Annotated in this window: 54 protein-coding genes (2 of these 54 only partly in view); 29 read left to right on the top strand and 25 right to left on the bottom strand. The window is 42.0% G+C overall.

Features of this window, described 5'->3' with window-relative positions:
* The 5 genes from AAYR28_RS01935 to AAYR28_RS01955 form a co-directional block, all read right to left on the bottom strand.
* Nucleotides 1-499: the 5' portion of a stage II sporulation protein M gene (locus AAYR28_RS01935; protein WP_061110382.1), read on the bottom strand. 35 nt of this gene lie to the left of the window's left edge; only the first 499 of its 534 coding nucleotides appear in the window; it begins with the start codon at nucleotides 497-499; its stop codon lies beyond the left edge, outside the window.
* The gene (locus AAYR28_RS01940) at nucleotides 456-1,145 is read right to left on the bottom strand and encodes an ABC transporter ATP-binding protein (RefSeq protein WP_065215327.1); all 690 of its coding nucleotides are present in this window, start codon (nucleotides 1,143-1,145) and stop codon (nucleotides 456-458) included. The genes AAYR28_RS01935 and AAYR28_RS01940 overlap by 44 nt, the downstream gene beginning before the upstream one ends.
* An 8-nt stretch (nucleotides 1,146-1,153) precedes the next feature.
* A complete protein-coding gene (locus tag AAYR28_RS01945) occupies nucleotides 1,154-2,578 on the bottom strand; it encodes a hypothetical protein (protein ID WP_254001565.1) in 1,425 nt (474 codons plus the stop codon).
* A gap of 64 nt (nucleotides 2,579-2,642) precedes the next feature.
* Entirely contained in the window at nucleotides 2,643-2,942 is a 300-nt protein-coding gene (locus tag AAYR28_RS01950) for a hypothetical protein (protein ID WP_024427284.1), read from the bottom strand.
* Between the two features lie 345 nt (nucleotides 2,943-3,287).
* Nucleotides 3,288-4,202: a DMT family transporter gene (locus tag AAYR28_RS01955; protein ID WP_326134947.1), complete on the bottom strand. Its 915-nt coding sequence runs from the start codon at nucleotides 4,200-4,202 to the stop codon at nucleotides 3,288-3,290.
* Between the two features lie 130 nt (nucleotides 4,203-4,332).
* Between AAYR28_RS01955 and AAYR28_RS01960 the strand changes: the two genes are divergently transcribed.
* On the top strand, nucleotides 4,333-5,670 hold the full coding sequence (locus tag AAYR28_RS01960; RefSeq protein ID WP_326134948.1) for a PLP-dependent aminotransferase family protein: 1,338 nt from the start codon (nucleotides 4,333-4,335) through the stop codon (nucleotides 5,668-5,670).
* On the opposite strand, the gene AAYR28_RS01965 is transcribed toward AAYR28_RS01960, so the two are convergent.
* The 3 genes from AAYR28_RS01965 to AAYR28_RS01975 all read right to left on the bottom strand — a co-directional run bounded on the left by AAYR28_RS01965 (nucleotide 5,667) and on the right by AAYR28_RS01975 (nucleotide 7,735).
* Entirely contained in the window at nucleotides 5,667-6,359 is a 693-nt protein-coding gene (locus AAYR28_RS01965) for a 4'-phosphopantetheinyl transferase family protein (RefSeq protein WP_061110378.1), read from the bottom strand. The two genes, AAYR28_RS01960 and AAYR28_RS01965, sit on opposite strands and share 4 nt — an antisense overlap.
* Nucleotides 6,360-6,420: 61 nt before the next feature.
* The gene (locus AAYR28_RS01970) at nucleotides 6,421-7,008 is read right to left on the bottom strand and encodes a hypothetical protein (RefSeq protein ID WP_326134949.1); all 588 of its coding nucleotides are present in this window, start codon (nucleotides 7,006-7,008) and stop codon (nucleotides 6,421-6,423) included.
* Nucleotides 7,009-7,090: 82 nt separating this feature from the next.
* Entirely contained in the window at nucleotides 7,091-7,735 is a 645-nt protein-coding gene (locus tag AAYR28_RS01975; RefSeq protein WP_046314013.1) for a YczE/YyaS/YitT family protein, read from the bottom strand.
* Between the two features lie 537 nt (nucleotides 7,736-8,272).
* Here AAYR28_RS01975 and AAYR28_RS01980 point away from each other — a divergent pair.
* The 3 genes from AAYR28_RS01980 (at nucleotide 8,273) to AAYR28_RS01990 (ending at nucleotide 13,709) form a co-directional block, all read left to right on the top strand.
* Complete coding sequence (locus tag AAYR28_RS01980; RefSeq protein ID WP_326134950.1) at nucleotides 8,273-12,751, top strand: isopeptide-forming domain-containing fimbrial protein; 4,479 nt, start codon at nucleotides 8,273-8,275, stop codon at nucleotides 12,749-12,751.
* Nucleotides 12,752-12,757: 6 nt separating this feature from the next.
* Nucleotides 12,758-13,318 carry a class D sortase gene (locus AAYR28_RS01985; protein ID WP_120208397.1) on the top strand — a complete coding sequence of 187 codons (561 nt, stop codon included), beginning with the start codon at nucleotides 12,758-12,760 and terminating at the stop codon, nucleotides 13,316-13,318.
* Nucleotides 13,319-13,424: 106 nt separating this feature from the next.
* Nucleotides 13,425-13,709 (top strand): AbrB/MazE/SpoVT family DNA-binding domain-containing protein, encoded by a 285-nt coding sequence (locus AAYR28_RS01990; protein WP_034283768.1) that lies wholly within the window; start codon nucleotides 13,425-13,427, stop codon nucleotides 13,707-13,709.
* A gap of 40 nt (nucleotides 13,710-13,749) precedes the next feature.
* Here the strand turns inward: AAYR28_RS01990 and AAYR28_RS01995 are convergent, their stop codons facing one another.
* The 3 genes from AAYR28_RS01995 to tcyA are packed head-to-tail and all read right to left on the bottom strand — an operon-like array spanning nucleotide 13,750 to nucleotide 16,000.
* Nucleotides 13,750-14,493, bottom strand: a complete 744-nt coding sequence (locus tag AAYR28_RS01995) for an amino acid ABC transporter ATP-binding protein (protein ID WP_024424287.1) — start codon at nucleotides 14,491-14,493, stop codon at nucleotides 13,750-13,752.
* A gap of 12 nt (nucleotides 14,494-14,505) precedes the next feature.
* A complete protein-coding gene (locus tag AAYR28_RS02000) occupies nucleotides 14,506-15,198 on the bottom strand; it encodes an amino acid ABC transporter permease (RefSeq protein ID WP_024427294.1) in 693 nt (230 codons plus the stop codon).
* Complete coding sequence (tcyA, locus tag AAYR28_RS02005; protein WP_046313883.1) at nucleotides 15,185-16,000, bottom strand: cystine ABC transporter substrate-binding lipoprotein TcyA; 816 nt, start codon at nucleotides 15,998-16,000, stop codon at nucleotides 15,185-15,187. The genes AAYR28_RS02000 and tcyA overlap by 14 nt, the downstream gene beginning before the upstream one ends.
* A gap of 303 nt (nucleotides 16,001-16,303) precedes the next feature.
* On the opposite strand from tcyA, the gene AAYR28_RS02010 reads away from it, so the two are divergent.
* Nucleotides 16,304-16,918 (top strand): dienelactone hydrolase family protein, encoded by a 615-nt coding sequence (locus AAYR28_RS02010; protein ID WP_120208394.1) that lies wholly within the window; start codon nucleotides 16,304-16,306, stop codon nucleotides 16,916-16,918.
* 301 nt (nucleotides 16,919-17,219) lie between these two features.
* Nucleotides 17,220-18,653, top strand: a complete 1,434-nt coding sequence (locus AAYR28_RS02015) for an amino acid permease (protein WP_034283769.1) — start codon at nucleotides 17,220-17,222, stop codon at nucleotides 18,651-18,653.
* A 46-nt stretch (nucleotides 18,654-18,699) separates the two neighbouring features.
* Here the strand turns inward: AAYR28_RS02015 and AAYR28_RS02020 are convergent, their stop codons facing one another.
* Nucleotides 18,700-20,193, bottom strand: coding sequence for a peptide MFS transporter (locus AAYR28_RS02020; protein ID WP_034283771.1), 1,494 nt, complete (start codon nucleotides 20,191-20,193; stop codon nucleotides 18,700-18,702).
* A 264-nt stretch (nucleotides 20,194-20,457) separates the two neighbouring features.
* On the opposite strand from AAYR28_RS02020, the gene AAYR28_RS02025 reads away from it, so the two are divergent.
* The 8 genes from AAYR28_RS02025 to AAYR28_RS02060 all read left to right on the top strand — a co-directional run bounded on the left by AAYR28_RS02025 (nucleotide 20,458) and on the right by AAYR28_RS02060 (nucleotide 29,076).
* A complete protein-coding gene (locus tag AAYR28_RS02025) occupies nucleotides 20,458-22,245 on the top strand; it encodes a right-handed parallel beta-helix repeat-containing protein (RefSeq protein ID WP_120208392.1) in 1,788 nt (595 codons plus the stop codon).
* Between the two features lie 196 nt (nucleotides 22,246-22,441).
* Nucleotides 22,442-23,767, top strand: a complete 1,326-nt coding sequence (locus AAYR28_RS02030) for an LLM class flavin-dependent oxidoreductase (protein ID WP_034283773.1) — start codon at nucleotides 22,442-22,444, stop codon at nucleotides 23,765-23,767.
* 17 nt (nucleotides 23,768-23,784) lie between these two features.
* On the top strand, nucleotides 23,785-24,288 hold the full coding sequence (locus AAYR28_RS02035; RefSeq protein WP_024427303.1) for a GNAT family N-acetyltransferase: 504 nt from the start codon (nucleotides 23,785-23,787) through the stop codon (nucleotides 24,286-24,288).
* Nucleotides 24,289-24,309: 21 nt separating this feature from the next.
* The gene (locus tag AAYR28_RS02040; RefSeq protein ID WP_034283775.1) at nucleotides 24,310-25,101 is read left to right on the top strand and encodes an amino acid ABC transporter substrate-binding protein; all 792 of its coding nucleotides are present in this window, start codon (nucleotides 24,310-24,312) and stop codon (nucleotides 25,099-25,101) included.
* A gap of 24 nt (nucleotides 25,102-25,125) precedes the next feature.
* Nucleotides 25,126-25,800 carry an amino acid ABC transporter permease gene (locus tag AAYR28_RS02045; RefSeq protein WP_024427305.1) on the top strand — a complete coding sequence of 225 codons (675 nt, stop codon included), beginning with the start codon at nucleotides 25,126-25,128 and terminating at the stop codon, nucleotides 25,798-25,800.
* Between the two features lie 12 nt (nucleotides 25,801-25,812).
* On the top strand, nucleotides 25,813-26,559 hold the full coding sequence (locus AAYR28_RS02050) for an amino acid ABC transporter ATP-binding protein (protein ID WP_025093644.1): 747 nt from the start codon (nucleotides 25,813-25,815) through the stop codon (nucleotides 26,557-26,559).
* Nucleotides 26,560-26,593: 34 nt separating this feature from the next.
* Nucleotides 26,594-27,751, top strand: a complete 1,158-nt coding sequence (locus AAYR28_RS02055; RefSeq protein WP_098677297.1) for an amidohydrolase — start codon at nucleotides 26,594-26,596, stop codon at nucleotides 27,749-27,751.
* Nucleotides 27,742-29,076 (top strand): MmgE/PrpD family protein, encoded by a 1,335-nt coding sequence (locus AAYR28_RS02060; RefSeq protein WP_120208389.1) that lies wholly within the window; start codon nucleotides 27,742-27,744, stop codon nucleotides 29,074-29,076. Before AAYR28_RS02055 ends, AAYR28_RS02060 begins: the two co-directional genes overlap by 10 nt.
* A gap of 257 nt (nucleotides 29,077-29,333) precedes the next feature.
* On the opposite strand, the gene AAYR28_RS02065 is transcribed toward AAYR28_RS02060, so the two are convergent.
* From AAYR28_RS02065 to AAYR28_RS02085, 5 genes are all read right to left on the bottom strand, one after another.
* Complete coding sequence (locus AAYR28_RS02065) at nucleotides 29,334-30,179, bottom strand: GAF domain-containing protein (RefSeq protein WP_034283782.1); 846 nt, start codon at nucleotides 30,177-30,179, stop codon at nucleotides 29,334-29,336.
* A gap of 163 nt (nucleotides 30,180-30,342) precedes the next feature.
* Complete coding sequence (locus AAYR28_RS02070) at nucleotides 30,343-31,719, bottom strand: aspartate kinase (RefSeq protein WP_065215315.1); 1,377 nt, start codon at nucleotides 31,717-31,719, stop codon at nucleotides 30,343-30,345.
* Between the two features lie 174 nt (nucleotides 31,720-31,893).
* Nucleotides 31,894-33,330 carry an MDR family MFS transporter gene (locus AAYR28_RS02075; protein WP_046313897.1) on the bottom strand — a complete coding sequence of 479 codons (1,437 nt, stop codon included), beginning with the start codon at nucleotides 33,328-33,330 and terminating at the stop codon, nucleotides 31,894-31,896.
* Nucleotides 33,331-33,346: 16 nt separating this feature from the next.
* On the bottom strand, nucleotides 33,347-34,213 hold the full coding sequence (locus AAYR28_RS02080) for a TetR/AcrR family transcriptional regulator (protein ID WP_231293950.1): 867 nt from the start codon (nucleotides 34,211-34,213) through the stop codon (nucleotides 33,347-33,349).
* Nucleotides 34,214-34,352: 139 nt separating this feature from the next.
* Nucleotides 34,353-34,727, bottom strand: a complete 375-nt coding sequence (locus tag AAYR28_RS02085) for a hypothetical protein (protein ID WP_120208387.1) — start codon at nucleotides 34,725-34,727, stop codon at nucleotides 34,353-34,355.
* Between the two features lie 126 nt (nucleotides 34,728-34,853).
* Between AAYR28_RS02085 and AAYR28_RS02090 the strand changes: the two genes are divergently transcribed.
* Nucleotides 34,854-35,165: an ArsR/SmtB family transcription factor gene (locus AAYR28_RS02090; RefSeq protein WP_034283858.1), complete on the top strand. Its 312-nt coding sequence runs from the start codon at nucleotides 34,854-34,856 to the stop codon at nucleotides 35,163-35,165.
* Nucleotides 35,166-35,196: 31 nt separating this feature from the next.
* Here AAYR28_RS02090 and AAYR28_RS02095 read toward each other — a convergent pair whose 3' ends face one another.
* Complete coding sequence (locus AAYR28_RS02095; RefSeq protein WP_081123986.1) at nucleotides 35,197-36,621, bottom strand: PLP-dependent aminotransferase family protein; 1,425 nt, start codon at nucleotides 36,619-36,621, stop codon at nucleotides 35,197-35,199.
* A 109-nt stretch (nucleotides 36,622-36,730) separates the two neighbouring features.
* On the opposite strand from AAYR28_RS02095, the gene gabT reads away from it, so the two are divergent.
* Genes gabT through AAYR28_RS02110 form a run of 3 tightly spaced genes read left to right on the top strand, consistent with a single transcriptional unit; the run spans nucleotide 36,731 to nucleotide 40,826 of the window.
* Entirely contained in the window at nucleotides 36,731-38,047 is a 1,317-nt protein-coding gene (gabT, locus tag AAYR28_RS02100) for a 4-aminobutyrate--2-oxoglutarate transaminase (RefSeq protein WP_041116674.1), read from the top strand.
* A gap of 21 nt (nucleotides 38,048-38,068) precedes the next feature.
* Complete coding sequence (locus AAYR28_RS02105) at nucleotides 38,069-39,457, top strand: APC family permease (protein ID WP_098677290.1); 1,389 nt, start codon at nucleotides 38,069-38,071, stop codon at nucleotides 39,455-39,457.
* Nucleotides 39,432-40,826 carry an NAD-dependent succinate-semialdehyde dehydrogenase gene (locus AAYR28_RS02110; protein ID WP_041116676.1) on the top strand — a complete coding sequence of 465 codons (1,395 nt, stop codon included), beginning with the start codon at nucleotides 39,432-39,434 and terminating at the stop codon, nucleotides 40,824-40,826. The genes AAYR28_RS02105 and AAYR28_RS02110 overlap by 26 nt, the downstream gene beginning before the upstream one ends.
* Before the next feature lie 44 nt (nucleotides 40,827-40,870).
* On the opposite strand, the gene AAYR28_RS02115 is transcribed toward AAYR28_RS02110, so the two are convergent.
* The 3 genes from AAYR28_RS02115 to AAYR28_RS02125 form a co-directional block, all read right to left on the bottom strand.
* Nucleotides 40,871-41,467: an NAD(P)H-dependent oxidoreductase gene (locus AAYR28_RS02115; protein ID WP_326134952.1), complete on the bottom strand. Its 597-nt coding sequence runs from the start codon at nucleotides 41,465-41,467 to the stop codon at nucleotides 40,871-40,873.
* Between the two features lie 189 nt (nucleotides 41,468-41,656).
* Nucleotides 41,657-42,271 carry a YcnI family protein gene (locus AAYR28_RS02120; RefSeq protein ID WP_041106532.1) on the bottom strand — a complete coding sequence of 205 codons (615 nt, stop codon included), beginning with the start codon at nucleotides 42,269-42,271 and terminating at the stop codon, nucleotides 41,657-41,659.
* Nucleotides 42,272-42,286: 15 nt separating this feature from the next.
* On the bottom strand, nucleotides 42,287-43,921 hold the full coding sequence (locus tag AAYR28_RS02125) for a copper resistance CopC/CopD family protein (RefSeq protein WP_101677055.1): 1,635 nt from the start codon (nucleotides 43,919-43,921) through the stop codon (nucleotides 42,287-42,289).
* Nucleotides 43,922-44,428: 507 nt separating this feature from the next.
* On the opposite strand from AAYR28_RS02125, the gene AAYR28_RS02130 reads away from it, so the two are divergent.
* The 4 genes from AAYR28_RS02130 to AAYR28_RS02145 all read left to right on the top strand — a co-directional run bounded on the left by AAYR28_RS02130 (nucleotide 44,429) and on the right by AAYR28_RS02145 (nucleotide 49,372).
* Nucleotides 44,429-45,871, top strand: coding sequence for a PTS mannitol transporter subunit IICB (locus AAYR28_RS02130; protein WP_034283798.1), 1,443 nt, complete (start codon nucleotides 44,429-44,431; stop codon nucleotides 45,869-45,871).
* 95 nt (nucleotides 45,872-45,966) lie between these two features.
* On the top strand, nucleotides 45,967-46,401 hold the full coding sequence (locus AAYR28_RS02135) for a PTS sugar transporter subunit IIA (protein ID WP_012008933.1): 435 nt from the start codon (nucleotides 45,967-45,969) through the stop codon (nucleotides 46,399-46,401).
* 1 nt (nucleotide 46,402) lies between these two features.
* Entirely contained in the window at nucleotides 46,403-47,524 is a 1,122-nt protein-coding gene (locus tag AAYR28_RS02140; RefSeq protein WP_254001575.1) for a mannitol-1-phosphate 5-dehydrogenase, read from the top strand.
* Nucleotides 47,525-47,623: 99 nt separating this feature from the next.
* Entirely contained in the window at nucleotides 47,624-49,372 is a 1,749-nt protein-coding gene (locus tag AAYR28_RS02145; RefSeq protein WP_101677056.1) for a methyl-accepting chemotaxis protein, read from the top strand.
* A 35-nt stretch (nucleotides 49,373-49,407) separates the two neighbouring features.
* On the opposite strand, the gene AAYR28_RS02150 is transcribed toward AAYR28_RS02145, so the two are convergent.
* The 4 genes from AAYR28_RS02150 to AAYR28_RS02165 all read right to left on the bottom strand — a co-directional run bounded on the left by AAYR28_RS02150 (nucleotide 49,408) and on the right by AAYR28_RS02165 (nucleotide 52,399).
* Entirely contained in the window at nucleotides 49,408-49,653 is a 246-nt protein-coding gene (locus tag AAYR28_RS02150) for a DUF2651 family protein (RefSeq protein ID WP_080701244.1), read from the bottom strand.
* A gap of 16 nt (nucleotides 49,654-49,669) precedes the next feature.
* Nucleotides 49,670-50,797, bottom strand: a complete 1,128-nt coding sequence (locus AAYR28_RS02155) for a hypothetical protein (protein WP_034283802.1) — start codon at nucleotides 50,795-50,797, stop codon at nucleotides 49,670-49,672.
* Nucleotides 50,798-50,863: 66 nt separating this feature from the next.
* Nucleotides 50,864-51,655, bottom strand: a complete 792-nt coding sequence (locus tag AAYR28_RS02160; protein WP_034283804.1) for a septation ring formation regulator EzrA — start codon at nucleotides 51,653-51,655, stop codon at nucleotides 50,864-50,866.
* A 366-nt stretch (nucleotides 51,656-52,021) separates the two neighbouring features.
* Nucleotides 52,022-52,399 carry a VOC family protein gene (locus AAYR28_RS02165; RefSeq protein ID WP_061110657.1) on the bottom strand — a complete coding sequence of 126 codons (378 nt, stop codon included), beginning with the start codon at nucleotides 52,397-52,399 and terminating at the stop codon, nucleotides 52,022-52,024.
* Between the two features lie 184 nt (nucleotides 52,400-52,583).
* On the opposite strand from AAYR28_RS02165, the gene AAYR28_RS02170 reads away from it, so the two are divergent.
* The 7 genes from AAYR28_RS02170 to AAYR28_RS02200 form a co-directional block, all read left to right on the top strand.
* Nucleotides 52,584-52,850, top strand: coding sequence for an excalibur calcium-binding domain-containing protein (locus AAYR28_RS02170; RefSeq protein WP_080943500.1), 267 nt, complete (start codon nucleotides 52,584-52,586; stop codon nucleotides 52,848-52,850).
* Nucleotides 52,851-52,977: 127 nt separating this feature from the next.
* Nucleotides 52,978-53,733 carry a Cof-type HAD-IIB family hydrolase gene (locus tag AAYR28_RS02175; protein ID WP_024425552.1) on the top strand — a complete coding sequence of 252 codons (756 nt, stop codon included), beginning with the start codon at nucleotides 52,978-52,980 and terminating at the stop codon, nucleotides 53,731-53,733.
* 183 nt (nucleotides 53,734-53,916) lie between these two features.
* Nucleotides 53,917-54,675: a 5-oxoprolinase subunit PxpA gene (locus AAYR28_RS02180; protein ID WP_326134953.1), complete on the top strand. Its 759-nt coding sequence runs from the start codon at nucleotides 53,917-53,919 to the stop codon at nucleotides 54,673-54,675.
* A 26-nt stretch (nucleotides 54,676-54,701) separates the two neighbouring features.
* Entirely contained in the window at nucleotides 54,702-55,919 is a 1,218-nt protein-coding gene (locus AAYR28_RS02185; RefSeq protein WP_034283809.1) for an NRAMP family divalent metal transporter, read from the top strand.
* A 5-nt stretch (nucleotides 55,920-55,924) separates the two neighbouring features.
* On the top strand, nucleotides 55,925-56,716 hold the full coding sequence (locus AAYR28_RS02190) for a putative hydro-lyase (RefSeq protein ID WP_326134955.1): 792 nt from the start codon (nucleotides 55,925-55,927) through the stop codon (nucleotides 56,714-56,716).
* An 18-nt stretch (nucleotides 56,717-56,734) separates the two neighbouring features.
* Nucleotides 56,735-57,481, top strand: coding sequence for a 5-oxoprolinase subunit PxpB (gene pxpB / locus AAYR28_RS02195; protein ID WP_046313919.1), 747 nt, complete (start codon nucleotides 56,735-56,737; stop codon nucleotides 57,479-57,481).
* Nucleotides 57,478-57,671: the 5' end (the start) of a biotin-dependent carboxyltransferase family protein gene (locus tag AAYR28_RS02200; protein WP_326134956.1), read on the top strand. It continues 853 nt past the right edge of the window; 194 of the gene's 1,047 nt are visible here — the first part of the coding sequence; its start codon is at nucleotides 57,478-57,480; the stop codon falls past the right edge of the window. The genes pxpB and AAYR28_RS02200 overlap by 4 nt, the downstream gene beginning before the upstream one ends.

Consider the following 57,671-nt stretch of genomic DNA (forward strand, 5'->3'; position numbering starts at 1 on the left):
CAATAAATAATAAGAAAACGCCGGTTATAAGCTGACTAGCATAGATTTTCCCTTTTGTTTTAAATGAAATTTTGTTTTTAGATATGATATATCCTATAATCTGTCTTGATATATCAAAAGAGACAAAATAAAAAAGGAACAAACCGACAATCTCCATCGGAGCGTGGAAAATAATATAGTATAATGCTATATCAATTCCATATATATAGGTATACGATATAAAAAATGCACCTAGGAAAAAACCATTTAGAAAAATAATCATGCTAGATAACAAACCTAAACTAACTATTCCAGATATTAATATTAGGAGTGACACAAAAAGGTTATTTAAAAAAATTTCTAGATAGCTATGAATCTCAATGTTGTTTTTAAAATCTATACTATCTATAAATGTTGAAGCAAAAATACTTAAACTAAAACCTCCTAAAAATAGTATGATAAAAACTGAAAAATTTTTAAGATAATTTTTCAAAAAATTTCTTTTCGAGTTGATCTTCATGAAAAGTCACTCCTGAAGATTTTTTTTCTGAGTGAATAATACTACCATTATCAATAAAAAGGATTTCATCACATAAGTCTGCAGCAAATTGAATGATATGTGTGGAGAGCAAAATGATTTTGTTGGCATCTCTGAAATTTCTTAAATGTTTTTTCATGTCAGCCATGTTTGTAGGATCAAGACCTGTAAATGGCTCATCTAATAAAATAATGTTTGGATGATGTAATATTGTTAAAATAAAAGACATTCTTTGTCTCATGCCTCTTGAAAGAGCAGAGGAACGGCGGTGAATTTGCTCTTCTAATCCATATTTGCTCAATAAATCCTTGATTTGTCCATTTTCTAAAGGTTCTTCTACAAGCATAGATTGATATTTTACAAGTTCAAAACAGGTTAAGTTTTCAAATAGAGTTGGATCGTCTTCCATATATCCGACAGAAGAAAAATTTTGCTTTTTATGATTTATTAATATTTGACCTTCATCAGGATTTATTAATCCAGCTACCATTTCTAAAATAGTCGTTTTTCCAGCACCATTTTTACCTAATAGTCCGATTATTCTACCCTCTTGGAAATGCATCTCAGGGATCATAACTTTAAAGTTAGACTCTTTGTATTCTTTAATTAGACCATGAATTGATAACATACAATCCCTCACTCAAATAATGTTTTAAATGATTTGTAGTTTTTATTGATTGTTCTATCCCAAAATTTAATCATTAAAAATAAAATGATGAATGAACAAGCAGCCATAACAGAATTTGTTAAAATGAGATATACTGTGCTGTATGAGGAAATCACTGATAAAGCTAGAATGAAACCATAACAAATATTTAAAGTCAATTTACTAAGAGAACTTGGAACTTGATAAACAAATTCCCAATTAAAATAAGGAAATACAACAGTAGAACCGACAGTACAAATACTGACGAGAATGCAAGTGTTTATTAAAGTAATCATCACGTAAAAAGGCTGATCTAGTTTTAATACAAAACTTGAAAAAATGATATATAAAATACAAAAAAACAAGTGTAATATAATAGATAAAATAATCTTATTTGTAATTTTATTTTTCACTAAGTTAGGTAGATTCTGTTTCAAAGGAAGAATGGGGCCATCAATATCAAAAGAGACATATGGTTGTATGGCATTCGATATAATAATCATTGGAAAAATTACACTAAAAATAAATAAAAAATCATTTTCTATATTCAATGTTTCAAGTTGATTTGTATTAACACCATAAAGAATGAGACCAAATAACCCCCCAGATAATGTTAATATAAATAATAATACTGACCATTGAATAGGAGGATTTCTCAAGAGAAGTGTAATTTCATAAAACAAGATATGATTAAACTCTCTAGATGTTCTTTTTCGTTTTTCTTGTAATTCTTTTTGGGAATTAAAAATTGGTACATTACGAACATTTTTCTTCCAATTCATCAATAACAATAAACTAATGAATGTGAAGATTAAAATAAAATATATTGAATAACTAGATAAAGAATTTGTTAATAAATTGAATCTAAATACAGTGAATACCCATAGAGCAATGAGGCCTGTAGTTATATAACCAATGCTCGATGAAATTGAGAAAAACTTTGGATTAGAAAGTAGCAACAAGACGTGTAATCTAAGTAAGTAACCAAAAATAAAAGAAGTGGCGGCCAAAGCTGCTATTGTAAAAGATCCCTCGTACCCATTTATAATTAAATTTGCTAAGTAAGACCCTAAAATGAAGAATAATACACCCACAATAGTGCTGAAAAACTTACTCATATCTTTGCCGAAAATATATTGATCTAGATGAACTTTTAAAATAGCCATCTGTTTTTTATCAGAGGAGAAAAGTATTCTCATCAAACTCTTATCAATATTAACTGTAAACATAAATATAAACAGCGATAAATAAATTATTGATAAATCCTTAAAGAAAAAAGGAGTTAATATACCTAGTAATAGTGGTGTTATTATGTATAAAAAAGCAAAAAATACAAAAATGAGAGCATCTTTCCGATGATGTCTTCTTAAATCATTGATTAACAAGATTTTTGTATATGTTAAATATTTATGCATTTACAACACTTCCATTTTAAAGGTGTATAGAGAAGGCTGTTACACCTTCTCTATTAAATCTTTTTTAGAAAGAAATAGCGTATTTCACTCCGTATTTTCTAGCATAACTAATGACCAATGAAGCAATAGCACCAAGTCCAAAAGTACCTAAGACAGCAGCAACAGCACCCACTGTACCTGCAGCATTTAGAATTGCACTAACAGAAGTTATAGCCCAGCCAGGTATTTGAGGATAGTTTGCTACTAGATTTGCAAAAGGTGTAACTGGTTCAAGAGTCAATAAAATCATAGTTGTTAGAGTTAGAGTGAAAATAAGACTCAAGCCTACAATTGCAAAAAATCTATTTTTTAAACTCAATTCCATAATGAACACCCCCTCCCTTGCTTATATGCCCATATTATACAAAAAAAGGATATTTAATAAATGGGTTTTTTATACTGTATTTTATTTCTCTGTAACGAAAGGTTTAGTAGTATTTTGATGGGATGAGAAAGGGTAGTAAAATTACTCGAGAATTAATAGCTCCTAAATCGTATTTTTTATATTGATAATGACATTACTTGAGTAACTAGCTATGAAATACAAGGTGAAATCACTTATTATATTAAATATGATATTTAATTTGGACGAAAAAAGATGCTTATACAAGACAATCAACAATTAATAAGACATAAGAAAAGCGGCCCTCTTTAATGAGGCCGCTTTTACTTATGAATGCTGTTTCTTCACCACATTCCCGCCAATCACCCCGCCAATGACCAGCACCCCTCCGATGAGATGATACCAATCAATCGTTTCGTGTAAAATGAGAACCCCGGCGGCGACCGTGATAAACGCGGATAAATTGTTAAAGATGCTGACCTTTGCCGCTTCTAGCTGTGAGAGTGCATAGTTTGATAAATATGCGGTAAGAAGAGATGAAAGAATACCTAAAAAGAGCATCGACCATACAAAGGATGCTTCTGTAAATGGACTGAAAAACTCCGGCAATGACCCATTGATCGAATGCCGGGTAAGCGCGGCGGCATTGAAAAAGACAAAGCCAAAGAAGGTCATCACAAAGGTGAGTTCGATCACATGGAATCGTTTTGTAATCACTCTGGCAAACACACTATATGCACTGGATGACAGGGCTGAAAGTAAAATCAGCACATAGCCGATGAAGTGAGAATGCTTGACATCAATTCCCTTCATGACAAAGAGAAGCATCACCCCGCACACAGAAAGAAAGGTAAACAGCACTTGTATCCATGTCGCACGTTCCTTTAAAAACCAGGCTGCCAGCAGCATTGTCAGAATGGGAATCGTCGCTTGAATGATGCCAGCCTCTGAAGAAGATGTATACATCAATCCCCACACTTGAAAAGCAAAGAACAAAACAGGATAAAGCAAGGAAAACGGTACGATATAAATGAGATCACGCCATTGAATGGATATGCGATACTTTTTTAGTAGAAACGGATACAGCAATAGAGCGGCAGCAAAAGAAACGGTAAAGCGGTGTGCCAATAAATCGATTGGGTTTGCTGATTCTAATGCTATTTTGACAAACAAAAAGGAAAAGCCAATGATAGAGGCGTATGCGATCGCGGCAGCATACGCTTTTTGTTTTGACATATTCATAACGTGACTCCTTACATGAGCATGCATGCTTCAAATGAATTGACCGGTTCTGTTCTTCTATCGTAATCGGATCATCTAACGTGTACAATAAGAGAACGTGATATCTGTACCGGTACAAGGAGGAAAAGGTGTGAGGAAATATGATCAGCTTGTCTTGAGCTTAAAAGAAAAAATGGATTCTGGTGAGTACAGTGCTGGGATGAAAATTCCATCCATTCGCCACTTAGCGGCTCAATATGCAGTGAGTAAAAGCACTGTCATCAAGGCGCTGGATACATTGGAGCGTGAACATCTGCTGTATTCTGTAGAAAGAAGCGGTTATTATGTCGTGAAAACGAAGCAGCGAGCAGACAAGCAGGACGGCACATGGATTGATTTTGCTTCATCTGCACCTGATCCCGTTGTGTTTCCATATGTCGATTTCCAGCACTGCATCAACCAAGCGATCGATTTATATCAAAATGACTTATTTATTTACGGCACAGCCAACGGCTTACCATCGCTGCTGCCAGTCATTTCAAAGCGATTAATGGATTATCAAGTGTTTGCTCATCCAGAACAGATCGTCATGACCTCTGGTATTCAGCTCGCTTTATCCATTTTAAGCACCATTCCTTTTCCGAATGGAAAACAAACCATACTAGTCGAACAGCCGGGTTATCACTTATATCTCCAATATTTAGAGAAAAATCAATTGCCTGTGCGCGGAATTCAGCGGACGGAAAAAGGGATCGATCTTATCGAATTAGAGCATATCTTTCGAGAAGAGGAGATTCGTTTTTTCTATACGATGCCAAGATTTCAAAACCCGCTTGGAACGAGTTTATCAAAACGAGAAAAAAGAGCGATTGCAGCCCTTGCTGAGAAATATGATGTCTACATTGTTGAGGATGATTATATAGCAGATTTAGAATTCGACACAAAAAGAGACCCGATCTACTCGTACGATCAGGCTGGAAAGGTCATTTATTTGAAAAGCTTTTCTAAAATCATTTTTCCGGGGCTGCGAACAGGAGCGGTCGTCTTACCTGAAGAACTGATTCGGCCTTTTAGCGAACACAAACGGCTGATTGATATCGACAGCTCCATGCTGTCCCAGGCAGCCTTAGAAATATATTTAAAAAGCGGGATGTTTGAGCGGCATAGAGACAGGATGCGGGCGACCTATCGAAACCGCTCCAAGCAGCTCGTGGCAAGTTTAAAAAATGATCAGAGCGCTTATCAGCTGGGAGAACAGGAGCCGGCTACCCATACACATTTACGTGTCGACCGGTCGATTCCCATGAACCAGGTTATTCAGCAGCTGAAAAAGGCATCTGTTTCCATTCAGCCAATTGACCGTTATTACCTGTCGGCCTATCAAAAGGACCCCATTCTTCAGCTGAACATTTGGCAGGTGAAAGAAGAGCAGATCACACGCGGAGTCGATCTATTAAAGACGGTATTTCAGCAAAGCACGCGTTATTAAAGGCGGGACAGTACATCGCTGCAAGTGAGTCTCTCAACGCTTTCAGCCGCAGCAGGTTTTCGTGTGCATACCGCCATTTGGTAGGCAGGGTCAAGTGAGTATGTTTGAACAAAGCAAGGCGCTTCATGATCAGGTAATGTTAACGCAGCCTGTCCATCCTCTGACAGACGGGCTGTAAAGGACGAAAGCCCATAGGATAATCCTTTTCCAGTCAGCTTGATAAAGGCCTCCTTCATTGACCAAAGATGAAAGAAATAGGCTTCCTGCCGTTCTGCCGGCTGTGAGAGTAAATCCTGATACTCATCCGCTGAAAAAAATCGTTTGGCAATCGCCAGATCAATAGGCTTGATTTCCTCAATATCAATGCCCACAGGTGCATCATCTACTGCGCAAACGACCCAATCGCCAGAGTGAGAAAGATTAAAATGAAAAGAAGGAAGTTGCCGGACGACAGGTTTGCCATTGCCCTCTGTTTCAAAAACGATCTCGTCCATAGGCAGCTCGTACATATCATGGATCGTTTGACGAACCAGCACTTCACCTAACAAGGTCCTTCTTGCGTCGATCAAAAAACGAAAGCGTTCAGCGGCAGCACGCTTTTCAGCTGAAACAAAGGGTTTCAGACGATCTATTTGTTGTCGTTCATTGATTTCATCTAAGTGTTGTAATTGGATAGCAAATATCTTCATAACAAACCTCTAATTTTTTACATTGATTGTACCATTGGAGAGCGGCGTGCAAAAGGGTCCATTAACGATTTACGATGTGAACACCATTCGGATCAGTTGTATCAACTCCATCAACATCCGTCATGATCACGTCAAGCAGGGAAAGCCGTTCTCCTTTTTGCCAGTGAATGGGCTGATGCAAAGGTGATAGCAGCTGATCGACTTTAGGTGTCTGTGACAAATCAGGAACAGCAATTGTCATAGCATGCAGCGCATCGGTTCCAGTTTCAATGACATCTGTACGGCGCTGTAATTCAAGCCTTAAACGAAGAGGTGTCGAAAGAAACGTTCTCCGTTCCCCAGCTTGGATTGGCCAGTTTAGTTCTTTAGCTTGTGCAAGCAGTTGATCATATTTTTCGTCTGAGACAAGAAAGCCGATGTGATCAAAAAGGACTTTTTTGCTATAGCCAAATGTGATATTGATCTGTCCTTTTCTCATTTCGATGATTCGAAAAGTCGGCTGCTCTTCTCTAAAATCATCCCATGTCAGCGGGGGATGATAGGAGCCATCCTTTGTGAAACGGCCTTTAACCTCAAAGCCTAGCGAACGATATGTTTGTTCTGCCTCTTCAACAAATGGTGTCCAGTAATGATAGTGGAAAAGCTGCATAGGTCTCATCTCCAGTATGTGAATATTCTGTTTATTTATTTTAGCACAAGAAAAGCCATTCTAATTATAGAATGGCTTGCTTTCATCTTGTAAGGGTTTGAACAGGTTTTTCTGCTGTTTTTGTAATGAGCAGCTGCAGGAGCCGTGTTGATTGCGGCAAGGAGAAACGAAGGACAAGACCTGTGAAGATCGCAGTCAAAATCGTTCCAATGCCAATCGGTCCACCGAGCATCCATGCAAACAAAAGCACTGTTAACTCAATGCCATTTCGAACCCACTGTACGTTCAGCCCCGTTTTCGCTGAGATGAGCAGCATTAATGAGTCCCGTGGCCCAGCGCCAAGATTGGCTGAAACATAAATGCCAACGCCATATCCAGAAACAACAACACCTGTAATAAATATATATAAGGCCGGAAAATAACCGTGTGGCGCAGGTAATATCGCATTAAAGAAATCAATAAACACGCCAATCAGCACCATGTTCAGTAATGCGCCGACCTTTGGAAATGATTTCGTAAAAACAGAAGTCAGTGTCACAATGAGTGCACCAATAATGATGGACCACTGTCCAATCGTGAGTCCAAAATGCTGAAACAGTCCGTAGTGGAAAGCGTCCCAAGGACCAATCCCAAGGATCTTCCCTTTCACTGTCAGCGATAGTCCAAAAGCTAGTACGATCAATCCAACAAAATAAAAAAACCAACGTAAAAGATGTTCCCGCTTCAAAAGCTTTCCCTTCTTTCTTAAACACTCGAATTCAATCGTAACATACTCCCACGCCCCTTTAAATGGCTTTGCTCAATTGTAATCGCTTACTCCTCAAAATAATTTTTTCACATCGTAAAACATCAAAACAAGCAGTAAGACTTTTGGTTTGTTTTTTTTAACAAAGCGCACCAATCATTCCCTTTTTTTAAGATAAAATGAAAAAATTTCAATATATACTGACAAAAAATAATCATCACCCAATTAAAGAATATTTATCATTAAATAGAAAGGATTGTATGTAATTCACAACATAAGACCTGTTTATAAAGATAGATAGATGATGAAATTCGGGATGGAAAAAGGCTGTTTTATTGGAAAAAATATAAGCAAGTCAATCATTGATAGGTATATAGTTCAAAATGTCTATTTTTGTCGAAAATAGTCATTTAGTCCTGTTGAGGCTTTTGAAATCTTACTGATATTCTTTACCAAAGTGTGGGGGGTGAACTGGTACATACCATATGATTTAGAGCATGGAAAAGGGGATGTCAAAAAATGAATATATTAAAAAGAACGAGTCAATTATTTCTTATATTGGTGCTGATTGCTGGAAATTTATTAACAGTTTCACCACCTGTTACAAAAGCCGCTGGAACAGTGGTTGTGAACAATACGGATTCCTACATGATTGGGAGTAGACCACTAGTTCTTCATCAACTCGATGGAAACAATCCAACAAATGTAAAAGCTAGTGTAGAAGTGAAAGGAATAGATGTAGCCGCAGTGAATGGTGTTGCTGTAAGCGATCGAGAAAATGTAGTGTATGCAACTGCAAATGGCACTAGCCGTACTCTATATAAAATAAATGCGACATCAGGACAAGCAGAAATCGTAACTAAACTACCTGAAGGCGCTACTAATGCCGTTGTGTATCAAGATAAATATATATATTCTTATCCTTCTAATGGTGATTCTTTCCTTGGAACGTACGATTTAATTACGGGTCAAAAAACGTCCAAAAAAATTGTCGGTTATGACGTTGGTTCTGGAATTGGTGGAGACATTGGCGGAGACCTTGTAGTCGATAAGGATGGCTATCTTTGGTTCGCATCTAATAGCAGTGGGGCCATTGCGCAAATGAATCCTGAAACAGCCGAAGTGATTCGTGTCATTCCGATTACAAATGCGGATGGTAAAATGATTGACGGAGGCGTTCGGGGGATTAGCTTCTTGCCAAATGGACAAATGCTATTACAATCAGGAAAAGATGAATCTATCGGTCATTCTACTTTTTTTACACTTGATGCGAAAACATTAAGTACAACGTATATAGGCACTGCAGGTGATTCATTAACTTACGACTTAGCTTCACGTGTGAAGCCTGAATTTGATCCATTCCCTCCAGAGCTTGAATCAGAAAAAACTGTTGCCTTACAGAAAAAAGCAGAGGGCAACACAGATGAGAAGCATCCAGAAGTAGGCGACACATTGCTTTATACAATTAGAGCAAAAAATACGGTGCAATATGGCATTCTTAAGAATCTGACGATATCAGATAACCTTCCGAGCAGTTTAACCTATGTTTCTGGGTCTCTTAAGGTAGATGGCACAAGCGTAACAGATGCAAAGGATCAAGATAAAGGTGATTATACAAACGGTACTGTGACAGGTCAAATCGGGGATGTGAAAGATACCGATTGGCACACGGTGACATTTGAAGCGAAAGTAGCAAAAGGGCAAGCGGGTAAAGATATTCAAAATACAGCGAATGTCAAAGGGGAAAACACACCGCCAGACAATCCAACAACAAACATAGAGATTTATCCTCGTGATCCGAAGCTTGAATCAGAAAAATCAGCGGTCTTACAAAAAAAAGCAGATGGTAATACAGATGAGAAGCATCCAGAAGTAGGCGACACATTACTGTATACCATTCAAGCCCGTAACGCTGTTGAAGATAGTGTGATTGAAGATCTTGTGATTTCTGACAAGTTACCTCAAGGGTTATCATATGTACCAAATTCACTTCAGGTAGATGGAAATCCAGTCACAGATGTAAAAGATGATGATAAAGGTGATATGACAGACGGAACTGTCACTGGAACGTTCGGTGAAGTGAAAGATGCGAAATGGCATACCGTGACGTTTGAAGTCACAGTTGAAAAAGGTCAGGCAGGCAAAGACATTCAAAATACAGCGAGTGTCACAACCGGTAACACACCACCAGACGAGCCGACAACGAATGTAGAAATCTATCCTCGTGACCCGAAATTGACTTCTGAAAAATCTGCCGTCTTGCAGAAAAAAGCAGATGGTAATACAGATGAGAAGCATCCAGAGGTCGGTGACACACTTCTTTATACGATAAAAACCAAGAATACGATAGAAGACAGTCTCGTTGAAAACTTAGTGATCTCAGATGAACTGCCAGAAGGATTAGCATATGTGTCCAATTCACTTGAGGTAGACGGACAAGCGGTGACAGATGAGCAAGATCAAGACAATGGCGATGTCACAAACAGAACCGTCTCAGGACAATTCGGTGACATTAAAGATACCGATTGGCATACCGTGACGTTTGAGGTCACGATTCAAAAAGGACAGTCTGGTAAAGACATTCAAAATACAGCGAGTGTCACAGGTGAAAACACACCACCAGACGAACCGACAACAAACGTAGAAATTTATCCTCGTGATCCGAAACTTGAATCAGAAAAATCAGCGGTCTTACAGAAAAAAGCAGAAGGCAATACAGATGAGAAGCATCCAGAAGTAGGTGACACCCTCCTTTATACGATTAAAACAAAAAACACGATAGAAGACAGCCTAATTGAAAATCTAGTCATCTCAGATCAATTGCCAAAAGGGCTGAAGTATGTCACTGGGTCCCTTGAAATTGATGGAGATTCTGTCACAGATGTGAAAGACGACGATAGCGGTGACTACACAGATGGAAAGGTCACAGGTTATTTTGGTGATGTGAAGGACACGGACTGGCATACTGTGACGTTTAAAGTGACAGTTGAAAAGGGACAGGCTGGTCAAGACATTCAAAACACAGCTGAAGTAACAGGTGAAAACACGCCGCCAGATGATCCAACAACAAAAACAGAAATTTACCCTCGTGAGCCAAAACTAACATCAGAAAAGGCAGCGAGCATTCAGAAAAAAGCAGATGGTAACACAGATGAAAAGACACCACAGGTAGGCGATACCCTTCTCTACACGATTAAAACAAAGAATCTTGAAGAAGACAGCATCGTCAAAAATTTAGTCATCACAGATCAACTGCCAGAAGGTCTTGAATATGTCGAAGGCTCATTAAAAGTAGATGACCAAGCCGTCACAGATGCAAAAGATGATGACAACGGAGACTACACAAAAGGTACGGTGACCGGTCAATTTGGCGATATCAAAGATACGGACTGGCATACAGTGACCTTTGAAGCGAAGGTCGCTAAAGGCCAATCAGGTAAAAGCATTCAAAACACAGCGAAAGTAACAGGTGAAAACACGCCGCCAGACGAACCAACAACCGAAACAAACATTGATCCAAGAGATCCAAAGCTTGAATCAGAAAAAACATCAGAAATCTCTCAAAAAGCAGAAGGCAATACCGATGAAAAAGAAGTACAAGTAGGCGACACCCTGCTTTACACGATCAAAACAAAAAATAGTGTAGAAGACAGTGTCATCAAAGACTTAGTGATCGCAGATAAACTGCCAGAAGGTCTTGAATATGTCGAAGGTTCACTAAAAGTAGATGGACAAGCCGTCACAGATGCAAAAGATGATGACAACGGAGACTACACAAAAGGTACGGTAACTGGTCAATTTGGCGATATCAAAGATACGGACTGGCATACAGTGACGTTTGAAGCGAAGGTCGCTAAAGGCCAATCAGGTAAAAGCATTCAAAACACAGCGAAAGTAACAGGTGAAAACACGCCGCCAGATGAACCGACAACCGAAACAAACATTGATCCAAGAGATCCAAAACTTGAATCAGAAAAAACATCTGAGATTGCTCAAAAGGCAGAGGGCAATACCGATGAAAAAGAAGTACAAGTAGGCGACATCCTGCTTTACACGATCAAAACAAAAAATAGTGTAGAAGACAGTGTCATCAAAGACTTAGTGATCGCAGATAAACTGCCAGAAGGTCTTCAATATGTTGAAGGTTCACTAAAAGTAGATGATCAAGCTGTCACAGATGCAAAAGATGACGACAACGGAGACTACACAAAAGGTACGGTGACCGGTCAATTTGGCGATATCAAAGATACGGACTGGCATACAGTGACCTTTGAAGCGAAGATTGCTAAAGGCCAATCAGGTAAAAGCATTCAAAACACAGCAAAAGTAACAGGCGATAATACACCGCCAGACGAACCAACAACCGAAACAAACATTGATCCAAGAGATCCAAAGCTTGAATCAGAAAAAACATCAGAAATCTCTCAAAAAGCAGAAGGCAATACCGATGAAAAAGAAGTACAAGTAGGCGACACCCTTCTTTACACCATCAAAACAAAAAATAGTGTAGAAGACAGTATCATCAAAGATCTAGTGATCACAGATAAACTGCCAGAAGGTCTTGAATATGTTGAAGGGTCGTTAAAAGTAGATGGACAAGCTGCCACAGATGCAAAAGATGACGATAACGGAGATTACACAAAAGGCACAGTCACCGCTCAATTTGGCGATATCAAAGATACGGACTGGCATACAGTGACCTTTGAAGCGAAGGCTGCCAAAGGATCTGAAGGGAAAACCATTCAAAATATCGGAGTCGTGAAGGGTGAGAATGTAGATGAGCCAGACAAACCTGAAAACTCAACGACAGTAGAACCACCAAATGTGCCAGAAGTCCCAGCAAATCCAGATCAACCTTCTGAGCCACAACAGGATAAACCTGGTCATCATCTTCCGAATACTGCAACTGCGATGTACAACCTGTTACTTGCAGGAGGTGCACTCGTATTAATAGGTGCAGTTCTTATCATCTGGAACAGAAGAAAAAGAAACGGATAAACAGTCATGTTTCAAAAATTCATCTCAGCGATATTGATCACAACAGGTCTTTGTCTTGCGATTGTAGGGTATTTGAATATCGTTGATGGACAAAAAGAAGTAGATCAGTCATTTCAGTCTGCACAAGCAGCCATTCAGCAAAAGGGGCAAAAAGATGCCCCTTTTGCGCCGCAGACTGGTGAAGCGATTGGGTTCTTGCACATCCCAAAACTAAAAGCTGAGCTGCCGATTGTAGAAGGAACAGATGCAGATGATTTAGCAAAAGGTGTTGGTCACTTTCATGAAAGTTATTTTCCAAACGAGCACGGACAAATCGTTCTATCAGGGCATCGTGATACGGTGTTTAGACGAACAGGAGAACTTGTGAAGGGAGATCAATTGATTATCGAACTTTCATATGGACGTTTTGTCTATGTAATTGAGAAAACAAAGATAGTGAAGAAAGATGATCAAAGTATTATTACACTACAACAGGAAAAGGAAGAACTTGTCCTGACAACATGCTATCCTTTTTCTTTCATTGGTCCTGCACCAAACAGATATATCATATATGGAAAGCGTGTTTAACCACTGGATCAGCCTGCAACTTATCCTTTCACTAACCGATTAAAGCGCTTCATTCCTTGATAGAGAGGGAATTGCCTATATCTAGAGATGCAGGAGGGGGGTCAATTTGTTAAATCAAGACTATGTAAGATATATAGATAACTTTGGAAGAATTGTCCTTCCGACAGATATAAGAAAACGGCTAAAAATTCTTCCGCAAGATTTTATGGAGATTTATCGAGAAGAAGACCAAATTGTGATGAAGCCATATTGGCAGGACAAACCTTGTATCGTCACAGGGGAAGTGACAAACTCCAATAAGGTGCTATCCGGCGGGGTGGTCATCAGTCCAGAGGGAGCGAGACTGCTCCTGCAGGATTTACTGGCGCTTCGCCTGCAAAAAGAGATATAAAAAAAGGCTGTCCTCACCACGTGAGAACAGCCTTTTTTCATCATACTGGATTCAAAATCCGGTTTAAGAATTGTTTTGTTCGTTCTTCCTTTGGTCGTTTGAAGATTTCCTCTGGAGGACCTTGTTCGACGATGACGCCGCCATCAATAAAAATCACTTCGTCTGCTACTTCTTGGGCAAACTTGATTTCATGTGTGACAACCGCCATGGTCCAGCCTTCCTTCGCTAGATCCTTCATGACCTTTAAGACTTCTCCGACAAGCTCAGGGTCAAGCGCAGAGGTAGGTTCATCAAAAAGCATGAGCTCTGGCTGAATGGCAAGTGCACGGGCAATCCCGACACGCTGCTTTTGACCGCCTGAGAGCTGGAATGGATACAGATCCTTTTTATCTTCCAGACCGACCTTTTGCAAGAGCTGAATGGCTTCTTTTCGAACCGTTTCCTTTGGACGGCGCTGCACTTGGACAGGGCCTTCCATCACATTTTCAAGCACTGTACGGTGAGGAAACAGGTGATAATCCTGAAACACCATTCCTGATTTCCGGCGTAGCTTCAGCAGATCAGCTGATTTATTTTTTTTCGAAAAATCAATCGAGAAATCATCGAAGGTAAAGGAGCCGCCATTTGGTATTTCAAGTGCATTTAAACAGCGAAGCATCGTTGTTTTTCCTGAACCAGATGGACCGAGGATGGCCACAACCTGCCCTTTGTTGATCGAAAAATCAATCGACTTTAAAATCTCATTTTCACCAAAGGATTTCTTTAAGCCTTTGACTGTTAGCATGTCGTTCCCTCCTTACCTTGCGACATATCGATCAAGTCGTTTTTCAATTTGATGCTGAACGAGCGATAGAATGAAGCAGAATACCCAATAGATGAGGGCTGCTTCCATATAAATAAACAAGATCTGATCCAAGTTCGCCGCAGCAATCTCCTGTGATTTACGGAACATCTCTGCCACGAGAATTTGGGAGGCAAGGGATGTATCCTTCACCAAACTAATAAATGAATTAGAGAGCGGTGGAATCGATACACGCACAGCCTGCGGTAAAATCACGCGGACGAGCGTTTTGCGATGTGTCATCCCAATGGAATAACCTGCTTCCCATTGCCCTTTTGGAACAGACAGGACGGATGCACGGATAATTTCCGACGCATAAGCACCTACGTTTAATGAAAAAGCAATAATGGCACTTGGATATGGATCCAGTGTGATATTAAATGTCGGAAAGAAATAGAAAATAATAAACAATTGCACAAAAAGCGGCGTTCCGCGAACGGCCGACACATAGATGGAGAAAATCCATCTAAGGGCTTTCATTTTAGACATTCTAGCAAGAGCTGTCACAAGCGCGATAAAAATACCAATAATAAAGGCAATGATGGCGAGGGGAATTGTATAATAAATCCCCTGCATCACCATTGGCCAAAAAGATTGCTGAAGAAGATCCCAAGGAATGACGACTCCTAGGATGTTATTTTGTAACATCTTCACCAAACCATTTCTTAGAAATCTTAGCGAGTGTACCGTCTTTTTTCATTTCTTTTAATGCGCCATTCACTTTGTCAACGACTTCGCCGCTGCCTTTTCTGAATGCGAAATACGTTTCTTGAGGATCTCCTGTTTCAAATGCAACTTTTAGGTTTTTGTTACCGCTTGTTTTCAAGTAATTCAATACAGCCAATTTGTCATTGAACGTCAGATCAGCACGTCCTTGCTGAATCAATTGAATGGATTGTGCAAGACCTTCAACGCCTTCAATCTTAGCGCCAGCATCTGTTGCTAGTTTATTGTAGTTACTTGTTAATGATTGTGCTGCTTTTTTGCCTTTCACATCAGATAGTTTCTTGATGTCGTTGTTATCTGATTTTGTCACAACAATAGCTTGAGATGTCGTATATTTATCAGAGAAATCGTATTGATTTTCACGTCCAGTTTTCCCAACTTGGTTCGCTACCACGTCAAAACGTTTTGCATTCAGTCCAGCAAACATACTGTCCCATTGTGTTTCTTTGAATTCAGGTTTTAAGTCAAGACGTTTTGCTACTTCTGTGATGACTTCTACATCATAGCCAGTTAATTTATCTGTCTTTTTGTCATGGAAGGTGAAAGGAGCATAAGTACCCTCTGTTCCGATGGTTAATACACCTTTATCCTGAATGGATTTCCAAAGGTCTCCTGATTCCTTAGACCCAGATTGTTTATTCGCGTTGTCGCTTGCACCAGATCCACATGCCGTGATCAATGCAACACAAGCGCCTAACATAATGGCAAAGAACATTTTTTTCATTTTATTCCCCACTTTTCTTGTTGGTATTTACAACATATGATCTTACAGAGAAGCAACCTAAAAGTAAAGCATTTGAAACTAGCTTGAGCGAATCTCACCAACTTTATGCCCTCAAACGGTCGAACGGACAAACGATAGAACTATACCCAAGTTAAAAGGTGAATAAAACCATACACAAGTTCAAGATGATTTGATTGGTGGAACGTTAGATAAACGATTCGGGTAAAATATGCTATGATCATCCCAACGAAATTTTCCAATCGATTAATTGACTTCTAAGAAACAAAAGGGAAGTGTGAACATTTGAATACATCGAAACAAAAACCTGTCATGATCTTAATACACGAAATATACGGAATAAATGATCATATGAAGAGTATGATCCATTATTTCGACAAAGCTGGATTTGAGGTTTATTGTCCTCATTTATTGGGACAGGCGAAGCACTTCCCTTATGTCAGTGAAAATGAGGCTTACGACTACTTTATGAATAAAGTTGGTTTTGATAAGCCGGTAAAGAGTGTACTGAATCTGGCAAAAGAGTTAAAGACGAAGAATGCCGCGATAGATATATTTCTGCTGGGTTTTAGTGTGGGGGCAACAATTGCCTGGCGATGCAGCCAAAATGATCAGCTGTTTAGAGGAGTTATTGGATTTTATGGTTCAAGGATCAGAGATGACGTCGATCTTGCGCCCGCCTGCAAAACGCTGTTATTTTTCCCGGAGATCGAAGCATCCTTTCATCCCAGGGAGATTGCGAATGTTTTGGAGAAAAAGAAAAAGCTTTGCGTGACAATAGTAGAGGGAGAGCATGGATTCGCCAATCCTTATTCTGCGGCTTTTCACGCTGAATCTAAAAATCGCTGCTTTCAGGAAATAGATGAATTTATCAAAGTGTGTTTGCTAAAAGCAGAATGACTTGTGACAAAAGTGATCATAAGAACTGTCTAAAATGAGACTCGAAAAGAATGAAACGAAACCAGTGTGCAACGATAAAGTTTCATGCTGGTTTTTTTGTGCAATATTTTAGATATATGGCATCCTATCCACCACATAGTTGTGCGAACATTACTAAAATAAAGACTTTGAGACAGTGACCATAGAAGGAAGCATATTTATTATAAAAGATGTATAATTAGTAGGTTGTTTTGAAAATGGAATGAATCACATGGAGACATGTTTTGATAACAGAGCATCTTAGAAGAAGGAGGGCATCATTGTGGATGTTGGACAAAATCAGCCTGAACAATTGAAAAGGGCGATGACCTCCCGCCATTTATTTATGATTTCACTTGGCGGTGTCATTGGGACAGGCTTTTTCTTAGGAACGGGCTATACGATTGGACAAGCAGGACCGGTCGGAGCCGTTCTTTCATATATTGTGGGCGGATTGATCATGTATTTAACCATGCTGTGTCTTGGGGAGCTGTCTGTTGCACTTCCTGTGTCGGGGTCGTTTCATACGTATGCGACGAAATTTGTCAGCCCGGCAGCGGGTTTTGCTGTCGGCTGGATTTATTGGCTCGGCTGGGCAGCAACGGTTGCCCTTGAGTTCTTATCAGCAGGGCAGCTGATGAGGCGCTGGCTCCCGCAAGTGGATGTGTGGATTTGGTGTCTCGTATTCGGACTCTGTCTTTTCTTATTAAATGCCCGGTCAGCGAAAGCGTTCGGGGAGTCGGAATTTTTCTTTTCTACCATTAAGATTATTGCAATTTTACTCTTTATTGGCGTAGGCGGAGCGGCGATGTTTGGGTTTATTGATACAACGAGCGGTGAACCCGCCCCTTACTTCAGCCATTTTGTGAATGACGGGCTGTTTCCAAATGGCCTGCTTGCTGTTGTGGTTACGATGATCACAGTGAATTTTTCATTTCAAGGAACAGAGCTGATCGGGATTGCGGCAGGAGAAAGTGAAAACCCTGAGAAAACCGTTCCCCGTTCGATCCATCAGACCGTATGGCGTACACTTGTCTTTTTCGTCTTATCTATTTTTGTCTTAGCGGGTATGGTGCCTTGGAAGGAAGCTAGTGTGCTGCAAAGCCCATTTGTTACTGTGTTTGAGAGAACGGGCATTCCTTTTGCGGCAGACATCATGAACTTTGTCATTATCATTGCTTTATTATCTGTTGCGAACTCTGGCTTGTATGCATCAACAAGAATGCTGTATTCCTTATCGAAGGAAGGAATGGCAGGAAAAGCATTTAGACGCGTCAATCAGCGCGGTATTCCGATGAATGCCTTACTGCTCACCTTCCTATTTACAGGGATTTCGCTGTTATCCGGCTTCTTTGCAGAGAAAACGGTATTTGCCTGGATCGTGTCCATTGCCGGCATGAGTGCCCAGACAGGCTGGATCACGATTACATTATCGCAGCTGCTTTTCCGTAGAAAATACTTGAAAGCAGGCGGAAAGCTGGAAAACTTAAAATTTAAAACGCCTCTTTATCCTGTGCTGCCGATCATTGCAATTACACTGAATACCATCGTATTGGTCAGTCTTGCCTTTGATCAAGAGCAGCGCATCGGGCTATATGTCGGCGTACCGCTTATGATCATTGGATATGTTGTCTATCACCGCTATGTGAAAAAGCATCAGGCACAAAGTGAGCCGCTGAAGCTGCAAATCAATGGAGATGACGAGATCCGGTTTTAAACCATCAAAAAGAAGCCAACCCAATCGGGAGGCTTCTTTTTTTGATTCAATGAACGCCTTTCATCGCTTTCTTAATCACTGGTGTCAGTAATAGCATCACACCGCATAAAACGATGGCAAGGAATCCGATGATACCGAAATAAACGGTTTCCGGCACTTTATCAAACAGTTTGACTACTTGCGCATTGATCGCCTGTGCCATCGCATTTGAAAGGAACCAAAGGCTCATCGTTTGCGCTGAGAAGGCAGCAGGGGCCAGCTTTGTTGTCGCTGACAGTCCAACTGGTGATAAGCAGAGCTCCCCGATCACGACGAGGAAGAAGCTCAAAACGAGCCATAATGGGCTCACAAGTGTGTTCGGACCGGACATGTATGCAGGAATGATCATGATGATGAAGGATAACCCTGCAAACAAAAGACCGAGTGAGAATTTAATCGGGGTAGACGGCTGTTTCTTCCCAAGTCTGACCCATAACCAAGCAAACACTGGGGACAGCAGCACAATAAAGATTGGGTTCAATGATTGGAACCATGAAGACGCTAGTGTCATCCCAAGGAAATTCAAGTTTGTTCGTTGATCTGCATATGTCGCTAAAATGTTTGAGCCCTGCTCTTGAATCGCCCAGAACATCACGGCAGCAAGGAACAATGGAATATAAGCGAGAACCCTGGATTGCTCCACTGCGCTCGTCTTTTTACTGAAATACATGACAATGAAATAAACAATTGGAATGAGTACACCAAGGGCACTGACAAACCAAGTGAATAGATTAATTGTGAGTGCGCCTGTTTGAATGCCAATGACAGCAAAAATCGCGAGCAAAATCACAACCAATGAACCGTAAATTTTGAAGTTCTTACGTTCGGCAGCTGATAATGGATTGGTCACATACGTGCCGGCAAGACCAAGGTTCGGTTTTTTTGTGACCACAAATGTAATGAGTCCAACAAGCATCCCAACGGCAGCGAGTGAGAACCCGAGGTGGAAATTCACTTTTTGACCGAGTGTTCCGACAATTAATGGGGAGATAAAGCCACCCATGTTGATCCCCATGTAGAAAATACTAAATCCAGAGTCCCTGCGCGGGTCTGTTTTTGTATACAGGTCGCCAACAATGTTTGAAACGTTTGGCTTGAGAAGACCTGTCCCGATAATAATCAGTCCCATACTAATAAAGAGCGCTGTTGCTCCGCTTGGCAAAGCCAAAATCACGTGGCCAAGCATAATGAAAACTCCGCCATAAAAGACCGTACTGGATGATCCAAATACCCGGTCGGCGAGCCATCCGCCAATCACTCCTGACATATAGACAAGCGCACCGTAGACAGACATGATCGAATTGGCTGTCGTCTGATCAAAGCCTAGACCGCCTTTTGTCACCTCTGTGTACATATAATAAATAAGCAGTGCACGCATGCCATAATAGGAGAAACGCTCCCAAAATTCAGTGAAAAACAGTGTGTAAAGTCCTTTAGGATGTCCAAAAAACCCTTTTTGAGGAACACTTTTAACAATTTTATCGTGGTCAATTGTAGACATGGCATAGATCCTTTCTTAAAAAAAAGAGATATGAGAAAAATGATATTCTTGTATAGTTCTTGTGTCAATATAAAACTATTCTAAAACAGGAAAATGTTAGTTCAATAGGCGTAAAGACTCAAAAAAATGAAAAATTCATTGAAGTGAAAATTATCGGAAAGTTATTTCAAAAGAATTTATTTAAAATTTGAAGTAATGTACAAGCAAACCTTTGACACATGCATAGGATGACGAGAGAACATGTGTGAAAAGGAGTGATTTAGGTTGGGGGAATTGAATGAAGCTGATCTAAAAAAACCTGTTGTCAATGTACTAGATTTTGGCGTAATTGCTGACGGGAAAACGGATTGCACAGCTAGGCTCAATGAATGTTTAGAGTGGACAAAAGCACAGGGGTATTCCCATGTCTGGCTGCCGAGCGGCACGTATTTAATCGATGCGGTGTACAGAGGTGATTCATTTTTTCCTTTTCGAGGTGCGGGTATACGGGTGCCAAGTCATATATGCATTGAGATGGCGTCAGACGCTGTAATAAAGGTAAAACCAAATGATTCATGGGGGTATGCAGCCTTTTATATAGGAAAGGTTCAGCATGTGACCATCCGAGGCGGGCGTATTGAAGGGGATCGTCATGAGCATGTATACAAGCCGCTCCCCGCTGAACGAAGAACCCATGAATGGGGCTTTGGGATATGTATTGAAGGTGCCTCACATGTGGAGGTGAATCATGTCCAAATAAAAAATTGTACGGGAGACGGCATCATTGTCAGTCCCCATGGTTTATTGACAGAGGGTGAACCTTACTCTCCTGCTTCATCTATTGATATTTCTGGCTGCACCATCACAGATTCGAGACGAAACAATATTTCGATTACAGGCTGTGATGGGGTTATTGTGGAGGATTGTCTCTTGGAAAGAGCAGGAGTAAATGGGGTCGAGCCAAGAATGGGTATTGATATTGAAGGCTATGGAGAAAATGCCGTTAATATGGAGGAGCCTTTGAATATTCAGATTCGCAACAACATCGTCAGAGGAGGTGCTGCAAGCTCCATCTATAACTTTAACGGCTATGGTGTGATCATTGAAGGCAATCATACAGATAGCAGTATTTCCTATGGCTTCTCCACCGAAACGATCATTGCCAACAATTTGATTCGTGCAGTAGGAGGAGGTGTGACAAAAGCAGGGATTACGAGCTTAGGCGTCTCACTTGGCCAAACGGAAAACAATGTGATGATTATTGGCAATATGATTGAGGGGTTTGAAAAAGGAATTGATGTGAGGGGAGACAGTGTTCACATTACAGGCAATAAGATTAGTCTTTTTGAAGATGCGGCTGTGTCCGTTTATATGGCGAATCGTATTCTAATAGAAGGAAACCATATTGAATCAGGAACGAATACCGGAAAAAGAAGCGCCTCGCTGCGTATCTATCAATCGGATAGTGTCGTCTTTTCAAACAATACGGTCTACTCTGTTATCGATGCGGCCGTGGTGAGAGGAACGAATATCCTCATCCAGCACAATCAATTCAAAGAATTCAGCAGAGGAATCTGGGTGCAGGAAGGGGAAGCTGGGCTCAACGGCAACCACTTTATTCAAGAAGGACACCCGGAGCTAGATTCTTCGTATACGATCAGTGTCACAGGAAATGCAAAGGCTTTCATCTGGCAAAATCGCTTTAAGCACTATCAAAACTACGCTGTATACAGCAGCACGACGGGGGCATTGGAAATTAAAGATAATTCCTTTGAAGAAACATCCTTATATGTGGTGATGTATATTAAAAATGGTTCACCACAAATTGGAGATAACCGTTTCTATTTAAATCGATCGATTGGACAGCCGACGGCGATCTTTATTGACCAGGCCGCCTCAGCCCGTGTGCTGCGCAATAACATCATCAATATTTCTCCTCAAAAAGCAATTGCCGTCCGCACCGCCAATTCCACTCATTCTGTCATCGCTCACAACATGCTGGAGCGTAGTCAACTGGTGACACATACCACAGACAGGCTCATCGGAAATATTGAGATTGATACACCGTCATGAGTGTTTGAAATCCCTTATTTTGGAGGTTCAGAAGGCGGTTGACAATCCTGTAAAAAGGGCATATAGTAATAATTATTTTTCATTTTTCGCAACATTTGCCCTTTTTTTTATTAATAAAACCGATTAATTCAATCAGAAAAATGTATCTAAGGACTTCGGTTTGATACATTTAGGATATAGAAAGGATGAAGAACAAGTGTCACAGCCGAAAAGGAAGCTCAAGCTAGGCGTATTCATCGCAGGAACTGGACATCACGTTGCCTCTTGGAGACATCCGAATGCAGTACCAGACGCAGCCATGAATCTAGATTATTTTAAACAATTAGCGAAAAAGGCAGAGGAAGGAAAGCTGGATTTGCTCTTTTTAGCCGACAGTTTATCCATTAATCAAACCTCTCATCCGAACGTATTAACAAGATTTGAACCGCTCACGCTGCTTTCATCTATTGCTGAGTCTACTTCAACCATTGGTTTAGCAGCAACAGCTTCCACTACATACAGTGAGCCTTTCCATATTGCAAGGCAGTTTGCCTCCCTTGATCATTTATCAGGCGGAAGAGCGGCATGGAATGTGGTCACATCTTCTATTGAAGAAACAGCGAAAAATTTTAGCGGAGAAGAGCATTTAGCACACCATAAACGATATGAGCGGGCAGAAGAGTTCGTCGAGGTCGTCAAAGGTCTCTGGGATTCTTGGGAGGAAGACGCCCTTGTCAGAAACAAGGAAACGGGAGAATTCTTCGAATCTAGTAAGCTTCATGAGCTCCAGCACAAAGGTGAGTTCTTCTCAGTAAGAGGTCCTCTCAACGTATCACGCACGCCGCAAGGGCAGCCCGTGATCATTCAAGCAGGATCTTCTGAAGATGGCCAAAAGCTTGCAGCAAAAACAGCAGAGCTCATTTTCACTGCACAAAACGATCTCGACAAAGCGAAGGAATTTTATCAAAGCTTGAAGGGGAAAGTAGAAGCTGCTGGCCGTGCTAGGGAGGACGTCAGCATCATGCCGGGTATCTTTCCGATCATTGCTGATACAGAGGAAGAAGCCCAAGCGAAATATGAAGAATTACAGGAGCTGATTGTTCCTGAGATTGGACTGAGCATTCTGCAAAATTACTTAGGCGGGATTGATCTGTCTCAGTATCCTTTAGACGGACCGCTTCCAGAGATTGATCCGAGCACGTCAAATGCGGTGAAAAGCCGTTTTGATCTCGTGATGAATATGGCGAGAAAGGATAACCTGACCATTCGCCAGCTTTATCAATCGGTTGCCGGCTCACGCGGTCATAATATTTTCATTGGAACGCCGCAGCAGCTGGCAGATGTGATGGAAACATGGCTTCGTGAAGAAGCAGCAGACGGCTTTAATGTCATGCCGCCGCTCTTGCCAGAAGGGCTGGATGTGTTCGTAGACCGCGTCGTCCCAATCCTTCAGGAGCGAGGCTTATTCAAAACCGATTACACAGGACAAACCTTACGAGAAAATCTTGGATTAACAGAGCCAAAAAATCGCTACACGACATAAGGGTGAGGTGACTAACGTTGGGATACACGTTTCGTCTGGCAACAGAGGCAGATATAGAGGCGCTGCTTGAACTGACAACAAGAGCATACGAGCCAATTCGTGAGCTAGGCATCCAGTTCCAAGCAGCACATGCCGATTTCGCTCTCGTTCAGAAAAATGTACAAAAGAATCTTTGCTATGTAATGGAAGAAAATGGAGAGCTTCTATCCACCTTATCACTCCGTATGCCTTGGGGAGAGCAGCCAGGACCGTTCGGCGTCCCTCATATCTGGTGGTTTGCCTCAGAACCAGCCGCCAAAAAAGGCACAGGCTCAGCCTTGCTGGAATGGGTGGAAACCGAAGTGCTAAGGGATACACTGAAGGTGCCGTACGTGTCGCTCGGTACAGCTGATAAGCATCCATGGCTGATAGAGATGTATGAGCGTAAAGGCTATGTCAGAGCAGGAGAAAAAGATTTAGGCAAAGGTCATATCACGGTTTATTTCAAAAAACAATTAAGATCAGATATCACACAACCATAAGAGGAAGAAGGGTATACAAACATGAAAAACAAAAAGTGGCTAGTCGTTCTATTTGCAGCAATGCTGGCAGTTTTAGCAGCTTGCGGCGGCAATCAGAGTGAAGGCAAAGACGAAAAAGTGTTAAAAGTAGGCGCTACAGGACAAAGCTATCCGTTTGCTTATAAAGACAATGGCAAGCTTGTCGGATTCGATGTTGAAGTAACAGAAGCCATTGCGAAAAAGCTTGGCTACAAACTAGACTGGCAGCTGAGTGAATTCAGCGGACTGATGGGACAGCTGACATCTGGTAAGCTCGATACAGTGTCAAACCAAGTCGCCATCACAGACGAGCGTAAACAAACATTTAACTTTACAGATACGTACGCTTACGCAGGAACACAAATCATCGTGAAAAAAGACAACAACGACATCAAAGGTCTTGACGATTTAAAAGGAAAAACAGTGGCGGCGGTTCTTGGCTCTAACCATGCTAAAAACTTAGAGAGCAAAGACCCGGACAAGAAAATTAAGATTAAAACATATGAAACGCAAGACGGCGTATTAAATGAAGTGGCAAATGGCCGCGTAGATGCTTATGTCAACGGGCGCAGTGTATTACTTGCTCAAATTGAAAAAACAGGTCTGCCGCTGAAAATCGTAGGCAACCCAATTGTATATGAAGAAGTAGGCTACCCATTTGCGAAAGATAAAAAGCATGACAAACTAAGAGAAGAATTTAACAAAGCCATCAAAGAATTAAGAGAAGACGGGACACTTAAGAAATTGTCGGAGAAATACTTTAAAGACGATGTCACAGTGCCAATTAAAAAATAACGACAGCGGCGGTGAAGAGCAGACATGAACAAAATTGATTGGCAGTATATGGTGACGGTGTTTCCGACATTGCTTCAATACTTGCCGATAACGATCTTCATGGCGATTGTCTCCATGGTATTTGCCATTATCATTGGTGTGGTATTCGCTCTCATTACGAAAAACCGGATACCTGTTTTATACCAATTTGCCAAGCTGTATATTTCTTTCTTCAGAGCGGTTCCAACCTTGGTTCAGCTCTTTCTCATTTATTTTGGTCTCCCGCAGTTATTCCCTGCGATGACCTCAATGGATGCTTTAACAGCGGTCATTATCGGATTAAGTATTAAAAACTCGGCATACTTAGCAGAAATTTTCAGAGCGGCTCTGAACTCAGTGGATGAAGGGCAGCTGGAGGCGTGCTTATCTGTCGGTATGACAAGATGGCAGTCTTACGTTAGAATTATTTTCCCGCAGGCCATCAGAAATGCAATTCCAGCGACGGGGAATACCTTTATCGGTCTTTTAAAAGAAACATCTCTTGCCTTTACGATTGGTGTGGCAGAAATGTTTGCACAAGGGAAGATGATTGCATCGGCGAACTATAAATACTTTGAAACCTATTTAGCCGTAGGGATCGTGTATTGGGTGATGACGATCATTTATAGCTTCCTGCAGGACCTGTTTGAACGAAAAATCAGCAAACCTTACCGGAATTAAGGAGGTGTGGACATGATCAAGCTCACCAATTTGAAGAAATCATTCGGCGACCTTGTCGTCTTAGACGGAATCAATCTAGACGTGAAAAAAGGGCAGGTTGTGGCCATTATCGGACCTTCTGGCTCCGGTAAATCCACCTTGCTGCGCTGTTTAAATTTATTAGAAACGCCTGATGAAGGCACGATTGAAATTGGCGATGCGAGGCTCGATGCGTCCAAATATTCACGTAAAGAAGCCCATCACCTGCGTCAACAAACGGCCATGGTGTTTCAAAACTATAATTTGTTTAAAAACAAGACAGCACTGCAAAACATAACAGAATCACTGCTTGTGACGAAAAAAATGACGAAGCAGCAGGCGAATGAAATCGGTATGAAACTGCTGAAGCAGGTAGGGTTAGAACAAAAGGCTGACAGCTATCCAGTCACGTTATCTGGCGGACAGCAGCAGCGGATTGGGATTGCCCGCGCGTTAGCAGTTGATCCACATGCGATTTTGCTGGATGAACCAACGTCTGCGCTTGACCCAGAGCTTGTCTCAGGTGTGCTTCAAGTCATTAAATCCATTGCGATCCAAGAAACAACGATGATCATCGTCACACATGAAATGGCGTTTGCAAGAGAAGTGGCAGACCATGTGATTTTCATGGCGGATGGTCATATTATTGAGCAGGGGACGCCAACTGAGCTATTTGATGAAACGAAGAATGAACGGACGAAACGATTTATCCAAAAAGAAGCAGCGGCTGAAGAAGCATAAGCTGCTTTTTATTCTTTAGAGGGGTGAGTGTCTAGTGAAATCAATAGGAAATGAAGATTTAAACAAACGTTTGATTCATATTCGCCGAGCGCTTCATGAGCATCCAGAGCTGGCGTTTGAAGAATATGAAACGACAAAGAAACTGCGCCGCTGGTTAGAAGAGGAAGGGATTACTGTGCTTGATATCCCAGCACTTCAAACAGGTGTTGTCTGTGAAATCAAGGGAGAACAAGAGGGACCGACGATTGCTCTGAGAGCCGATATTGATGCACTTCCGATTGAAGAAGCATCTGGCGAACCATTTTCTTCAAAGGTACCGGGTAAAATGCATGCATGCGGTCATGATTTCCATACAGCTTCTATTTTTGGTGCGGCTCTTTTATTAAAAGAGCGGAAACACGAGATCAAAGGAACGGTCCGTATTTTGTTCCAGCCGGCTGAGGAAGTTGCTCAAGGGGCGAAACACGTCATAGAGGCAGGCGTTTTAGATGGAGTCGATGCAATTTTCGGTATGCACAACAAACCTGACCTGCCAGTTGGCACGATTGGCATTAGAGAAAAAGCATTGATGGCGAGTGTGGACAGGTTTGAAATCGATATTAAAGGAACGGGTGGCCACGCCGGTATTCCCAATCACACGGTAGACCCCATTGCCATCAGCGGGCAGATCACAAGCGCCCTTCAGCAAATCGTCAGCCGCCGCATCAGCTCCTTGCATCATGCGGTTGTCAGTATCACACGCATCCAAGGCGGTACATCATGGAATGTCATACCCGACCGTGTTGAGATGGAAGGAACCGTTCGGACGTTTGAGCCTGAAGTAAGAGCGATGATTCCGGAGCTTATGAAACAAATCGTCAGCGGAATTGCAGAAGGATTTGGAGCAGAGGCTGAAGTAAGATGGCATCCTTATTTGCCTTCTGTCATGAATGATGAGCGTCTGACAAAGGTGGTTGAAGAAACGGCTGGCTCGCTTGACTTACATGTTGTGCAGGCAGAGCAGTCACCGGGCGGAGAAGATTTTGCCCTTTATCAAGAACGCATTCCAGGCTTTTTTGTATGGATGGGGACTAGTGGTACAAGGGAGTGGCATCACCCTGCGTTTACATTAAATGAAGACGCACTTCCAGTTTCCGCTGCCTTCTTTGCTGAGCTTGCCGTTCGGGCATTGGAGTCTCGATCATGGAATTAACAAAACAACTGGCAGAAGCAGTGCTTTCTGCTGATCCGCTTCAAGATGAACGGGCCATTCAAATGGCGAGAAATGCACTGTTAGACGCTGCGGCATCAGCGCTTGCTGCGAAAGAGGATGAAGGGATTCAGAAGCTGATGCAGCTTGTTGAACAGGAAGGCGGAACCGCTCAGATTCCTGTCATTGGACAAGGAAAGAAGGTGAGCCGCCAATCCGCAGCGATGCTGAACGGCTACCTCATCCATGCCCTTGATTATGATGATGTGCACTCAGATGTGAGAGGACATCCAAGTGCGGTCATCATTCCGGCGCTGCTATCACAGCTGACAGACGGCAAAGGGTATGGCGAGCGGTTTTTAGCTGCCTATATCACTGGTGTTGAAGTGATGGCAAGACTTGGCGAATCCATCGGCAAGGCGCATTATGAGCGGGGCTGGCATAATACAGGAACACTCGGAGCCATTGCGGCAGTATGTGCGATTGGTTATTTGAAGCAGGTCACACGAGAAGAACTGATGAAAGCAATCGGCTTTGCCGGAGCGCAATCAGCCGGAATGCGGAAGCAATTTGGCTCTGATATGAAACCATTACAAGCCGGCTTAGCTGCTAAAACAGCCGTTTGGTCTATGGACTTAGCTTGTTCAGGTTTTGGCGGGAATGACTCGGTTCTTGATGGCGCACTTGGTTTCTTTTCACTCTATGGAGATCTGGAACTTGCGGAAAGCCGTTTACTAGAGGGCTATGGTTTTACATGGCGTATCGTTTCACCGGGGCTGTGGTTCAAAGTATATCCATTCTGCTCAGCAGCCCACCATGCAGCAGATGCGATACAATCCTTAATGAAAGAGCGGTCCTTCTTGCCGGAGCAGGTAAAACAGGTCGATGTCATATTCCCGCCAGGCGGAGATGCAGCGCTTATTGAGCAGACACCTTTGACTGGAGAAGAAGGACGTTTCAGTGTCGAATACGTCATCGCACTGGCAGTGTTTGGACAGACGCTTACGCTGGATGCCTTTACGAAAAAAACCATTCCATCAGACATGCGGAAATGGGTGAAGCGGGTAAGCAGAGGATATGATCAAACGATTGTACCTCATTCCGATGCTGTTCCAAAAGGCCGCTTTACGATTGTGAAGCTCACCTTATCTGACGGCACCACCATCAGCAAACGTGTTGATATTCCGCAGGGAGCACCCGGACACGCGCTATCGACAGATGATATCATGAAAAAATTAAACAGTGTGACAGACGATTCTCATGCCCAGCTTATGCGGCAGGCAGTAGAAGAGGGGAACGATTCTTCCTTTTTGAAGCTTTTGGTATGATCACGAATGAGGCTCATCCATCGGGATGAGCCTCAGCGTGTAGACAAACCCTCGCATTCGTTGTCAGTCCTGCGTGCCGGTGCTCACGAATGTTTCATTCGCTCCGCTCCGGTACTCGTCCTTCCTAGACTGCAAAGGTTTTCTATCACACTGAAAAGAAGACAGAGCTAAAATAGAGATCATTTTAGCTCTTTGTCAATCATCTGAGGCTCATCCATTGAGATGAGCCTTTCTTTATGGAGTCACAAAATCACAACTTATTCATTCTTGGTAAACGTCAATCCAATATGAGCAAGTGCCTGTGGTAAGTCTTTCCGGATGGTGATGTCTTTAAACGATATATTGGATTGAATCGCACTTAAAGCAAGGTCTTGCTTAATGCCCGTTAAAACTGCCGAAATTCCTAAAAGTCTCAGTGTTTGTGCATAGCTGACCAAATATTGAATGCTTTGTTCATTCAGGCTTTTAGTTCCCGATACATCAATGACCAAATGAGAGAGCGACAGCCTGTAGCTTTCCTGTAAAATGGTTTCCAAAATATGCTGAGCACGTGTCTCTTCGATATCACCAAGCAGAGGAAGCACGGCGACACCATCAACAACAGGTACGATCGGTACAGACAATTGCTTAATCTGCCGGTTAGCACGGTCTAGTTCGAGAACGTAGCTTAATAAAGAAGCCATCGTTTCAAACATATACACATGCTCTTCTGTGAACTGCTTCGGTCTCAAATCAAGTCCGCAAATCGTCCCGTAGTTCGTCCCATCTGTAAAATCAATGGGAACCCCAATAAACGAGCCGCTTTGAAGGTGTTTCGTGACCTCTAAGTATTTAGAACGGTCATCCCTCGAAATGTCAGGGATCACAAGTGTATCCTGATGATCGACCGCCAGCTTGCAAAATGTTTTTTCATAAGGAAGTTCTTCTCCTTCTTCAAGAAGCTGCTCGTCATGATTTAGCACCTTTACAATCTGATTGGTGTTTTGATCATTTTTAGCAATAAACAGTGTATTCACATCAATGAATTGACTCATCATGTTTAAAATACTAGTAGAAGCATCATGAAAATTGCGAAACTGTTTTAATAGTTGTTGACGAGGCATTGTTTTAGGACTCCTTGTAGCTCCGAACATAGGCCGGAACGTGTAGTTGATTTGTCTCTATCATACAAAATCAAATAAGAAATAGATACACTTTAATGCGCAAAAACACTCTGATCGTCGAGATGAAAAAGACTGCCGATCCAAAGATCTGGCAGTCTGCTGATTAAAGAGAGACAGGGACAGTAGACATGGAGAAAAATTCCTCATACAAGGCTTGGACAGCTTCTTTTTCTTGCGCCGCTTTGACGCCAAACATCATGCTGACCTCTGAAGAGCCTTGATTGATCATTTCAATATTGACCTTCGCTTTTGACAGCGCCTTTGCCGCTCTTGCTGTTGTGCCAACATTATGACGCATCGCTTCTCCTACAACCATAATCAGCGAGAGATTTCGCTCTAAAACGACCTCATCTGCATCAAGCACGAGCTTCAAGCGGTCTAGCAGCTCCTCTTCAATATGCTGCTCCTCCAGCTGATCCTGCCGTAAAATAATGGTCATATCATCAATGCCAGAAGGTACGTGCTCATACGTAAGCCCGTATTCCTCTAATGTTTGCAGCACCTTACGTCCAAAACCGACTTCTCTGTTCATCAAATATTTACTAATGTAAATGCTGCAAAATCCATTGTCTGAGGCGATTCCAACAACAGGTCCATTTGTATGGTCCCGCTGATTTACGATTTTTGTCCCTTTTGCCGACGGGTTGTTGGTGTTTTTAATCTGAACTGGAATACCTGCACGGAAGGCAGGAATAAGTGCTTCATCATGGAACACAGAAAAACCAGCATAGGACAGCTCGCGCATTTCCCGGTATGTCAGCTCTGTAATCTCTTTCGGTTCATGAACGATTGTTGGATTGACGACATAGACAGCATCGACATCTGTAAAGTTTTCATATACATCTGCCTTCAAACCGTTCGCCAAAATGGAGCCGGTAATATCGGAGCCGCTTCGCGAAAAGGTGACGATGTCTCCCGCGAGACTAAAGCCAAAAAAGCCAGGGAATATAATAATGCCAGAGCGCTCTCTTAATTTATACAAATGATCATAAGACTCCGGCAGAACTTGCGCTTGGCCAGGCTCATCGCTCACAAACAAACCAGCTTCCTTTGGATTCACATAATGAGCTTCAACACCCTGGTGGCGGAAATAGGCGGCAATGAGCTTAGCGTTATTGTCTTCACCGCTTGCTTTAATGGCATCAAGATAGCACTCAGGGCGGGATGAATCAGCCTGTAATAATGTGTCTAGATCTTGCCTGATCGTATCGATAATGTCTTGACCTAATCCGAGTTCATCCGCTATTGAGGCATACCTCTCGATGACTGCTTCCTTTAAATCATGTGCTTCGCCTAAACGTAAATATTGTTCGCCGCAGCTAATTAATAGATCGGTGACCTTCGTATCCGTTGAATGCCGTTTTCCTGGTGCGGAAACAACGACTGCTTTTCGAGCTGGATCTGCTGTTACAATGTCAAATACCTTTTGCAGCTGCTTGCCAGATGCAAGTGAACTGCCACCAAATTTAACGACCTTCAATGCATACATCTCCTATAGTAAAAATTTTCTCACAAATTGAATAGTTCCTATTATCAACTCTTTTCCTTAAATTATCAAGGTTTTTCTTTACTAGAAATACAAATGTGTTTTCAGAGAGGACGATATTGTATGAGTATATGAAAAAAGAGCCGGCCATATGCCGAGCTCTTTTTCTTATGAAGAAGACGAGGAGGAAGATAGTTCCTGCTTCATCACTTTATTCTCACGTTTTTTTTCCTTTAAGAAAAAGGAGAGGACGAGTCCAATGACCGCAATCAGACCAGAAATGAAGAATGACGTATTCATTCCATGAACGGCCGATTTTAATGGATTGGCCAATTCTGCATTTGCAGCAGAGGTGCTCATGATGGAAACAAGCACAGCCGTTCCAATGGAACCGCCTATTTGTCTCATCGTGTTATTCATCGCTGTCCCATGAGGGATCAAATGAGGCGGTAAAGAGTTAATACCTGCGGTTGTCAACGGCATCATGATCATCCCAACCCCAATTAAGCGAAGCGTGTAGGCGACCGTAATGAGGGCGATTGATGAATCAAGGGTGAGCAGCATAAACGGCAGGGTGGTAACGGTGAGTATCGTAAAACCGCCTAATGCCAGCCCTTTTCCGCCGACTTTATCAAAAATCCGTCCAATAATCGGTGACAGGAGTCCCATGAAGAGAGCACCTGGCAGTAAGATAAGCCCTGTATCAAGTGCAGACAGCCCTCTGACATTCTGCGTATAAAGCGGCAGAATCGTCTCTGTACCAATCAATAAAGCAAAGACAAGCATCCCAAGGAAGGTTGTTAAGCTAAAGATCGCAAATTTAAATACACCAAACTCAAGCATCGGTCTTGTTAAGTTCGACTGGCGCAGGATAAAGAAGAACAAGCTCACAGCGCCGACAATCAGCGAAATGAGAACAGTCGCACTCGTCCATCCATACGTGCCGACACTAGAAAATCCATAAAGCAGCCCGCCGAAACCGAACGATGACAAGATGACAGATAAGACATCAATACGTGTCTCTCTTTGCTGCGTCACATTTTTCATTAAGAAGAAAGCAAGAATGAGATCAATGATACCGATTGGCAGAACAATATAGAATAAGAACTTCCAGCTGAAGGAGTCAACAATCCAGCCGCCAAGTGTTGGCCCAAGTGCAGGTGCGAACGAAATGACAAGTCCGACCATGCCCATTGCCTGCCCGCGTTTTTCTTTCGGGAAAATGGTTAAAAAGATCGTTTGCATCAGCGGCATTAAAATCCCTGCACCGGCTGCCTGCACGATACGCGCAGCAAGTAACACCGGGAAATTTGTTGCAAATGAAGCAAGAATTGTACCGGCTGTAAAGATGCTAAGTGCCGTTAAAACTAAAGAACGGCTTGAAAATTTCTCAATGAGGAAAGCCGTAATGGGGATGAGAATCCCGTTTGTCAGCATAAAGGCTGTTGTAAGCCACTGTCCTTTGCTGACCTCAATATTGAAATCTTCCATGATATGCGGGATCGCTGGAATGAGAAGCGTTTGGTTTAAAATCGCGACGAATGCCCCAACGAGGAAAATCCCAACAATCACAGATCGATTATACGATGTAGTTGATTGGTTCATGTTATCCCTTCTTTATCTATAAAATGATGTTTTTCAGCTGTGACACGTTTTGTGATAAAACGCTGTTTTTGCCTAAATAATCGAGCAGTGAGCTGACTAAAAAGGTTCTCGGTTCATCCTTTGATAATTCTTGATTGAGCAGCTCATACGCAGAGAGGAGATCGTCTTTTTCTTCTCCGTTTGACAGTGCGTGAAGCTCTTGTTTGATCTTCGTTAAGTACGAGATGACAAGTTTTTCTTCATCATATCCGTCCTGTGAGGAAAACAAATAAGATTCCATCAGCTGATCTGTTAACACAGGCTCAATTGAGCAAGGTTTTTTCGATACACGGTCCATCACACCGATAATCATCTCGGCAGCATTTTCTAATTTGATGTTCTTGTGCTCAATCGCCAGCATTAAGATGAATTCTCTCATTAATCCATTGAGAACAATCACGAGATCCCAGACATAAGGAGCGACGGATTCACCATATGTGCTCAAAATAATGTCTCTGTGCCGCTGCATGATAATGGAGCGTGTCTCGCGTAAGTGTTTAATGACAATAGGCGAATGCTGAGAAAAAGCTTCAAAGGACAGCATGTTCAAAAATTTATGATTCTCTTTAAACTCTTCAAGCTCAAGCTTGATCTTCTTTGTGAATTTTTCCTTTTTGGACAGCGTCGTTTCTGAATGAATGATGCGGGAAATCTCTCTCATTTTGCGCTGATTGTATTTAATCAGTTCTAGTAGAAGAGCTTCCTTTGAATCAAACAGTTTATAAATAGACGCTTTTGATATTTTACAGGCATCGGCAATTGACTGCATGGAGACACTCATATAGCCTTTTTGAGAAAATAATTTCTTTGAAACCCGCAAAATCTCTTCTTGCTTTTCGTTCATCTTCATAAGTCCTTTCCGAATCGGTAAAACCATAGGGTCACAATGGAAACCGAGTGGTCACTTTTGCTATGATAACAAAACCAATGCCCTAAGACAAGAAAATGAACTTAAAAAAATACCCGTCTGCATGACAGGTATTTTATCCTTCCGCATGTGCGGTATATATTTTTGTTTTGCCGTGAAGTTCGATGACCAAAATGTCTTCTCTCTCTTTCACAGAGTAAATAGCGGTCCCTTTTTGCAGCCTAGAAGCTGTACCATGTTCAAAATTTTTGGCGGCTGTTTTCTGAATGACACCTACTTGCTGATGTTTTGTGACGTGTAAGGATGTCGTCCAATCTACATTTGTTTCATAGACCGTTCCTTCCCATTGAAATAAATCTGCCTGCTGATCCATAGCTAATAACTCTTCCGCACTAGGTGGTTTTGACTGAGAATATTGGACGGACTGGCAGGCGCAGAGGAAGATCGCGAGAATCATCATCAATAAACTAATCCATATATTATGTTTCAAAATGGTTTCCTTCCCTTCAGACAGTCTCATGAATAATGGACGTTAGTGAAGCCATATCGTTACTTGACTAGTCAGCTTCAGGTGAATGAGATTGTATGTTGGCACAAAATACGATACATTTATTGTATGACGAATCCAAACCATCCAAACAAAGAAGATATGAGACTGATTTCTGTGCTGCACGCATTGGCTGATCCAATCCGGTTAGAAATTGTCCGCTGCTTAGCAGAGGCAGGGGAGAGGACATGCGGCACGTATGAGATGAATATTGCCAAATCCACGCTTTCCCATCACTTCAAAGTGCTGAGGGAGGCAGGCGTCGTGAAAGTGAGAATTGACGGGAAGCACCGTTACTATTCTTTAAGAAAAGAAGACATCGAGACCGCTTTTCCTGGACTCATGTCATCGATTCTAGCTATAGATAAAAAGCGGTGGTAAGCCAGCTGTCTGTGAAGGGCAGCTGGCTGTTTTATTTCCCGAAAATGGCGTCATACAGCCGTTTCACTGCCGGCTGAATATCCTCTTGCTTCATATGTGAGAAGCCGAGGACGAGCGGAACAAAGCCTGGCTGATGCCCCGGCAATTGCTCATCAAGGGTAAAGCGATCCATTCCGTACATTTTCAGCTTTCTTTCTTTCGCTCGCTGTAAAATCTCATGCTGCGTTCGATTTGAGCGAAACTCTGCAATAAAATGAAGCCCGGCATTTTCCCCAATAATCCGCACATTGTCAGCAAAAACCGTATTGAGCTCTTCAATGAGCTGCTTCCGTTTTTCCTCATATAAACCATTCATTCGTTTAATATGCCGTTGATACGCCCCATCTTTTATAAAATGAAGAAGGGTGTATTGTGTAAAAAGATTAGCTGTTTGAATGAAAAAATGCTGTTCCTCCTTATAGCGTCTCAATAAATGCTGAGGAAGCACCATATAGCTTAGCCGCAAGCCGGGCAGCAATGATTTTGAAAAGGTGCCCATATAAATGACTTTGTCATATCGGTCAAGACTTTGCAGCGCCGGAATGCTGTCTGTGCCATATTTAAATTCACTGTCATAATCATCCTCAATGATATAACGATCTGGCTGATCGGCTGCCCAGTTTAACAGCTGAATGCGCCGGGAAATCGGCATAATCACCCCTGTTGGAAATTGATGTGAAGGGGTAATGATCAACACATTCGGCTGTTTTTTATGAATGTCGCTCATCCGCACACCTTTTTGGTCAATGCCAATCGTTTCAATTTGGTGATGATTGTTTTTCAGCATTTGATAGAGCCGGCGGTAGCCGGGGTTTTCTAACCCATATACTTGATCGGCCGGAAGAATGCTTGATAACGAATGGATCAGTGACTGTGTGCCTGCACTTAAAATGAGCTGTTCTGGATAGCATTTGACTCCTCGCGCAAGTCCAATCAGCCGGGCAATCGTTTCCCTCAGCTCATACACACCTTGTGGATGCGGAAGCTCACCGAAGGCATCTTGGTGGAGATGGATCGCCTTTTGTTCACTTTTCAGCCAGCTTTTAAATGGAAAGTTCGCTGTATCGACGGAAATATGTGAAAAGGAATACCAGTCGTCTCGTGCAATCGGTTCTTCCTTTAAATCTACAGGAAGAGAAGAGGATTTTAGCTGACCAGATTCATGAAACGTTTCTAGTGATTCCACGAAAAACCCTTTGCGTTCAACCGAATATAAATATCCCTCGGCAAGCAGCTGCTGATAGGCGCCATTCACTGAATTAACGCTGACGTTTAATGTATCGGCTAACTCTCGTTTGGACGGTAATTGATCATGCGGCTGAAGGTTGCGGTTTAAGATTTCCCCTTTAATTTTCGTATAAATTTGATGATAAATATATCCGTTTTGCCCTGTTTGATCTAGTTGAATTGTCAGCATCTCATCATTCCATCCTCTCTGATACCATGAAAAAAATGATATTGGTACTTTCTATCATACCAAAAAATATTCAGAATAATAAAAAAGGATATAAAGGGGATGGATGACCATGAGTCAAACGACAACAAACCGTTTTTCAACTGAAGAATGGCAGGGGAAAAGAGATCAATACGTCGCAAGAGGCGTGAGTAATGGCAACCGTCATCTTGCAGCGAAGGGGAAAGGAGCCGAGCTGTTCGATATTGATGGGAACCGATTTATCGATTTTGCAGGCGCCATTGGCACATTAAACGTAGGACATTCACATCCAAAGGTCGTGGAAGCGGTCAAAGCACAGGCAGAGAGCCTGATTCACCCAGGATTCAACGTGATGATGTACGAATCGTATATCGAATTGGCAGAGAAGCTGTGCCATCTCACACCAGGGGATCATGATAAGAAAGCCATTTTTCTTAATTCAGGTGCAGAAGCTGTTGAAAATGCGGTGAAAATTGCACGTAAATATACGAAAAGACAGGCCGTTGTGTCGTTCACAAGAGGTTTTCACGGCAGAACGAATATGACAATGAGCATGACGAGCAAGGTCAAGCCATATAAATTTGGCTTCGGGCCATTCGCATCTGAGGTGTACCAAGCACCGTACCCTTATTACTATCAAAAACCTGAAGGATTAAGCGATGCTGCTTACGACGAGTACATCATTGATCAATTCAATCAATTCTTCGTCGCAGCCGTTGCACCAGAAACCGTTGCTTGTGTGGTCATGGAACCAGTCCAAGGGGAGGGCGGATTCATTGTGCCATCGAAGCGCTTCGTTCAGCATGTCGCTTCCTTCTGTCAGCAGCACGGGATTGTCTTTGTTGCAGATGAAATCCAAACCGGTTTTGCAAGAACAGGGAAATACTTTGCGATTGAGCACTTTGATGTGGTACCGGACTTAATTACTGTGTCAAAATCTCTTGCAGCTGGCTTACCGCTGAGCGGTGTCGTTGGCAGAAAAGAACTGCTTGATGCGGCAGATCCAGGAGAGCTCGGGGGAACATATGCAGGAAGTCCGTTAGGCTGTGTGGCTGCACTGGCTGTCCTTGATATCATTGAAACAGAACAACTGAATCAACGATCTGAACACATTGGACAAGTCATTGAGGACAAAGCCAATGAATGGAGAACAGCGTATCCATTCATTGGAGAAGTCCGCCGGTTAGGGGCAATGGCGGCAATTGAAATTGTGGAAGATCAAACAACGCGTACACCAGATAAGAAAAGAGCCGCAGCGATTGCAGCATATGCAAATGAGCACGGGCTGCTTCTTTTAACGGCAGGGATTAATGGGAATATTATTCGCTTCTTAACACCACTTGTCATCACAGATGAGCTGCTTCACGAAGGACTAGGGATCATCGAGGACGCCTTCAAAGCACGCTAAACAACAAAGGGGGATGGTTGTATGCAAAAACAACAAATGGCAAAAACCATGTCGCAGTCTGACGTACTGTTTTTGTCCATTGGTGCAATGCTTGGCTGGGGCTGGGTTGTACTTTCGGGAGATTGGATTTTAACAGCTGGATTTTTAGGCAGTGTGATTGCTTTCGTTATAGGCGGTATTCTCGTCATCTTTATCGGACTTACGTATGCTGAGCTTTCGTCTGCGATTCCAGAGACAGGCGGAGGGCTCGTTTTTGTCCAGCGGGCATTTGGGATGAAAGCAGCGTTCGTCTCAGCATGGGGCGTATTGTTTGGTTATGTGTCTGTGATTACGTTTGAAGCTGTCGCCTTGCCGACCGTCATTGATTATGTGATTCCAACACAGCATGCTGGCTTCTTATGGAATATAGGGGGATGGGACGTTTATTTCACGTGGGTATTGATTGGATCTGGCGGTGCATTGTTTTTAACAGCGCTGAATTACATTGGGGCGAAGCCTGCTGCCATTTTTCAGTCCGTGTTCACAGTGGCGATTATTCTGACAGGTTTTCTCCTTTTAGGCGGCGCAACATTTAATGGAGATTTTGCAAACCTTGAGCCGATGTTTCAAGGCGGGGTTGGCGGTCTTATGGCGGTGTTAGTCATGATTCCCTTTTTATTCGTTGGATTTGATGTCATTCCGCAAGTAGCGGCGGAGATTAACGCACCAAAAAAAATCATTGGGAGAATCTTGATTATTTCCATCGTGAGTGCGGTCATTTTTTATCTGCTTATTGTTTTTGGGGTAGCTGCTGGAATGTCAAAGGGACAGCTTGAAGCCTCTTCATTAGCAACAGCAGATGCGATGGTTCAGCTTCTCGGTCATCAAGCGTTTGGAACAGTGCTGGTTATCGGCGGTGTAGCAGGGATTGTGACGAGCTGGAATGCTTTTATTATCGGTGCAAGCCGTATTTTATATGCTATGGCGGAAAGAGGTATGATTTCCAAATGGTTTGCGTATATTCATCCAAAGTATAAAACACCGACAAATGCCATTTTATTTCTTGGAGCTTTAGCTTTTTTCGCTCCATTATTAGGGCGCCCTGCCCTCGTATGGATTGTCAATGCGGGCGGTGTCGGAATCATCGTCGGGTACTTAATCGTGTCCATTGCCTTTATGAGACTTCGGAAAACAGAACCTGAGCTGGAGCGTCCATACAGCATTAAATATTGGCGGACGACAGGTGTTTTAGCCATCGGACTGAGTCTTCTTTTCCTTTCATTTTACTTTCCAGGAATGCCGGCCTCCTTATCCTGGCCAGCTGAATGGATATTGCTTTTAGGTTGGGTACTCATTGGGTATATACTATATGTAATGAATCCAAGAACGAAGGAGACGGTAGAGCATGACAAACGAACTCAAAGTGTATAATCCTGCAACAGGAGAAGAAATTGCTTCAGTTGCTCAGCATACAAAAGAACAGATCGAAGATGCAATTTCCCGTTCACACAAAGCATTTAAATCATGGGCAAAAACGTCAGCACATGAACGTGCCAATATCATTCGCAAGTGGTTTGATCTGATGATTGAGCATAAAGAGAGGCTTGCGAAAATCATCACAGAAGAAAACGGAAAGCCGTATCAAGAAGCATTAGGAGAAATCGTCTATGCGGCTGGTTATATTGAATGGTACGCAGAAGAAGCAAAGCGAATCTACGGCAGAACCATCCCGTCACATACGACGAACAAACGCCTTTTCGTCACAAAACAGCCAGTTGGTCCTGTTGCTGCCATTACTCCGTGGAATTTCCCTGCGGCGATGATTACGAGAAAGGCAGCTCCTGCGCTTGCAGCAGGCTGTACGTTTATTGTAAAACCTGCTGAAGACACACCGCTGACAGCTATAGAACTAGTAAAATTAGGTCATGAAGCCGGCATTCCAGAGGATGCACTGCAATGGGTTGTGGGAGACGGCAAAGAAGTGGGTGAAATCTTCACAGATAGTCCATTGATTCGAAAAATCACGTTTACAGGCTCAACGCCCGTCGGGAAGCACCTGATCAAAAACAGTGCCAGTACAGTCAAACACGTATCAATGGAGCTTGGCGGTCATGCTCCGCTCATCGTAGACAAGGATGCGAATCTTGAACTAGCTGTCAAACAAGCAGTGGCATCTAAGTTTCGGAACGCAGGGCAAACCTGTGTCTGTGCCAACCGCTTAATTGTGCATGAAGACATTCATGAAGCATTTGCGCAAAGATTCAGCAAAGAAGTAGAAAAGCTGAAAGTAGGAAATGGGTTTGAAGAAGGCACATCCATCGGTCCAATTATCAACAAGCGCGGTTTTGATAAAATTGTCGGCCAAATTCAAGATGCAGTGGATAAAGGGGCGAAAGTTCTTGTAGGCGGCGATACGCATTTCGACGATGACAAATCATATTATTTTGTCCAGCCAACGGTTCTTACACATGTGGACCCTTCGATGAACATTATGCATGAAGAGACCTTTGGTCCAGTGGCACCTATTACGGCATTCAAAACGTTAGACGAGGCAATTGAATTAGCCAACGATACACCTTTTGGCCTTGCAGCTTATTTCTTTACAGAAAATTATCGGAACGGACTCTACATTTCAGAACATCTCGATTATGGGATCATTGGCTGGAATGATGGCGGTCCATCGGCTGTCCAAGCACCTTTTGGCGGTATGAAAGAAAGCGGAATTGGCCGAGAAGGCGGCATCGAAGGGATCGAGCCTTATTTAGAAACAAAATATGTATCCATTGGTTTAGACGAATAAACGTGAAAAAGACTGTCAGAGGAATCTCGGCAGTCTTTTTTATGTTAAACAGCAGGCGGGAAAAGCTGATCCACCGTTTCTTTCGTTTCTTTCAGAATTTCATGTATGTAATCTGCAGATGCCTGCTCCATGCTGCTGAACAAAAGCCGTTCGACAGGCTGAATGCCAATAAAATTGAAGACTTCTGTATCAGTTGTCATGTGATGGGAGGAGGTGGAAATCTTATTGGAATTAAGAAAAGTCCTCGGTGCATCGTGGGTATTGATAATGACACCTTTTTTGTGCCGAAGCAGATTTTCAATCTCTCCATCCTCACTGATCTGATAAGCAAAACCTTCAGAAAAGACGCGTTCTACATATCCTTTTAGCATAGCCGGCAAGCCTGTCCACCATATTGGAAAAATAAACGTCAGCACATCCGCTTGCTGAATCAGCGTCTGCTCTCTTTGAATAGCGATTGGGACATCACCGCATTTGATGGCAGCCTTTTCTGCAATGGTGAGCTCTGGCGAAAAACCTAGGGCATAGACATCACGAACAGTCACTTTATGACCATTGTTCAATAGAGTGCTCACAACAAGATCTAATAAGGTTTGATTTAAGCTTTGCTGGGGATGAGCAAATATGATTACATGGTTCATCTCATAGCCTCCTATGTGGTCATCTGTCTCATTATGTCACGCAGCTTTATCCTATTCAATCCTATATTGGTAATAACAAGTTGGGAAAATGGAAAATAATTGATCGTCATAAAAGTAAACAGTGCGATTTGCACATGTGTAAAGGAAGAAAAAGCGATCGTTTCTAAGAAAACGATCGCTCATACACTTTTATTTCTTTCTAAAAGCAAGTCCAAGTGCAATCAGTGCCACGACTAGAGCAGCAATGGACAGACCAAGGACAAGTGGTGAGGAAGAAGCAGTGGCCGTTTCAGAGGCCTTTTCTTCTTTTGGTTTTTCCTGGCCATGTGAATCCGTTACAGTATTGGATGCCACAATGTTTGTGATGGAATGAGGTTTATCAGCATCTTTATCGCCAGTCCATTCAACGACTGTTCCATCCTTATAATATTGATACGCATCCCAAGCAGCTTCACCTGCTTTTTCAGGGTTTTTCGCTACAAAAACGAATTGCTGGAATTGTCCAGCAAGCACACCTTTACCTGTTGCTTCCCAAGTCACTCTTGTTACCTTGCCATCTTTCTCTTCAGTTGATGTTTTCCAGCCAGGTACTGGCTCATATTGCTGGAATTCTACGCCTTTAGGAATTGTCACGACAACCTTAGTCGTCGGGCTGTCACTCTCAGAAGGAACCTTTAATGTATAGGTCTCCCAAGCATTTGTCGCAGATGTATCAGGCTTGACTGTTACGTGCGCACTCACAGGAATCGCCAATAAAAATGAAGCGAGAAGCATTGGTAATAAAGCTTTAACGTATTTTTTCATATGTGATAACTCCTTTTAGTTTCTTCTAATAAATGTGGTATCGATATTCTTAAAAGAACCAGTTAACGCATGGATTTCAATTTTCCATGTGCCTTTTTCATTTAATAAGAGATTTTCAGCAGAGAAATGACCATTTTTTAATCGTTTCAGCTGAAATTCACTCGGTGTCTCATCACCGAATAAAGCCACCTTATGGATCTTGGCTGTCACAGATTGAATATCAGTGATCGTTTCGCCATTCTTCTTTGTAAATGCCACTTCGAATGAGTTTTTCCCCGGGGCATTCGGAGTAATGCTCAAGGACACAATATCACGATGCTCGACCTGATTTGCGCCAAAGAAGGGCTCTGGTGCAGGCGGAGGAGGGCTCGGAATATTGGTAAAGACAGCCGTTAATAACAAAATGGCGATCCCGATCATCCATTCAGCTCGTAAGGAAATGCTGCGTTTCTGCTTCTTTTCCCATCTCAGCATCAAGTAATGCATAAGCCCAAGAAGGCCCATGATGATAAATAAACCAAGCTTGATTAAAAAGGTGCGTCCGTATGCTGATTGGAAAAGAGCGTCAAACGATTGCAAAATAAAGATCGCATTCACAAATCCTGAAAACACAATGAGTCCAACGGAGAGCAGTGCCCAAGGATGAAATGCTGCTAGCGTACTCCGTATGAGCGGCTCATCTTCATTTGGCAGTTTCTTTATCAATAGAAGGACAATGGCTGTTAAACCACCGACCCAAATCGAAGCAGAGATGAGATGGATGAAATCAAGTGATGTTGTGAGTATTTTATTGTCTGTTGCGGCTGGATGTCCAATTTGTGCCTTCAGCCAAAGAAGCACTATGAAGAGAAGCAGTGGAAACAGCCAAACTCGAAAAGAAGAGAAATCCCCTTTTCTCACCGCCACAATTGTCCAGATGGTGAGAAGAACAAATGACGCCATAAGCATCATCCACAGACTACCGCCAGAAGTGGACGCAATCGTTTCTTGTAAAAGCGAAGGCTGAAATGCCCCCCAAAAGGACACGTCTGCCGCTGATTTTGTCTGAATCGGCAGTTGGAACACAAGTGCTCCGCCCATCATGATCAATGACACGGTCAAAAGCCGCTTCATTCGTTTCTCCAATACAGGTGAAATCGTATTCTTAAACCAAAGCAGTCCAAACAAAATGGTCCCAAGGAATAAGCTGAATGACGTATAAAGAAAGGCTTTATCAATAGTTGAAGCCATATCTATGGATTCATCCGTTTGGCCTTGCTCTAATTGGTCAAAACCGCCATCCGCTTTTCCAATACTAAACGGAATCATGCCAGAGACAGAGTGTCCGTCCGCTGATACCGCATTCCACTGAATGGTGTAAATCCCTTTTGGTAAATTCTTTTTTAAAGCTGCTTCCATGATCTTTTGATCTTTAATGACCGTATCTCCTTTATCCACACGATCACCTTTTGCATTTAGCACCTTAATGGCATGAAAGCCGCTTTCAATTCCTTCACTAAATGTGATCGAGACTGAAGGAGGCTGATGATCCAGCTCTTCATTTGCTGCTGGGTTCGAGCTCACGACGTATGCGTGAGCGAATGCTTCCTTTGGAATGAAAAAAGCGAACATGACCATAAGAAGCAGAAGCCACTTACTATTTTTAAACAAGGTGAATAACCGCCTTTCTACCTATGAAAATGTCTCATGTATCAGAAAGAAAGCGGCAGTAAACTGTGAGTCACAGAAAAAACCGCTCTTCCTATTGTACCGCCCTCTTTAAAAGGTAAACGAAACAAACAGCAAGATGGTTCACTTTTTCTGTGTCATGTCTGCGCAGACATTTCTTAATTGAATAGGTTTGATCAATTATAAGCCTATTCGATTTAAGAAGAGGAAACAAGAAGAGACCATTTGAAAGTTGTGAAATTCCCATGAATTTTGTTTCAAAACAACGGCAGATCACCCTTTTCACCCCTTTTGTATTAGGATCTGAAGGTATTTTCACATCATTTTTCAATTTTGTCACACACTATGTGACAAAGTGACATTTAGTTTCAATTGAAGAGAAAGTGAAAGCGTTTTACGATAGGCATAAGGGCTTCACTGAATCTTGTTCTTATATCTTTTGACCTATAAAGCCCTAAATAAAGGGAGAGAAGAAAGGAGTTTTCATAGATGCAGGAAAAAAGCGGATTTCGAGTAAAAGTACAGCGCTTTGGAAGCTATTTAAGCGGTATGATCATGCCGAATATTGGAGCGTTTATCGCTTGGGGACTCATCACCGCATTATTCATTCCAAGTGGTTATTTTCCAAATGAACAATTAAATACACTTGTTGGTCCAATGATCAACTACTTGCTGCCGCTCTTAATCGGTTACACAGGCGGGAAGCTCGTATATGACCATCGAGGCGGGGTACTCGGTGCAACCGCTACGATTGGGGTTATTGTCGGTTCGGACATCCCAATGTTTTTAGGCGCAATGATCATGGGACCGCTTGGCGGTTATCTCATTAAGAAAATCGATCAGCTGTTTAAAGACCGAATCAAATCAGGTTTTGAAATGCTGATTAATAACTTTAGTGCAGGTATTCTAGGTGCCATTTTAGTCGCCATTGCTTTCTACGCCATCGGTCCAGTGGTACTAGGCCTGAATAAAGCTCTTGCGGCAGGTGTAGATATCATTGTCAATGCACATTTACTTCCGCTGGCAAGTATTTTCATTGAACCAGCGAAAGTATTGTTCTTAAACAATGCCATTAACCAAGGAATTTTAGGTCCATTAGGGGTGGAGCAAGCGGCGAAGACAGGCCAGTCCGTTCTGTTCTTGCTTGAAACAAACCCAGGACCAGGTCTAGGTGTTCTTCTAGCCTACATGTTCTTTGGGAGAGGGACTGCAAAGCAGTCTGCACCGGGTGCGATTGTCATTCAATTCTTAGGGGGAATCCATGAGATTTACTTCCCATACATCTTAATGAAGCCAAAGCTCATTTTGGCGGTTATTGCTGGGGGAGCGAGCGGCGTTCTGACCTTTACACTGTTAAATGCAGGCTTAAAGGCTGTGCCGTCACCAGGAAGTATCATCGCTCTTATGCTCATGTCACCAAAAGGCGGCCACCTTGCCGTTCTAGCAGGTGTTGTCGTGGCAGCGGTCGTATCATTCCTTGTCGCTTCTGTCATTTTGAAAGCGTCTAAAGCAGTGGACGAAGACTTAACAGCAGCAACTGAAAAAATGCAAGACATGAAAGGCAAGAAAAGTGCAGCAGCAGCTGCTCTTACAGCACAAAAAGAAGGTGCTGAAGCAAGCGAGCAAGCAGCATCTCCAGATGAAATCAATCCAGATAACGTGAACAAAATCATCTTTGCCTGTGATGCAGGAATGGGCTCAAGTGCGATGGGTGCGTCCGTTTTAAAGAATAAAGTCAAAAAGGCAGAGCTAGATATTGATGTAACAAATACATCCATCAGCAACATCCCAGATGATGCCGATGTGGTCTTTACTCATAAAGATTTAACAGATAGAGCCAAGGCAAAACTGCCAGGAGCTGTCCATATCTCAGTTGATAATTTCTTAAACAGCCCGAAATACGATGAGCTGATTGAGAAATTGAAAAAATAACATGACGAAACGGGTTGAGTCCAATTTTTCCTAATTGAACTCCCCGTTTTGGTTGTTTTCTGATTTTCCATTCTAAAAAAGGTGTGTGATCTTTCATGAAACAAGTACTTTCAAAAGACAATATTTTTCTAAACGAACAAGCGGGCTCTAAAGAAGAAGCCATTAAAAAAGCAGGCGAAGTCTTAGTGGCAAACGGTTATGTCACAAGTGATTATGTGGACAAAATGTTTGAAAGAGAAAATATTTCTTCTACATTTATGGGCAACGGAATTGCCATTCCTCATGGAACAGAGGATGCGAAAGCGGCTGTCCTTCATTCAGGAATTTCCATTATCCAAATTCCAGATGGCGTTGAATATGGCGAGGGGAATATTGCCAAAGTTGTATTTGGTATCGCTGGTAAAAACAATGAGCACCTCGATATTCTTTCTCAAATTGCGATTGTCTGTTCAGAGGAAGAAAACGTAGAGCGTATCATTCATGCAAAGGATCAGGATGAACTGATCGCCATCTTTAACGAGGTGAACTAACATGAAGGCACTTCATTTTGGAGCAGGCAATATTGGCAGAGGATTTATCGGATCTTTGTTAAAAGCATCAGGCTTTGAGCTCGTTTTTACCGATGTAAATGAAGCGGTGATCAACGAGCTGAATGAAAAAGGAGAATACACGGTTGAGCTCGCAGCACCAGGGCAGCAGCAAGAAGTAGTCGGTCCAGTGTCCGCTATCAATTCCGCAAAAGATCCAGCTGCATTAACTGAGGCAGTTGCAACAGCTGACCTCATTACAACAGCTGTTGGACCAGCTGTTTTGAACATCATTGCTTCATCGATTGCTGAAGGTTTAAAACAGAAAAAGTCTGATCATATCATCAACATTGTGGCGTGTGAAAATATGATTGGCGGCAGCTCTCATTTAAAGGAAGCTGTTTTCTCTCATCTAACAGCTGATGAACAAGAAGCGCTGTCACACACAGTTGGTTTTCCAAACGCTGCGGTTGACCGCATTGTCCCCATTCAGCACCATGAGGACATTTTGAAAGTATCAGTCGAGCCATTTTTCGAGTGGGTCATTGATGAGACAGGCTTTATTGGAGACGTTCCTCAGATCGATGGAGCGACCTTTGTACAAGATTTAACGCCTTATATTGAGCGTAAGCTCTTTACTGTCAACACAGGACATGCACTAGCTGCTTATGTCGGGTACGAAAAAGGCGTTCAAACGATTAAAGAAGCTGTCGATACACCAGAGATTCGTCAAGTGGTCGAAGGTGCACTACACGAAACGGGCAGTTATTTAATCGACACCTATGGCTTTCAAAAAGAAGAACATGATGCGTATATTCAAAAAATCATCAAACGATTTGAAAATGCCTTTATCTCTGATGAAGTCACGCGCGTCGCACGTTCTCCGCTTAGAAAGCTTGGAGCAAATGACCGTTTAATCGGTCCAGCGAAAAAGATCAGACAGCCAGAGTATTTAATTAAAGGCATTGTGGCAGCTTTGGCTTACGACTTTACTGAAGACGAAGAAGCTGTTCGTCTGCAGGCATTAAGAAAAGAAAAAGGCATTGAAGGTGTGCTGGAAGAGGTATGTGGACTCTCACCATCAGACGATCTTTATCAAGCCATTCTTAAAGAAGCAGCTCATTAATCAGAAAATCCCTTTCCATTGTGAGAAAGGGATTTTTTCTATGACTTTTTTAATACTTTTCCCTGCTTGACGATATATAAAGTAAGGGGGAATTTGTACATGAAAAAGAAAGCGTTTGCGTCAAGAAGTGTCTTTTTTCAATTAATGTCTGCCATTATCGTGATCACGATTTTAACGGGCGGACTAGTTGGAACAACGGGGTATTTGTTAGCGAAACATGTCTTAATTGATGCAGGGAAAGCAGATTTAAAGCACATCGTCAGCGGAGCGATGGCCACACTTGAACAGTTGAATGACCGTGTGGAGAAAAAAGAACTGACGCTTGAGCAGGCGCAAGAACAAGCCCGGCTTTACTTGAGCGGACCCAAAAATGACAACGGGAAGGGATACCAATCTCAAAAATCAGATTTTATCTATAAAAATAAAGGCTATCTGATCGCTTATGGCACTGACTATTCTACCCAGGTTCATCCGGTCAACGACATCGGTGTCATTCCAGATAACACGACCAATCGTGAAAAAATGGTCGCTGGCGCCAATGCAAAAGGCGAGGATGCACACTATGTGACCTATATGGATAAGGACGATGCAACCGGCGAAGAAAAAGAAAAGCTCGCCTATATGAGCCAGTTTACACCGTGGAATTGGAGTGTAGGTATCGCTGTCTTCCAGGACGAATTTTATAAAGAATTAGAGCAGATGAAGCTTTATATTATTCTCATTACAGCGGGTGTCGCCCTTCTGAGTCTAGGCGTCTTTTATTTAGCTGCTCGAGGAAAAGTCAGACTGCTGAAGCAAGTCACTGCTGCTTCAAAGGAAATTGCGGCGGGGAATATTGAACGCACGAGCTTAAAGGAAACAACGGATGAAATCGGACAGCTGGCAAAAGGCTTTAACCATATGTCAGGAGAGCTCAGAACACTGGTGAGCGGTTTACAGGAAACGAGCAGTCAGCTTGTTGAATCAGCGACAGATTTATCGGCGATATCTGAAGAAACCTCAGCCAGCAGTGAAGAAATTGGACGAGCCATCGGAGATATTTCGAATGGAACACTTCATCAAGCATCTGATCTTGAAGTAGCCAATCAACAAATGACCCAGTTTAATCAATCGATTGAGAATGTCAAAGAACAGAGTGATCAAATTAAACGGATTTCCGACCAATCGAGTCAATCATCACAGCAGGGCCAGCAAATCGTACAGCAATTAAAACAATCGAATGAACAATCGATTCAGGCGTCTCAAGGCATTAGAGCAGGAATCGAGCAGTTAAGTACAAAAGTACAGGATATCTCTCAAATCACAGATACGATTGAGAGCATTTCAAATGAGACGAATTTACTGGCACTGAATGCAAGTATTGAGGCAGCACGTGCAGGAGAGCATGGCAAAGGCTTCTCAGTTGTGGCGAGTGAAGTGCGGAATTTAGCTGAACAGACAAAGCAATCAGCCGTTCAAATTCAGCAAATGATTCAAGGCATTAAAGAAGAAACGACGGCAACAGCCGGCATCATGTCGAGCACAATGGATCGTTTTGCCGAGCTGGATGAAGCAGTGCATAAAACAGAACATGAATTCAATGCCATCTCTACATTGATTTCACAAACCATCGTTGAAACAAACGCGATGGCAAAAGAGCTGAATACACTGCTGGAGCAAAACGACCTCATCACAAAAGCCATGCACGGCGCAGCACATGTTTCTCAAGAAAATGCGGCGGCGATCGAAGAAATTACTGCATCCACAGACGAACAAGTGACAGCCATTTCTAATGTGGCAAAAGCAGCAGAAAGACTTAATGAGCTTAGCATGCGATTGAATCAGGACATTGCGCGTTATCGTCTGTAAATCAAAGAGGACCGGATGATTTCCGGTCCTGTTGATTAAGAAGATTTTTTAATAATGATAAATGTTATAACAGAAGAGATTATGGAAATAACAGTGTAACAAACTACCCAAAATAAAAAAGAGAAGTTTCCTTCTGCTAAAGTAAACCAAAACACCAAACTTAAGACAAGAGAAACAAGAGGAGAAATCCATATGTTTCTAAAGATACGTGTACCTAATATTCCAATTAGAATCGACAATATTGGCAAGACGAAAATAATTAATAAAACAATAGATCCCACTAGGTTATCCCCCTTATTACTGAATTAATTCAAGTCGTCCCGTTTCCCAATCTTTTTTTGAGTGAATATCGATGGAATTAGTTAATGTTCCCTTCTTTAAATTATATATATCTACATGTCCTATCACATTTTGTTTTTTTTGAGTAGGATACTTGAAAAACGCATACATATTATCTTTAGAGTATTGAATGTTTTGGAGATATTGTTCTTCTTTTGTATCTTTCATAACAAAAGATTTTATTAACTTAAAATTTTTATCATAGATTAATACTTTGCCCTCAGAGGATGGGATAGCAATATTACCATCATGGAGTAATTCAATTTGTGTTGGAGAAAAAGATTTTTGATTAATTGTAATTTCTTTTTTTATTTTTAAATTAGACTTATTAATTAATAAAATTTTAGATTCTTCATTTTGGTTAACCGTATCGGTTAGGGCTAAAGCTATTGTATCAGAGTCTAACTCTTTAAATGCATCTTTTTCGTTACCTTCAATAAAATAAATCTGTTTATTTGGAATACGTTTATCCGAAATAATTTTATTGTTATTTGGATCAAGAACTTTTATGGATAAGTATTCATCGTCATAGTTGGAAAGTATATAAAATTTCCCATCTATTAACCTTGCAGAGTTGAGCATCCCCTTTAACTTTATATGTTGTTTTTTATCATCGTTGTTGTCTGTCCAATAAATAAATTCGCTCTCATACCCTTTATCTGTATAACCGATATTTATATCTTTAAAAACGTATGAGTTGCTAGCATTAATAAAGAAAGATCCTTCATCTTCTGTTGTTTTTGACATACTTTTTAAATTACCTTCTTTTAGTGAACCTGATTTTTTGTTTATGGTAAAATAATCATTACTTCGACTGCTATTAAAATAAATATTATCCTTGCTTTGTGTGCTGGATATAATACTATAACCAGAATTCAATAAACTATCTTTTATACTATTTCCTTTACTATCAAAGTAAATTATTTCAGTACCGGATTTTAATGTATTGGACAGAGAAATAATAAATGATGTATCCTTCATTTTGGTGAATTTTTTCTCTTTTGGGTTATTTTCTGAATTATTGGCTGTACAAGCTGATAAAATTAAAATAACAAATATACTTAAAAAGATACGTTTACTAAACATTTATAGACATCTCCTTAAAGACTAAAACAACCGTATAAGAAATACGATTGTTTTGAGTTAATTATTTTATTTGTTATGTTTAAAAATCTTAGTATTATTTGACTTTACAAGTTCCATTGGAGTGACAATAGTATCCCATTTGATATTATCAATATCTATGCCTTGATTCTTCCATGCTCTCCATGCAAGCTGTGAACAATAGAAACTTTTAGTAGTGTTTTTGTTTAAAAAATTCCAGTTATAAGGTTTTTTATTTGATGCTTGTTTTTCTGCATATTTAGCTGCTCCAATATATTTAGCGTTAGAAGAACCTTTAACCCATAAACCATAAACTTTTTTCTTCGTATTCCATGTATTCGGGTATTTTCTCACACCATCTTGCTTCTTTGGGCTATAACTTTTAGCCCAAGATTCTACAGTATTTGAGCTGTTTTGGGCTACAATTGCTGCATGTCCAACTCCTATTGAGGCGCTTCCAGAGTTAATTTCATAACTAACTAATACATCTCCCTTTGTGCCCATAGATTTTTTAGTAGACAAAGCAGATATTTTATTTTTCTCTACTTTATATTTAGGATAAAGTTTGTCAATTTGTCCTGAAGTTTCAAGCTGTTTGAACTCTTTTTGATCTTTTTTGTATAATTCGTCCCCTTTAGTTTCAGCGAATTTTCGATCATCTTTAGCGGTCTTAATTAATTCAGTAATTTCTTTATCGCTCATTCCTGATATTTTGTGTTGTTTTATTGCCTCTTTTTCTAAAGAATTTGATTCTGCAGCAAAAGATTGCTGAGAAAACCCAATACCAGTAATTAAAAGTGTAGAACATAAAACAGTTTTAAACGTTTGTTTATTTATCATACTAAAATCTCCCTTCAAATTTATAAGTAAAATATACAATAAAAAAACTGCCCTTTAAACCCATATTTTCAATTTTAAGGTTATTTTAAGGTTTATTTTTACTTATATATTTTGAAAGACTTTAAGTATGATTTACACATATTTGTGTAGAGTGCAAAGAAAGTGAGAAGCTTAGACAATAACAAAATTTCTTTTCATTCCACATTGGTAGTTAGTGCTAGTCTCATTTAGGAAGGTATCTATCGTTACTCTTGAATACATCACTTATTGTTACTATGAAAAGCACTGCAAATCACAATCATTGAGCAAACACCGGCGAAAAAAGCATGTTTTTTTCTCATTCTGATTCACTCCCTTCAAAGCCCATTAGGAGACCGCATCACATATTTCAATGAAATGACCATCAGGATCAGACACATAAGCGACCGTTTGACCCCATGGTTTTTTTGCAGGTTCTTTGATGATCGAAACCCCTTTTTCCTTCATTGATGCAATCGTTTGCTCCACATCATCCACAACAAAGCCAATTTCAAACGTGTGAGACGCTTGATTTGCTTCAGGGACAGGCAATCCGAGTGCTTCTTTGACATCTTGGCGTGAATTAATCGATAACGTCACGTCTCCAGTGTCAAACTCAACATAGGATTCAACCCTCAATTTTATTGGGAAACCAAGTACTTGCTGATAGAAATGAATACTCGACTCCACATCGTTTACATATAAAATGGTATATTTCATTTTCATGTGAAAAACTCCTCTCTTCATATACGTGTCAAAAACGGAAAGGTTTCCCACTCATTGTACCATATAGGATATAAGGTGTATTTCGTGCCAAAAAAATCAAAATATTTAGCTCGATAGTCTTGAAAAACAAAAAGTGGTGACATATGATAAAATTGTAAAATTAGAAAAAATAGGGGGATCTTACATGTTGAAAAAAATCATGGTGGCTGTCTTGTCTTTAGGTCTTTTACTAAGCTTTACACAAGTCGACACCCACACAGCAGATGCAAAGACAGTGAAGTACAAAAACTGTAAAGCGCTGAACAAGGTATATAAAGGCGGCGTAGCAAAAAGCAAAAACACGAAAAACAAAGGCGGAAAAACAAAGTACAAGCCATATGTATCAAAAGCACTTTATCAAAAAAACATGAAGCTTGACCGCGACAAAGACGGCATTGCGTGTGAACGCTAAGCACATGTGAAAAGACCTGTAATAAGGTCTTTTTTCTATGGGATCAAACTCGTCCCTTTGTGCCAGCTTCCTCTTTATATTAAAATAAAGATAGTTTCAAAAATCGATACAAAGTGAGGTACTCAATTTGTCAACACAAGCTCATAAGAAAGACATCCGATTGATTGCCATTGATATGGATGGCACGCTGTTAAACAGTGAGCACATCATTCCAGAGGAAAATAAACAAGCCATTAAAGAAGCTGAAGCAAAAGGGGTCCATGTGGTCATTAGCACAGGGCGGACACTGATGACATGCCGAGAGCTGGTTGAGCCGCTCAAGTTATCGTCTTACCTCGTGACAGCAAACGGAAGTGAAATCTGGGATTCAAATTTTCAGCTGATCGAACGAGATCTGCTGCATCCTGATCACGTCCAAATGATGTGGGATTTAAAAAATAGGTACGAAACCGATTACTGGGCTTCGACTGTGGATAAGGTGTGGAGAGGTGAATTCCCTGAACGGATTCATGACCATGAATGGCTGAAATTTGGCTTTGATATTCATGATGATGACGTTCGTGAGGAAGTACTCAATACATTGAAAACAAATAAGCACCTAGAGATCACAAACTCAAGTCCAACGAATATCGAAGTGAATGCAGCCGGCATTAACAAAGCGGCAGCTCTTGCAAAAGTAGCAGAACGCATTGGCTGTACGATGGACAACGTCATGTCACTTGGCGACAGCCTCAATGATATGGCCATGATTCAAGAAGCCGGATTAGGCATTGCGATGGGAAATGCCCAGGAAGTGGTGAAAGAGGCGGCTGATTGGATTACGGCTCCTAACACAGAACACGGTGTTGCAAAAGCCATCCAACATTGGGTGCTGTCTAAATAAGGTGCACTTCATTACAAGAAAAAGTGAGAGGACTTTGCCTCTCGCTTTTTTTGTTTTCTCCTAGTTCGAATGTTATGTTTTCTGCCAATTTCATGTGCAGTCTATCCAAAGTTGGTATAATCAATATAAATTCGAATATTCGGACTTTATATTCCGTATTTCGGAACAACAAGGAGGGATTCTATGTATCAAGTGGATATCAACTGTGATTTGGGAGAAAGCTTTGGTCAATACACAATCGGTGCAGACGAACAAATCTTAGAATATGTCACCTCAGCCAACATTGCTTGCGGTTTTCATGCAGGAGATCCAACGGTCATGAGAAAGACAGTTAGAATGGCACTGGATAAAGGGGTTAAAATTGGTGCGCATCCGGGTTTGCAAGATTTGGCCGGCTTTGGCAGACGTCCAATGGCTATCTCCGCAGAGGAAGCCTATGATCTTGTCATCTATCAAATTGGCGCTCTATCAGCCTTTCTCAAGGCCGAGGGCGGCACGATGCAGCATGTCAAACCACACGGCGCCCTCTACAACATGGCAGCTGAAAATACTGAATTATCTGAATCAATTGCGAAGGCTGTTTATGATGTGGACCCAAACCTTGTGTTATTTGGTCTGTCAGGCAGTGAACTTGCGTTAGCAGGTGAACGAATAGGTCTTCAAGTGGCACATGAAGTTTTTTCTGATCGGACGTATCAAACAGACGGGACGCTGACATCCCGCCGCGAACCACATGCACTCATTGAAGAGGATGAACGGGCCGTCCAGCAGGTTGTTCGTATGGTGCGAGAAAGCAGGGTTCGTACAGTTCAAGGAGAAGATATCGAGCTCAAAGCAGATACGGTCTGCATTCACGGAGACGGCAGCCATGCGCTTCAATTTGCAAAAACCATTACAGCGAAGCTAAAAGAAGCCGGGATTCATCTCAAGGCCTTTCAATAAAAATCGTCATCAAAGGGGGAAACAGCATGAAAACAGAGAAAGTCAAACAAATGAAGGCACCAAAGGGGAATCGGTCTATGCTGATGGGCGCTGCCTTTTTAATGGCGACGTCCGCGATCGGACCGGGATTTTTAACACAAACAACCGTCTTCACACAGCAGCTTGCGGCTAGCTTTGGGTTTGTCATTTTGATCTCAATTTTATTAGATATTTTTGCACAAACAAATGTATGGCGCATCATTGCCGTTTCAGAAAAACGAGGTCAGGATATAGCGAATATGGTGCTCCCGGGTCTCGGGTATGTGCTGGCCTTTTTGATTGTCATTGGAGGACTTGCCTTTAACATCGGAAATATCGCTGGAGCTGGTCTCGGTTTTCAGGTGATCTTCGGTGTCGATCCGCGAATCGGCGCAGGGATCAGTGCTGTGATTGCCATTCTCATCTTTGTGATCAAAGAGGCTGGGAAAGCGATGGACCGTTTTACGCAGGCAGCAGGCTTTGTCATGATTGGCCTGATGCTGTACGTGGCGATTTCAACAGCGCCGCCAGTTGGAGAAGCAGCCGTGAGAACATTTGTCCCAGAGACGATTGATATTTTATCCATTGTGACACTTGTGGGCGGAACGGTAGGCGGCTATATCGTCTTTGCTGGCGGGCATCGCTTGCTGGATGCAGGTATTAAGGGGAAGGAAGCACTGCCGCAAGTGACGAAAAGCTCTATTTTCGGTGTGTTAATTACATCTGTCATGCGTGTGGCACTCTTTCTTGCCACATTAGGAGTTGTCTCAAAAGGCTTGCAGATAGATCCATCCAACCCGCCTGCCTCTGTTTTTCAATTAGCTTCAGGAAATATCGGATATAAAATGTTCGGGATTATTATGTGGGCTGCGGCGATTACATCCGTCATTGGAGCAGCATACACATCTGTTTCTTTCTTCAAAACCTTCTCACCAAAAATTGAGCAAAACCAGCGTGGTATCATCATTGGCTTTATTGCCCTCTCGACCCTTTGTTTTATTACGATCGGAAGACCAGTGAACATCTTGATATTAGTTGGAGCGATCAATGCATTGATTTTGCCGCTCGCCCTTGGCACATTACTCGTTGCGGCGTATAAGAAAGACATTGTCGGAGATTATCGGCATCCATTCTTTTTGACAGTGACTGGTGCATTTGTTGTGGTCATTATGGCGATGATGGGCGGCTATACCATCATTAATGAAATCCCGAAACTATGGAGTTGATTCAGATGAATACTTATCAAACATATGAGCCATCACAGATGAGAGAATTGATTCGCGAAAAAAAGATCACAGGACCAACGGCTGGCTTTGCAGAGGGGTTTGCTCAAGCCAATTTAATGATTGTCAAAAAGGAACTTGCCTTTGATTTTCTATTATTTTGTCAGCGGAATCCGGCTGCGTGTCCCTTGCTTGATGTACTGGACCCAGGTGATCCAGTGCCAAGACGGTCGGCGCCTCAAGCGGATATTCGTTCGGACTTTCCTAAGTACCGTATTTACCGAAAAGGGATTCTTGAAGAAGAGGTGACAGATATCACTGCTTATTGGGAGGATGATATGGTTGCCTTTCTCATTGGATGCAGTTTTACGTTTGAGCACGCGCTTATGCTAAATGACATTCCTGTCCGCCATATCGAAGACGGTCATAACGTACCCATGTATCAAACAAATATAGCTTGTGAAAAAGCAGGAGTCTTTCATGGCCCGATGGTGGTCAGCATGAGACCCATTCCGGCGCATCAAGTCACAAGAAGTGTTCAAGTGACATCTCGATTTCCATCAGTGCATGGGGGCCCGATCCATATAGGGGACCCAGCGATGATTGGCATTTCCGATGTAGATCAGCCTGACTTTGGAGAACCATCTGTGATCAAAGAAGGAGAAGTCCCGGTGTTTTGGGCATGTGGTGTGACGCCGCAAGCCATTGTCATGCATACAAAACCCGATATTGCGATTACTCATGCACCTGGGCATATGTTCATCACAGATCGAAGAGATCAAAAGCTCGGCGTACTGTAGAAAGAGAGGTGTTCTCAAGTGGCTTTTTCAACGATAAAAGATTCCATCACCTACCACCCGCTGGGAGATGCAGCGATCGTCATCCAAGCTGGAGCTGACATACGTGAGGAGATTCATGCACGTGTTGAGCAGCTGTTTGCATGTATTGAACAGCACCCATTTGAAGGATATGTAGAAGCGGTTCAAGCCTTTACTAATGTGACTGTTTTCTACGAGCCTTATACCGTTCATCAATCGGCCCAGCTTCAAACACATGACCTGTCTCCATATGAATGGGTCAAAGGCTACATTGAACAACTTCTTGAAGACAAATGGCAGGAGGGAGTTCAGGTAAAGCGCCGCATCGTTGACATTCCAGTCTGTTACGGAGGAGCGCTGGGTCCTGATTTAGAAGAGGTTGCCCGTATCAATGGTTTAACGCCAGAGGAAGTCGTGCGTATTCACACTGCGGGCACGTACCTTGTCTATATGATTGGATTTGCCCCAGGGTTTCCGTTTTTAGGCGGGCTGTCTGAAAAGATCGCAGCACCACGCAGAGAAACACCAAGAATGTCCATTCCAAAAGGCTCTGTTGGTATTGCAGGAAAGCAGACAGGCGTTTATCCAATTTCTACACCCGGGGGTTGGCAGCTCATTGGACAAACCCCGCTGCCGCTTTTTCGCCCAGACGATGAAATTCCGAGTTTATTGAAAGCAGGGGACGAGGTCAGATTTGTCCAAATGTCTGAAAAGGAATTTTTCAGCATGAAGGAGGCAGAATGTTGAGTATTCATGTCATCAAGCCAGGGATGTACACAACCATTCAAGATAAAGGGCGTCAAGGCTATCAAAAGTATGGTGTCTTAACGAGCGGCGGCATGGACCCGCTCTCACTTAGAATCGCCAACATTCTCACCGGTAACCAAGAAAACGAAGCCGTGCTGGAAGTGACGTTGATGGGGCCGGGGCCTGTGCT

The sequence above is a fragment of the Bacillus safensis genome, assembly GCF_039619585.1.
In the GTDB taxonomy this organism is placed as follows: Bacteria; Bacillota; Bacilli; order Bacillales; family Bacillaceae; genus Bacillus; species Bacillus safensis.

Excerpts from the sequence above, each read along its gene's own strand:
- AAYR28_RS01940 (WP_065215327.1), bottom strand. The coding sequence starts at position 1,145 with ATGTTATCAATTCATGGTCTAATTAAAGAATACAAAGAGTCTAACTTT.
- AAYR28_RS01945 (WP_254001565.1), bottom strand. The coding sequence starts at position 2,578 with ATGCATAAATATTTAACATATACAAAAATCTTGTTAATCAATGATTTA.
- AAYR28_RS01950 (WP_024427284.1), bottom strand. The coding sequence starts at position 2,942 with ATGGAATTGAGTTTAAAAAATAGATTTTTTGCAATTGTAGGCTTGAGT.
- AAYR28_RS01955 (WP_326134947.1), bottom strand. The coding sequence starts at position 4,202 with ATGAATATGTCAAAACAAAAAGCGTATGCTGCCGCGATCGCATACGCC.
- AAYR28_RS01965 (WP_061110378.1), bottom strand. The coding sequence starts at position 6,359 with ATGAAGATATTTGCTATCCAATTACAACACTTAGATGAAATCAATGAA.
- AAYR28_RS01970 (WP_326134949.1), bottom strand. The coding sequence starts at position 7,008 with ATGCAGCTTTTCCACTATCATTACTGGACACCATTTGTTGAAGAGGCA.
- AAYR28_RS01980 (WP_326134950.1), top strand. The coding sequence starts at position 8,273 with ATGAATATATTAAAAAGAACGAGTCAATTATTTCTTATATTGGTGCTG.
- AAYR28_RS01985 (WP_120208397.1), top strand. The coding sequence starts at position 12,758 with ATGTTTCAAAAATTCATCTCAGCGATATTGATCACAACAGGTCTTTGT.
- AAYR28_RS01995 (WP_024424287.1), bottom strand. The coding sequence starts at position 14,493 with ATGCTAACAGTCAAAGGCTTAAAGAAATCCTTTGGTGAAAATGAGATT.
- AAYR28_RS02000 (WP_024427294.1), bottom strand. The coding sequence starts at position 15,198 with ATGTTACAAAATAACATCCTAGGAGTCGTCATTCCTTGGGATCTTCTT.
- tcyA (WP_046313883.1), bottom strand. The coding sequence starts at position 16,000 with ATGAAAAAAATGTTCTTTGCCATTATGTTAGGCGCTTGTGTTGCATTG.
- AAYR28_RS02020 (WP_034283771.1), bottom strand. The coding sequence starts at position 20,193 with ATGTCTACAATTGACCACGATAAAATTGTTAAAAGTGTTCCTCAAAAA.
- AAYR28_RS02040 (WP_034283775.1), top strand. The coding sequence starts at position 24,310 with ATGAAAAACAAAAAGTGGCTAGTCGTTCTATTTGCAGCAATGCTGGCA.
- AAYR28_RS02045 (WP_024427305.1), top strand. The coding sequence starts at position 25,126 with ATGAACAAAATTGATTGGCAGTATATGGTGACGGTGTTTCCGACATTG.
- AAYR28_RS02050 (WP_025093644.1), top strand. The coding sequence starts at position 25,813 with ATGATCAAGCTCACCAATTTGAAGAAATCATTCGGCGACCTTGTCGTC.
- AAYR28_RS02060 (WP_120208389.1), top strand. The coding sequence starts at position 27,742 with ATGGAATTAACAAAACAACTGGCAGAAGCAGTGCTTTCTGCTGATCCG.
- AAYR28_RS02065 (WP_034283782.1), bottom strand. The coding sequence starts at position 30,179 with ATGCCTCGTCAACAACTATTAAAACAGTTTCGCAATTTTCATGATGCT.
- AAYR28_RS02075 (WP_046313897.1), bottom strand. The coding sequence starts at position 33,330 with ATGAACCAATCAACTACATCGTATAATCGATCTGTGATTGTTGGGATT.
- AAYR28_RS02080 (WP_231293950.1), bottom strand. The coding sequence starts at position 34,213 with ATGAACGAAAAGCAAGAAGAGATTTTGCGGGTTTCAAAGAAATTATTT.
- AAYR28_RS02090 (WP_034283858.1), top strand. The coding sequence starts at position 34,854 with ATGACGAATCCAAACCATCCAAACAAAGAAGATATGAGACTGATTTCT.
- AAYR28_RS02095 (WP_081123986.1), bottom strand. The coding sequence starts at position 36,621 with ATGCTGACAATTCAACTAGATCAAACAGGGCAAAACGGATATATTTAT.
- gabT (WP_041116674.1), top strand. The coding sequence starts at position 36,731 with ATGAGTCAAACGACAACAAACCGTTTTTCAACTGAAGAATGGCAGGGG.
- AAYR28_RS02105 (WP_098677290.1), top strand. The coding sequence starts at position 38,069 with ATGCAAAAACAACAAATGGCAAAAACCATGTCGCAGTCTGACGTACTG.
- AAYR28_RS02110 (WP_041116676.1), top strand. The coding sequence starts at position 39,432 with ATGACAAACGAACTCAAAGTGTATAATCCTGCAACAGGAGAAGAAATT.
- AAYR28_RS02115 (WP_326134952.1), bottom strand. The coding sequence starts at position 41,467 with ATGAACCATGTAATCATATTTGCTCATCCCCAGCAAAGCTTAAATCAA.
- AAYR28_RS02120 (WP_041106532.1), bottom strand. The coding sequence starts at position 42,271 with ATGAAAAAATACGTTAAAGCTTTATTACCAATGCTTCTCGCTTCATTT.
- AAYR28_RS02130 (WP_034283798.1), top strand. The coding sequence starts at position 44,429 with ATGCAGGAAAAAAGCGGATTTCGAGTAAAAGTACAGCGCTTTGGAAGC.
- AAYR28_RS02135 (WP_012008933.1), top strand. The coding sequence starts at position 45,967 with ATGAAACAAGTACTTTCAAAAGACAATATTTTTCTAAACGAACAAGCG.
- AAYR28_RS02140 (WP_254001575.1), top strand. The coding sequence starts at position 46,403 with ATGAAGGCACTTCATTTTGGAGCAGGCAATATTGGCAGAGGATTTATC.
- AAYR28_RS02145 (WP_101677056.1), top strand. The coding sequence starts at position 47,624 with ATGAAAAAGAAAGCGTTTGCGTCAAGAAGTGTCTTTTTTCAATTAATG.
- AAYR28_RS02155 (WP_034283802.1), bottom strand. The coding sequence starts at position 50,797 with ATGTTTAGTAAACGTATCTTTTTAAGTATATTTGTTATTTTAATTTTA.
- AAYR28_RS02160 (WP_034283804.1), bottom strand. The coding sequence starts at position 51,655 with ATGATAAATAAACAAACGTTTAAAACTGTTTTATGTTCTACACTTTTA.
- AAYR28_RS02165 (WP_061110657.1), bottom strand. The coding sequence starts at position 52,399 with ATGAAAATGAAATATACCATTTTATATGTAAACGATGTGGAGTCGAGT.
- AAYR28_RS02170 (WP_080943500.1), top strand. The coding sequence starts at position 52,584 with ATGTTGAAAAAAATCATGGTGGCTGTCTTGTCTTTAGGTCTTTTACTA.
- AAYR28_RS02180 (WP_326134953.1), top strand. The coding sequence starts at position 53,917 with ATGTATCAAGTGGATATCAACTGTGATTTGGGAGAAAGCTTTGGTCAA.
- AAYR28_RS02185 (WP_034283809.1), top strand. The coding sequence starts at position 54,702 with ATGAAAACAGAGAAAGTCAAACAAATGAAGGCACCAAAGGGGAATCGG.
- AAYR28_RS02190 (WP_326134955.1), top strand. The coding sequence starts at position 55,925 with ATGAATACTTATCAAACATATGAGCCATCACAGATGAGAGAATTGATT.